The following is a 57,671-nucleotide window of genomic DNA, read 5'->3' on the forward strand; positions in this document are numbered from 1 at the left end:
TAAATTTATTATACAGTAATCTGGAAAACAGTGTCCATAAGTCGGGATTTTAAGTTAAATCCTGTGTCCTGTTTTTGGGGACGTACTTCTAAAACAGCGTGTTCAGATTAAAGTTTTTTATGTTAGGAGTGTCCATTTTCTTGGGTACAGTTTACATCTTCCAACGAAAGAAAAAAGACGAAGAAACAAAAACCTTCGTACTGAAAACAGGCGATTCCCTTGCTATTGTCAGCGACGCCTTTGAGGGCATAACAATTACTGCGATTTCTGCCAACACCGTCGAATTCTCTAATGGTGTGAGTAAGACCTCCGGCGAAGAAATGGATGTTGATGTGTATATGTCCTCCTACCAGGAGCAGATGCTCAAGCTGGCTCTAGAGCGGCATTTTGAAACCGAGCGGGAGAATTTCTGTAATCGCTTATTCAAAATCAAGACGCTGGCATTGTTCTTCATTGATGACATTTCTTCCTATCGTCCGGATAAAGAAGGGAAGACTCCTTATCTGCTTACCGCATTTGAGCGGCTTCTGAGAGAACGAATTGAACTCACCATTTCCACGCTTACAGAGCATGATATGGAGTATCGTGCTTATCTGGAAGCTTCACTTGCGGATATTTCCGCTTGCCATGCGGGCTATTTCTCACAGGATAATAGTGATTCTGATGAGGGAATTGCCAAAGAGGTAGATGCGATTCTCAACGGCAAAAAGCAATTGTTATCTTTCCTCAATGCAGATGGCACATACAACACCTTGCGGTTCCTATTCTCTAAGTGGACTCTTAAAGAGGGATGGGACAACCCTAATGTGTTTACGATCGCTAAATTACGTTCCAGCGGAAGCGAGAACAGCAAGCTACAGGAAGTTGGTAGAGGTCTGCGCCTGCCTGTAGACGAAAATGGCAACCGTATCTCCAATGAGGAGTTTCAGTTGAACTACATCGTTGATTTCACTGAAGCGGACTTTGCGCAGCACTTGGTAGATCAAATTAACGGCGAAATACCGCAGACATCTGTTATTACCGAGGAACGGTTGGCTCAAGTGGCTCAGAAGCTCGGAATGAGTGCCGATGATCTGTTTGATGAACTGTACGATAAGCGCTATATTGACCGGCACAACAACATCCGTCCGGAAACAAGAACACCGTTCTTTGAAGAATACCCTGCATTTGCGTCTGGCTTGTCCGAGGGCAAGGTCAAAGACAGAAACAAGATCAAACCTAAGCCAATCAAGATCCGCAAGGCGGTTTACAACGAAATGCGGGAATTCTGGGAGCGAATCAATCAGCGTTATATGCTGTTTTATGATGCCGATTTGGATACAGATATGGCAGAAGTCGCACTTTCTTTGCTTGAAAAGCCAGGCGTTTTCACGGACGTTGTAATGACAAGTAGCCGTGATATCGTTCATAGCGCTGGTACGCAAATGAGCACAACAACGGGTACGGGTGTGCAGTATACGATTATGCGTCCCATTCCATACGGCACATTTTTGACTCGTATTATGCGCGTAACCAGTATTCCAATTGAAGTCCTTCATAAGGCAATGGTTGCTTACAGTAAAAGGCATGGAATGGTTGATGCCAAGTACATCAACGATAGTTCTGTAAGCGCATTCTGTGCCGAGTTCCAGAATTGGAAAGTTACTGAGTTACAGGGGCGCTTCCGTTATGTCAAGAGTAATATACCACGCGGTGCTACTGCATTGACATATGCTGACGGTACCCCAAGAGAAGAGATTGCCCAAGGCCGTATCAGCACCAAAATTGTTCCCGGGACGCCCAGTGACAAATATCTGTATGATGTTTTTGCATACGACTCGCCGCTGGAAAAGGATAATATTACAGCAGACATCGAAGAAGTTGTTGTGTACGGAAAAATCCCACGTAGTAGCATTGCCATTCCAACGATTACCGGCAGTATGTATAGCCCTGACTTTATGTATGTGGTAAAGAAAGTCTCTGGTGAGAAAGAACTCAACATTGTAGTTGAAACAAAAGATGTTGAAGGCAAGGATATACTGAGAGGGACTGAAGCGGCCAAAATTAAATGTGCCCGTATATTCTTCGAGATTCTATCCAAAGAAGGATATATTGTCCATTTCCGAGATCAAATCAACAATAAACAGATGGCGCAAATCATTAATGAGGTTCTGCAAATGTAAAACTCAAAGATAGGGGCGATAGAATGAACTGGACAAAATTTCAAACATATGGTATGTCACCAGAAAAGGCATTTGAAGAGTTGTGCAATCAATTGTTTGCTAACTGGTGCAAAGAGGAATACAAGTCTGCTATCGCCTCCATTCGTACTGTAAACGGAGCTGGTGGTGACGGCGGCGTAGAATCTTATGCTGTTTTGAAAGATGGATCCATCATTGGCTTGCAGGCAAAGTGGTTTCCAACAAGCATGACCAGTGGCCAGATCGCTCAAATCAAAAAGTCTATCAAAACAGCAAGAAAGGTACGCCCGGAAATCAGTCGATATATCGTATGTGTCCCCAGAGATTTGGCATCTAAGACGGCTCAGAGCGAGAATTCTGAAGGTACTCGCTGGGACAACATGATTACAAGCGTGGTTGCGGATTATCCAGATTTAGCTGTGGAGTTATGGAGCGAGTCAAGACTTGTTACTGAACTGCAAAAACCATCCTCATTTGGTATTTTTAAGTTTTGGTTTGAGAATGCTGAAGTGTCAGATGAAAGTGTGCGGTATGCTTTCGAAAAGGCAAAAAGTAGCTGGCTGACCACAAAGTATGTTCCGGAACTGAATACTTATGGAAATATAGCGCAAACAGTCTCTCTGCTTTTGGGTGAAATCGACCAGCGAGAGAAGCAGGTGAAAGTTTTCCAAAAGGTTCATGAGTTGTGTGAGAAATGCCTCTCTGCGGCTGAAGCGTTTTTGGCTGTCTGTGGTGATCGTCCGGAACTTACAGAAATTCTCATTGAAACAGTAGATAGGTTGAGTGCAGTAGAAGGTGAGTGCTTAAAAATCACTTCCTGGTACAGCGACGAAACGCCTTGCGATGACGATATTGATATTTCCACATTCAGCGTGGACTTCGCTTCAATTGCAGGTAGCATTAATAAAAGCAGGGACTCCACGCTTCACCACTTCCATGCCTCTGATGTTACAAAGGTCTTACGGAAACTGGGCGAGTTTGATTTCTATGCATTGATCAAGGACTTTGAGCGGAGCCATCATAAGAAAAGCCTGCTGTTTTTGGGTACACCTGGAACGGGTAAAACGCACGGAATTAGTGCGCTGTCAGAGAAACTCCTATCTGATGGGTTGCATATTCCTCTCTTAATTCAAGCCAGATATATCCCGACATCTTCAACTTGGAAGAATATCATATGCGATTATTTAGGCCTCTCTTCAAATTGGAATGAAGATGAAATCTGGCAGGCACTAATCTCCTTAGCTGATCGGCACCGTTTCCAAAAACAGCAACTTTCCTCTGAAACAAAGATCTCTCCTAAAGTGATTATATTTATTGATGGCCTTGACGAATCCTCTACACACGAAAAATGGGTTGAAAGGATTCAGGAAACAAATGCCATTACAGCCAGATACCCACAAATCAGGTTTTGCTTCACTGCACGGCCAACCGCTTTTAAAGGGCGGATCGACTATGCAAAAGTAGAACGATTGAGTAATGTGGGAGATGTTCCCACGCACATGCTGTTTGACAGCTATATGCATGCTTATAATATCAAAACGCAAAATAACGGATGGCTTAAATCCTCCCTGACAACTCCGCTGGCATTAAAGTTATTCTGTGAGCTTAATCAAAACCAATCGGTCAACCTTTCGAGCCGCACGGAAGTTTCTATGACAGCTCTGTGGTGCAAAAAAATTAAAAAGATTGAAAGCGAATATTGTGAAAAGGTTGGCCGCCCTGAAAAAAGTCAATATGTTTTAAGAGCAGTCGTTTTTCTGTCGAAGCAGTTCATTGGCACTGAACGGTTAGAGCATTCTTCTCTAGTGAATGATCTTGCAGTCGAACTTAAAATAACCACAGAGTGTTCAGAAAGTTTGGTTAACTATCTCGAAGAATATGGCATTTTAAGTTGCTACTGCAAGCACGGAACAGGCTTGGCTCCAGATACATATTTTTATTATCCGGGTATACAAGGATACTTCGATTATGCTTCTGCGTTGCACATTGCCTCCCTATATAAGCATCCGAAGGATATCGATTTCAACGATTGTAAAGCAATCCAAACGAATACGCTGAACAGCTTGACAATAATCTCAATCCAAAACTATGGGTATCTATTGACAAAAAATCCAACGATTGATGTTGTAATGAATGATTGGTCTAGACAAGAACTATATTTTTTAGCTCTTCTACATGCCGACTATGACACTGCCGCGCAATTTAAAGGGCTAACTGTAGAGATTATGTCAGAGTGTGCTGATAGTCTAATTACAATTGCAAATCAACTCGTTTTGCCCTTGTCGCAAGATTGTGATCATCCATTGGGTGTTATACTTCTTGATGAGTTCTTAAATGGATTTGAGAAACCAGCACAGAGGGATATCCTTTGGTCGGTTCCCGGTTATCTTAGAAACTCTGCGGGCAAACGTTGGTATCAAAGTAAAACCTTCGAACTTGAAGGTGTAAACTACTTATTAGATGCCGAAGATAAACACAACGGCTGTCCAACCATTTATGCATGGGCGTTATCTTCGGTTAATAACTCGCTCCGAAAATTATACCGTAATCGGCTAATGGAATGGGCTCGCTTGGTACCAGAAGAATTCTACAAACTATTTCTAAAATTTTCTTATGTCAATGATCCTCAGATCAAAAGTGACCTGTTTTCTATTTTGATGTGTCTGATGTATGACGGTGCTAATCAGGAGCTCATAAAGACAGTAAGTAATTGGATTCTCGAAAATATTTTGCATCCTGAAAGAATCGATGACAACAGAGATATATCAGTCCGGTACTATTCTATTGCTATTATAAAGAAAGCTGTAATGCTTGGCATTTTAGATGAAAAATCAATTGCGACGTATATGCCTCCATACTCCGTTACTGGCAATCGCATTGCGTTGAACAAGGATGCTCTTAGTGGAACACGCATGAATGGGTATAGTGCAATCGACTATGATTTGTCGCGCTATGTACTGGTAGATCACATTGAGTATTACTTCAACAATTATTCGCAGAAAAGTGCAAAGCAATTTGAAAAGCTCGTTGATGCTATTAGCGTTGAGCAAACAGATTATACTGGAATGACAGTCGAAAATTTTATTATCTCTGCAGCGTATGCGTATATCCTTGAGATGGGATGGAATGAACAAGAGTTTCACTACTTCAATAAAGACAAGTCTGGAGAAAGAATCATTGATGGAGTAGATTACTCTATCCAAGGAACGCATTATCCAGCTACGCATGGAAGTCAAAGTTCAGTCATGACAGTGTGCGAAAAATATGTTTGGCAAGCTCGAAATGCAATCAGCGGGTTCCTCTGTGACCGACTATTATTTGGTGATGAAAATGTTCCAGTTACTGACTATGGCTTACTCGATGATTTTGTTATTCCAGCTCAAGAAACACGAATCATAAATCCAGATACCATTCCGGACGATAGACCATGGCATATTCCTGAACCAGAAAATGTTATTTTAGAAGGTGCTCCTTCCAGTGCAAAAGATGTGATAACAAATGTGTCAGAGGCACCCATTCTTGATTGGGAAAAATGGATTTTCTTCAAAAATATTGATGACGCATACAAAGTAGATTCAGAAGATCTTGTTGCATTGCATATGTATTCTTGTTTTTACGGAAGTGCAGGAGTGAAAACCTGTCTGCTCATGAATAGCATCTTAGTTGATCAAAGCGATGTTCCGGCATTCATAGAAGCCATTGCAGAAAAAAGCCAGGATGATGACCACGTAACAAATCCCACTAATTGGTATGGCAGCATTCATTCTTCTTGTTATATTACGCCGAAAGAAGTTTGCTGGTTTCCTTGGAAAACACGCTATGATGCCTATAACACAGAAGAATTTCCGCAATTCGAACTGAAATCAGCTGTAGATGAATGTTGCTGCAATTCTCCTGAATATGGAGATGTTTACTTTTACCTTCCGTCAGCACCAGTTAGGGATATTCTAAACATTGTTGATTCAGATGGATATTTATTTTTTGATAACTTGAGAAGGGTAATTGCAGAACACAATATTGCTGGAGAAAAATGGAGAACATACCAGAACTATATAATCGTGGATAGAGCCGTCCTCTTCGAAAGACTGCAACGCGCTGAGAAAAATCTGATTTGGATAATGCGAGAGCACCGTATTAGAACGGGAATTTCACAAGAGAAATTCGGAAAGTTTTGCGCAGATCGAGTCAAAAGCTACATCGGATATTTTGATAGAAATAAGTTCACAGTGAAAGAGATGCATTCGAAGATTTGGAGTTCTGAATCCAAAGAGAAATCCCTGTGATGAACTGCTTCCCGCTAGGATGTTACTACGAATAAAACAATTTTTGGGCCTTTGCCAAAAGCTGTGGTCGGCGCTCTAACGTTTGTGTGGTAGGCGCTTTTGCAATACTGTGGTTTTGCTTTGTCAGTTGTGTGGTTGCGCTTTTGCAAAGTCTGTGGTCTATGCCAAAATCATCATTCGAGGAATTTGGCATAGACCATTTTTATTTATAAACTAAAAGTATCGTTTGGGTTTAGGCAGTACAGCAATCTGTTCCTTGTTCTCTTAAAATTTTTAAGGCCGTTAGCGTTAAAAATAATCTTTTCTATCAACCTGTTCTTAGATTCCATAAAGCTATTATTTATTCGTCGCCCATTGATCACGGTAAAGGAATTTATAATCTCATCATGCCAATTTTTTAGTAAACTGTAAAATTCATCGAATTCCTCAATGCCGCTGTTTTCAAACATGGTTATAGCTTTATCAAGAGTTTGAGGAATAGTTTCCAAAGTTTCTTTAGTATTGAGATTTATATAATATTCTTTTAATTCATAAGCTGCTTTTAGGTCAGGAAAGTTTTCGAAAAGAATATCCCGAATATTTCTGTAATTTACATAGCGTCCAAGCTTCTTGTTATACCTGGGTTTATTGTCAAGATATTTATTGTGTTCAAACACATACTTGAATGTAGTCAACAGGTATTTATATGTTTCGCTTTCCGTGCTTCGGAGGCATCTCAGCCTGACTTTGCGGAAATCATCAGTTAAGTGTTTCAATACATGAAAACTATCGGCACATACTTTAGCTTTAGGGAAAAATATATTGGCTACATCTCTGTAAATATCATACATATCGATCGATACGTATTCTACATTATCTAATTCAGAAATATTTTTATCTCTATCCATAGTTTTAATTTTAATTTCACTTAAATATTTAACTAGATAGGATTTCTTTCTGGACGGCAGTATATCTATCATTTCGCCGGTTAAAAAATCAAGGAAGAGACAGCAATATTTAGAACACTGGTCAGAGTTTGGTAGGTAATGTTCGTCAATGGAAAGAACCTTGGGAAGAGTTTTTCTTTGAATATCTACATGCTTGTCAAACAAACGTAGGACCGTAGAGATAGATAAATTATAGCGCTTCGCAACTGAAGTATAGGTAGCTTCGCAATATTTCAGTTCTGTGAGGACGTTGAATTTTGTTTCAAAAGTCAACCGTTCGCTGGTATCAATAAAAGGGTTAGGCTCACAGAAAGATATTTCGCAATGTGGGCAGCGATATCTGCGTTGCTGGTAGTAGATTACACATGAACGGTTCGCAAGAGTAGAATGTGTGAGTTTTCTGGAATAATAACCATGAACTTTTGTAGGAGATTTACAAGTAGGACACAGCATTAAAGTAGAGGTTAGTTTTACTTTGAGAATAATGGAGCCATCTTGTTGCACAGCAGAAGAAACACTTAATAAATCATTTGGCTTTACATTGAGAATTGTTGTGATAAAATCTTCGTAAGACATTTTGTCTTAGCCTCCTTTTAAGTAGATAGTTATTTTGGGAACAATAACATTCTAAAGTATAGGAGGCTTTATTTATTTCGTAAATATTACATAAGTGCTAAACCACAGTAACTGACAAAGCGGAACCACACCACAGAAAATGGCAAAGTACCCAATTTTTAACAATCATGACCGCCCGTCAATCTGGCAGTTTGACACCAAGCTATAAATCCTTAATACTAGCCAGCACCTCAAGACGCTGGCTTTTACTTTGTTCAAGCCAGACTGCGTTTTCCACTTTTACTGCCCCTGTCAGGGATGTTGGCAATCGACAAGTAAATGCATTAAAGCACAATATGAAAACAATAATAGATACAATAAAGGTCAAATGCCATGAAGAGTGACGTTCGCAAATCGAGAAATTATAAAATACTATAACGAAAAACAAATTAAGGAGAAACTAGGATGGCGCAGTCCTGTACAATACAAGCTTCACCTTTTAGCTGCAAAAAATATACGCAGTAACCTATTTATTGATTGCTGCGTATATTAAAATCTAACTTGTGCAGTTACAGCACTGCTGATAGCCGTTTTACTTTTTACTTTTTGTGTTTTATGTTTTACTTTTACAGCTTTTCCGCCATTCCCGGAGGCATACTCCATTCAACGCGCACGCCGGTTTTGCCCCACAGCCGCGTCAGGCTGGTTTTAAAGCTTTCCATGCTTTCCAAGGGCTGCAAGGTTTTGGTTACGAAATCGCGGATGGTTTCTCCCTGCGGCAAGTCCAGGGTCAGCGGCGAGGCCAAAAATTTTTCCACCGCAGCCTTTGCTTCCGCTACCGGCAGGGTAACGGCCGCAGCCTTCGTCTCGTCGTTATATTCCACATAACCGTAATGACAGTTATAATTTAAAGTCACGCTAAATGTACTCATACTACAATCCCCCTCTGCTGCTACCTATTATAGCAATTTGCAGAAGCAATAGCAATACGCTGGTTTAATCGGGTAATTAACGCGCCTGCTCGCGCCGACGCCGCTCCCGGGGCAGCCTTAACGTCTGCTGTACACAGGCTGCAGGCGTTGCTCCATAGGCAGCTTATCCGCAGTCACCGCCAGCTGCGCCATCTCGTACAAAGCGCTTTGGGCGCTGACCGGCTCCAGCTTATTATGCACTCTGCGGTACGCGCCGTTGGACTGCATCATATGCGCGCCCACGTTATCGCGCATATACAAATCCAAAAGCGCTTTTATGCGGCGGATATGCTCCTCCGTTTCTACGGGGAAGAACAGCTCCACGCGGTCGTTCAGATTGCGGGGCATCCAGTCGGCGCTGGACAAATACAGCTGCTCCTCGCCGCCGTTGGCGAACCAGAAGATGCGGCTGTGCTCCAGCTGGCGTCCTACGATGCTGCGCACGGTAATATTATCGCTGATGCCCTCGATACCGGTGCGCAGGCCGCAAATGCCGCGCACAATAAGGTCGATATGCACCCCGGCCGCCGAGGCCTCGTACAGCTTTTGAATTACCGGCTGGTCGATCAGCGAGTTCATCTTGGCGATAATATGCCCCTCCTTGCCCTGCCGCACCATTTCTATTTCATTATCGATCAACGCATAGATTTTTTCCCGCAGGCCCAAAGGCGCCATCACCAGCTTGTTCCACACGGGCGGCTCGCTGTAACCGCTGAGCAGATTGAAAAAGGCGGAAGCGTCGCTGCCAAATTCGTCGTTAGCCGTCATCAGGCCCAAATCCGTATATAATTTAGCGGTGCTGTCGTTATAATTGCCCGTGCCCAGATGCAGGTAACGCTTGATGCCGTTATCCTCCTTGCGCACGATTAAAATAATTTTGGCGTGGGTCTTGAGCCCTACCAGGCCGTAAATAACGTGACAGCCGGCCTTTTCCAAACGGCGGGCCCATAAAATATTATTTTCCTCGTCAAAGCGGGCCTTCAGCTCCACCAAAACCGTAACCTGCTTGCCGTTTTCGGCGGCGCGGGCCAAAGCCGCTACGATGGGGCTGTTGCCGCTGACGCGGTACAAAGTCTGCTTAATCGCCAGCACCTGAGGATCGTCCGCCGCGTCGCTCACCAGCTTAACCACGGGATCGAAGCTTTCGTAGGGGTGGTGCAGCAGGATATCGTTCTGGCGGATGGCGGCGAACAAATCGCTGTCGTCCGGCAAATCCAAAGGACGTTGGGGCACAAAGGGCTCGTACAGCCAGGGCCACATGCCCGGCAACCCGGTGAATTTAAAGAAGCAGGTGGCGTCCAGCGGGCCGTTGTTTTCGTACAGCTCCAAATCCGTCACGTCCAGATTTTCTTCCAGGAATTTTTTGATGCGGTTGTTATTGGTTTTGTACAGCTCCAGACGGACTGCCGCGCCGCGCTTACGCTTGCGCAGCGAAGCTTCAACCTCCTTCAGCAGGTCGACGCTGTCCTCTTCCTCCAAATCCAAATCGCTGTCGCGAGTTACGCGGAAGGGCACCACGTCCAGAATCTGGCAGCCGTTAAAAAGGTCCTGGCAATGGCTGGCGATGATGTCCTCTAAAAATACGAAGGTGCGCTTTTGCTCCGGCACAACCTCGATAATGCGATCCAGCACCGAAGGCACCTGTACCAGACCCATGCTGTGCTCGCCGTCGCCCTTGACTAGTTCCACTGCTAAATTCTGCGTTTTATTTGCCAAAAACGGGAACGGGCGCGAAGCGTCCACAGCCATGGGCGTCAATACCGGATAAACAATCTCCCGGTAATATTCCTCCAGCCAGTCCTTGCCCAAATCGCTCAATTCCTCCACGCGGCGGAAACGCAGGCCTACGGCGGCCATTTCCGCCAGCAGCGCCATCAGATATTTATTTCTGGTGCGCGCCTGCTCGTGCGCCGCTTCGGAAATCGCTTCCAGCTGCTCCTTGACGGACATACCGGCAGCGTCTCTTTTATCGATGCCGTTGTCGTAGCTGTTCCACAGTCCGGCCACGCGCACCATAAAGAACTCGTCCAGATTGGAAGCGGAAATGGCGATAAATTTTAAGCGCTCCAGCAGCGGCGACTCCTTGACCATCGCTTCCTTCAACACGCGCAGATTAAATTTGAGCCAGCTCAGCTCGCGGTTATAAAAATATTCAGGCTTAGTGAGATCCAAATTTTTCATTACTTATCCACCCGTTCTATCATCGGTTCGATACCGTATACTTCTTCAAAAAAGGCCGCCTTATCCTCAAAGGTCCAGATTTCCAGCGCCAAATCGGTTCTGCTGACGGCCTGCACCTTCAGCTTATTATCCTTCAGCGTCACCGTACAGCTGCGAATCTTTTGCAGATAGCTGCGGTCCAGCGCGTCGGCCAGGCGCACGATAGCCGCCAGCTTCGCCACCACGGCCACCATTTCCTTGGGTACTTCCGGCCGCGGGCGGTTGCTCTGCTCAAAGAGCTTATTAGCGTGATAATACGCCGCCAAAGCGATAATCTGCTTGTCCTTATCGCTGAAGCCCAGAATATCCGTGGAGCAAATCAGCTGATAGGTATATTGGGAATGACTGCGCATGCAGATATACTTGCCGATATCGTGCAGGATGCAGGTGCCGCGCAGCAGCAGGCGTTCATGCTCGCCCATGCCGCGCTCCTTCGCTACCTTTTCAAAAATCAACAGCGCCAAACGCTCCACCTGCTGCGCATGATGCTTGTCGTATAAATAACGACGGCCGATGCAGTGGAACAGGCTAATCAGCTCCTGCTCCCACGCCTTGCGCAGCGCAGGGCTGGTCTTGCCGCCGATATGCAGCAGCCGCATGCCGTCGATAAAGCTGTCGCCGGTAATAATAATTTCCTTCGCCGGAATTAAATGCAGCAGCTGTTCGTACAGCAGCACCGTAGGCAGCGCCAGCTCCGCCATGCTTTCCGGAATTTTGTAAGCCGAAATCAGCTTGGGCAGATTCATCTGCCGCATCTTATCGAAGAAAGCGTGGAACTGCTCCGCCTTAATGCGATGTACCAGCTTGCCCTCGTCCAGCCCCAGAATCCGCAGCAGCAGCTCGGTTTCCGTACCCGAAAGCACCAGATATTCCACGCTGCTTTGCTGCAGCTCCTGCCGCACCGGGCCGATAGTGCTGCTCAAAAATTCCGTCAGCGCCTTATTAAAGTGCATGCTTTCGCGGCGGTTGCGGGCAAAGCTTTCCTTAATGCGGATAATGCCCACATGGAAATTTTCCTGATAGCGGATCTGCTCGTCCTGCACCAAGGTAACGCCCAAGCCGCCGGAGGAAATATCCATCATCAGCATACCGTCCCGCTCGCTGCTGATTTTTTCCTCTCGCAGCGTATTGCGGATCGCCACAAATTTAGTATAAATTTCCTGCGGCATATCCACCACGTCGACCATCAAACCGGTTCTGGTATAAATCTGGTCCAGCAAAAACACCTGGTTGCTGGCTTCGCGCACAGCGGTAGTGGCCTGCAGCTTATATTCCTCGACGCTGTATTCCTCCATCAGCCGCTTAAAGCCCTGCAAAACGTCGCAGATCTCGGACACCAGCTTAAAAGGAATAATTTTATTTTTAAATGTCGCTTCACCTAAGCGGATACGCCTGTTGACGCTCTCAATAATTTTGTAGCGATCAATGTTGCGGTATTCCACAATCTGCATACTTATCTTTTCCGAGCCCAGATGAATAGCGGCAAAAGTAGTATGGGTCTTACGCTTCATAAACTTTGCCTCCCAAATACGTATATAATAATATATTCTTTTTAAGTACAGAAAAATCCTGCGTCCATACAGGAATTTAACATTTTTACACTAAATTTACAAAACAGCGCAGGATTTTTGCCGCCCGTGGGTAATATACTAGATAGTAGATAACGAGCGTTAATTACTAAGGAGAGAGAGAAGAATGCAGAGAATTGCGATCATCGATATCGGCTCTAACTCGGCGCGTCTGGTTATCAGCCATATCTACAAAAACGGCGCTTACAATATGGTCTATAATCAAAAGGAAGCGCTGCGTCTGAGCCAAAAGGTGGACGCCGACAATATGCTGACGGAAGAAGCCTTCAGCTCCACCATCGAAACCCTCAAAAGCTTCGCCCATATGTGCAATATCTATCAGGTGGATAAAACCATCGGCGTAGCCACCGCCGCCATCCGCAACGCCGCCAACGGCGGCCAGCTGGTGGAGCGCGTCGCCGCCGAAACCGGCATTCAGCTGCACATCATCAGCGGCAGTACCGAAGCCTATATCAGCTATCTTGGCGTTATCAACACCCTGGACGTCAAAAACGGCATCATCTTCGATCTGGGCGGCGGCAGCACGGAGCTGATACTTTTCAAGAACCGCCAGATTTTGGAAAGCGTTTCCCTGCCCATGGGCGCGGTCAATACCACGGGTATGTTCAATATCCGCAACGAAATGCCGCCCAATGTGTACAGCGACGTGAACGTTTTCATTATGAGCCGCCTGTCCCAATACCCCTGGCTCAAGCAGAACGGCCTGCCCTTGATCGGCGTCGGCGGCACCGCGCGTACCGTGGCCAAAATTATTCAGCGCGCGAAAAAATATCCGGCTACTAAAATCCACAATTACGCCTACTCCGTACAGACCTACCGCAATTTTTTCAATAAGCTGCGCAATACCAATCTGGAACAGCGCAAAAAAATATCCGGCCTCAGCGCCGAACGCAGCGATATTATTTTAGCTGGCAGCAGTATCATCAGCTGCCTTTTGGAAGCCACCGGCGCCAAAAAGCTCATCACCAGCGGCTGCGGCCTGCGCGAAGGATTGTTTTACGATTATTATTCCCAATCCAACAACGTCCCCCTGATTGCCAAAAATATTTTGGAGCGCAGCCGGGAAAACGTACTCAAGCTTTACGAAACGGATACGGCTCATGCGCGTCATATTACCCAGCTGGCGCTGGCCATGTTCGACGGCTGGCACGAGCTGCACAAGGTGCGCAAGGGCTATCGCCGTCTGCTGGAAACGGCGGCGCTGCTGCACGATATTGGCATCATGATTAACTTTTACAGCCATGCGCGCCACAGCGCTTATATGATTCAAAACGCCAAGCTTTTCGGCCTGACCCACAAGGAGCAAATCATTACCTCGGCCATCGCCGGTTGGCATAACGGCGTATCGAAAAATTATTTCAAGGACCGCTTCTACAAGGAAATGCTGACGGACAGCAACTGGCGGCTTATCAATAAGCTGGCGCTGCTGCTGGCCCTGGCTGAAAGTCTGGATTATTCGGAAACAAAAATGATTCACGCCATCGAGCCCGCTATCAGCAAAAAATGCGCGCTGCTGCGCATTCACGCCGATGTCGTCCCCGGCATCGAACTGCATCAGGTAGCGACGCATTTAGCGTGGTTCAAAAAAATCTTCGGCGTCGAGCTCAAGCTGGAGCTGGTTAAGGACGAAGAAGAATAAAAGCGTTGCCCACTGTTTCCCCTACCGCAGCATTACCGGAAAGAGCGTCAGCTTTCAAAGCATACAAAAACGCTTCGACATTATTTTTGCAAATTCTGCCGAAGCGTTAATTTTTTTATGCGCTTATGTTTTTTCTTTTTATTTCTCCGCCGCAGCCCGCAGGATGCCGTACACCATCAAAGCGCTGTTGTACAAATCTTCTTCCTTAATATATTCGCCTACCGTATGCACATTGCTCATGCCCGTGCCCAAAATTACGCAGGGCACGCCGTAAGCGTTGATAAAGTTAGCGTCGCTGCCGCCGCCCGTCAAATCTACTACCGGCGTAAAGCCGTGAGCCTCGCAGGCCTTTTGCGCCAGCTCCACCGCCAGGCTGTCCTCAGCCACCAAAAAGGAGCTGTATTTGTGGTCCACCTGCGCTTCCGCCTTAGCGCCGTATTTTTCTGCGCTGCTGACGATAGTGTTGACAATCTCGTCGCGGATAGCCAGCAGCTTATCGTTATTGCGGCTGCGGGCGTCGCCTTCTATCGTCACAAGGTCGGGCACTACGTTGGTCGCTACGCCGCCGCCAATAATGCCGATATTAGCGGTAGTTTCCTCGTCGATTCTGCCGTAACGCTTAACGTCAGCCAGCGCCTTAGCCGCTACCATAACGGCGTTGACGCCCTTTTCCGGCTCCAAGCCGCCATGGGCAGTCTTGCCGTGAATAGCAATTTTATATTTATACTGACCCGGCGCGCCGATAACAATTTCTCCGGGAGCGCCTTCGCCGTCCAAGGCATAGCCTACATCGGCGCGCAGCCTGCTCTTATCCATGCAGCGGGAGCCGTTGACGCCGCCCTCTTCGGCGATGGTGAATAGCACCTGAATATCGCCGCGCTCTGCTCCGGACTCCTGCAGCAGACGCAGGCCTTCCAGTATGCCCTCCACGCCGGATTTATCGTCGCCGCCTAAAATAGTCGTGCCGTCGCTGTACAACATGCCGTCCTTCTGCACTACGGTCGTGCCGCCGCAGGGCTCCACGCCGTCCATATGCGCGGACAGCAACACTCTTACGGCTCCGGGTTTATTGCCGGGCAGAAAGCCCCACAAATTGCCGCAGTTACCGCCAAGCTTTTCGCCTGCGTCGTCCTCCTCCACAGTAAAGCCCAAGCCCTCCAGCTTAGCCTTGAGATAATCGAACACCGGGCGCTCCTGCAAGCTATGGCAGGGAATAGCCACGATCTCTTTAAATTCAGCCAGCATGCGTTCTTTATTTACTTGCATTGTACTCAATCCTCCTCATATAGCAAAATAATAATTTATTGCTTTACAGCAAACCTGTATGTTCCAGTACGATTTTTACGCCGATACCAATCAGCACCAGCCCGCCTGTAATATTAGCGTTTTTACCGACTGCCGCGCCTAAGCGGAAGCCCGCTATGCCGCCGAAGGAAGCGATAGCGAAGGTTACGAAGCCGATCAGCGTGGAAGCCAGCCAAATATTAGTATTCAAAAAGGCCAGGCTGATGCCGACAGCCAAGGCGTCGATGCTGGTAGCCACGGCCAGCACAGCCATTTCCTTGGTCGTGTAGCTCTTTTTTATATCGCAGGCTTCCTTAGATTCACGAATCATATTCACGCCCAAATAGCCCAGCAGGATAAAGGCCAGCCAATGGTCGTAGGCCGTAATATAATCGATAAACGAAATCGCGCTGAAATATCCGATAACGGGCATTAAAAACTGAAACGCGCCAAACCAAATACCAAAGCGCAGAGCCCCCGCCGTGCGGCTGTCCGGACTGAGCGCCATGCTGCCGCAGATAGAAACGGCGAAAGCGTCCATGGCCAGGCTCACGGCCAAAAGCAATAATTCAACAAGCCCCATATTTTCTCCTATTATAATAATATTAAATTATCTTTTTTTCGGCAGCAGCCGCGACAAACGCCGCTGCTCCTTGCTCAGCTTCAGCACGCGGAAGAAGCTGGCCATAAACATCATTCCCAGGGCGATGGCCGCCGCGTCCATGCCGGCCCGCAGCAAGGTATTGACCCCCGCCTCGTAATTATTTTCGATCAGCTTGGCCATGCCGTTATACATACCCAGCCCGGGAACGATGGGAAAAATTCCCGGAATAACAAAGGTTGTCGCCGGATGCTTGAAAATACGCGCCGCCAATTCGCTGAGCAGCGATAAAACCACAGTCGCGCACAGATTGGCGTAAAAGGAATCGTATTCCAGATCCTTGCGCATATAAGAAAAGACTACCCAGCCCACAGCGCCGATAACGCCGCTGATAGCCAGCGTCCGCCGCGGCGCCTGAAACAATACGGCAAAAGCCGCCGTCGACAAAAAAGCAAAAATAAACGCTTCCACATAATTTATCGGCACAGGCAACGCCTCCTTTGTTCAGTACTAAAAGCAAGCGCCGTCGCCAGCGTCAATCTCCGGGCCATAAATCCCACCCCCAATGATACCACACGAGCAGGCTGAAGGCCAGGCCGATAGCGATGGAAGTAGCGAACAGCAGCGCTTCGGCAATACGGCTGTTACCGCTGATGAGGTCGCCGGCCATGTAATCGCGCAGGCCGTTAGTAAAGGCCACGCCCGGCAAAAAAGGCATCAGCGCGCCTACGATAATATTAGTGCGCGTACACTGCACGCTGACGGCACAGCATAAAATAGCCAGGAAGCCGATGGCCGCCCCCGCCAGCGTATTTTCCCAAAAGGCGCTGGGACGGTAGCCGCCCAGCTGCTTCAGCAGCACCATGGACAGGCCCCCGGTGACGAAGGCCGCGATAAAATCGTGGCTGTTGCCGCCCAGCATACTGGCAAAAGTAGCCGAGCAAACGGCAGAAGCCAAGCAAATCGCCCATTTGCCATAGGGCGGCGCGCTGTTAAGCAGCTTATCAAGATAGTCCATGCTGGACTCATAGCTCAAATGCCAGCGCTGAACATTATAAGAAAATTCGTTGATAGCGCTAACATTACTTAAATTGGTGCTGCGCGAGCGAATGCGGCACATAATAGTAGAGCTGCCGGAATTTTCATCGCCAATCAGAATAACTGTCGGCGTCACGAAAACATTAACGTCATGATAACCGTTATTATGGCAAAAACGTACTATGGTATCCTCCACGCGGGATGTTTCCGCGCCGCTGCGCAGCAGCACCTTGCCCATATTCAGCGCCACGTTCAGGGTTTGTTCCCGCGTCAGGCAGACCGCCGCTTTATCCATTGCCGCCACCGCCAAACAGCTGCGCTGCCGCCGCCTTAAAACGATTGGCCCCGCCCATGGAGGGATGGGGCGCCGTCATGCAAGCGATGCCATAACGCGCCAACGTAGTCGCCGCCTTCTGTCCGATGGCGACAATTTTCATATTGGGAACCAGCTCCAGCAGCATTTGAGCATATTCCACGCCTATATCCAGCTCAGCAGCGGATGGCGTGCGGTTGCTCAGCAGCTTGCCGGCCTTATAAGGATGAAAAGGAAAAATATTCCACAAAATAACGTCGAAGGCTGCCAGCCCGTGACGGCTCAAAGCGTTCCAAACCACGGTATCCGTAGGCTCGTTAAAGCCCTTCTGTTTTTGCGAATTATTCAGCAACGGACTTGCAGGATTGCTGGTGCGCCGGTAATCCCATGCGCCCAACACGCTTTCCGGCGCAATATCCGCATGCTGCCCCAAAAGAATGCGCTCCGAAGTGATGGCCACGCCGCTGAAATGCCCGCCCTGATAGCCCAGGGCTTCGGCAATAAACAAATAATGCGCCTGCGTCCGCAGCTCCAAATAGCGCCGCAGATTAGCGCGACGGATAGCAGGAGCCTGCGGGCCAATGTCGCAGCTGGCGTCGTAATCCCGCCAGGGATTAAAAACCCGCTCGCCCTGATAGCTCTGCAATTTATCAATAAAAGTGTTGATATCCATAATTGCCTCCTGCACATATTATAATATAAAAGGCTGCCGAGCGTAAACCCGGCAGCCCAAATATATCTAGCGCTTAAAATTGCTGTTAGCCAGAGCAGGGAGAAATTCCATTTGTTCTTGCGAAACGGCAGCAAGTTAAATTTTTTTGCCGGACTGCAAGACTTTCATGACAGGCTGTTTCAGCGCCTTTCCCACGACAGCGCTGTGAGCGCTCCGTGGTAAATATTGCAATAATTGCGCGCGGTCGGGCTTAGTCCGGCTGCGCTTTGCCTATTTGTGGCTGTTACCGGATGGGCGGTGGCATGGAGGCGATAGTCGTGTTATAATAAAATTAAATATTATGCATTGCAAGGAGGAAAGTATGATGAAGCAGCTTTTAGCCTTCTGCCTGTCGCTGCTGTTGACGGTCAGCGTCATTGCGGGCTGCGGCAGCACGCCTAAGTCCGACGCCGCCCCCGCCGTCAAGATAAGCGCGGAAGCAGCGCAGTCCGGGCAAACGGCGGCCAACAGTAAGGCCAACGCCAATAAAATTAAAATCAGCGAGGACGGAGCTTATACCGACAAGGAGCATGTGGCAGCCTATATCAACGAATTTGCCAGACTGCCCCATAATTATATTACGAAGAACGAGGCGAAGAAGCTGGGCTGGCAGACCAAGGGAACGCTGGATAAGGTTGCTCCCGGCAAGTCCATCGGCGGCGATCGCTTCGGCAATTACGAGGGCAAGCTGCCCGCTAAAAACGGGCGCAGCTGGAAGGAATGCGACATCGATTATGTGAAGGGCGGCCGCAACGGCAAGCGCCTGGTCTTTTCCAACGACGGAATGATTTATTACACGGGCGACCATTATAAAAGCTTTACGCGCTTATATTGAGGGAGGTTGGCGCTATGCGGAAAATAGTTTTAGATACGGAAGAAATGCGCAGTCAGCCTCAGCTGCATCAATATTTGCGGGAGGTTTTGCAGCTGCCTGCATATTACGGCGCTAATCTGGACGCTTTGTACGATTGCCTGACGGAGCTGAGCGAGCCGACGGAGCTGACCATACGGGGCAAGGTGGCGGACGAGGCTTATTTGGGCCGCTACGGCGCAATGCTGCTGCGGGTTTTGCAGGACGCGGCGGCGGTCAACCATAATTTGCAGGTAACAGTGCAGCCATAAGGAGGACGAAAAAGTGCCGAAGAAAATTTTGCGGGGGCTGCTGCTGCCCTGCCTGCTTTTGGCTGGCTGGCAGCTGGCGGTGACGCGGCAAATATTCAGCCCTTATCTACTGCCTGCGCCGTCCACGGTGTGGCAGTCCTTAGGCGAGCTGTGCGCCAGCGGTGTGCTGCTGAAGCATTTGACGGTCAGCCTGCGGCGTGTAGCTCTGGGCTTTACCATAAGCTGCTGTCTGGCGGTGCCCTTGGGAATTTTGTGCGGCCAGAGCAAACGCTTTGAAAACTACTGTTGGCTGCTGCTGGAATTTCTGCGCCATGTGCCGCCCCTGGCCGCCGTGCCGCTGATTATTTTGTGGGCGGGCATCGGCGAGGCCTCCAAGCTGACGATTATCGTGCTGGCTTCGTTCTTCCCGCTGTTTTTAAATACCTACAGCGGTATTCACGGCTGCGACAAGCGGCTGCTGGAGGTGGGGCAAAGTCTGAGCTTTACCGCTAAGGAGCAGATTTTGCAGATTCGCATTCCGGCGGCGCTGACATCCATTGTGGTAGGCATGCAGCTGGCCTTGGGCTACAGCTGGCGCGCGCTTATCGGCGCGGAGCTGATCGCCGCTACTGCGGGCATTGGCTATCTGATTTTGGACGCGGAAGAAATGTCGCGCCCCGACGTGGTAATTGTGGGCATGCTGGCCATTGGGCTGATAGGCACGCTGATAGATTATTTATTTTTGCTGGCGATTCAGCGGCTGTTTCCCTGGCACGAAGGCTTGCAGAAGTGACGGAGGTGAAGCGGTGAACGGTTGGGAATTAAGAGTGCAGGACATCTGCAAAAGCTACGGCTTCAAGCAGGCGCTTGCGCCGACAACGGAAAGCTTTGCCGAGCACAGCTTTACCTGTATCGTCGGGCGCAGCGGCTGCGGCAAAACTACGCTGCTGCGCTTGCTGTGCGGCTTGGAAAAAAGCGACGCCGGGACGATTTTGCTGCCGGAGGGCAAGCGCATCGCACCGGTTTTTCAGGAGCCGCGGCTGATGCCCTGGCTGAATGTGGCCGACAATATTACGCTGGCGGCGCGGCACGACCCGTCGCTGGATACGGGACGCTTGCCGGAGCTGCTGCGGCTTTTGGAGCTGACGGGAACGGAACGGCTGTACCCTAATCAGCTGTCCGGCGGCATGGCTCAGCGGGTATCTTTGGGACGCACGCTGTTTTACGACCCTGATATTATTTTGATGGACGAGCCTTTCAGCGCTCTCGATTATTTTACGCGGCAGGGCTTGCAGCAAACGCTGCTGCGTTTATATGCGGAAGCGCGCAAAACGATTATTTTTGTGACCCATGATGTGGAGGAAGCCTTGCTTTTAGGCGACCGTATCCTTATAATGAATAGTGGCAGGGTGCAGAAATCCCTGCCCGTACAGCTGCCCCGGCCGCGTCGGGCAGCTGCTGCGGATTTTCAGGGACTGCGGCAGGAGATATTGCAAGCGCTGTCATGAACAGCTGCGGCTGCAGGTTAAGAAAGGAGTTCATATTTATGAACAAAAAACTTATCGCCTTAGGCTTAAGTGTGTTAACGGCTTTCACGCTGCTTACGGGCTGCGGAAGCGAAAAAAAAGAGGCGGCAGCGCCGCCGCTGAAGGAATTGAAGGTGACCTATGTTAAGTCGCCGCTGAACATTCCCAGCATTGTGGATAAAAACAATCAGACCTTGGTTAAGGAATTCGGCAAGGACAAGATTACCGTAACCTTCCCGGAGATAAATTCCGGCGCTAAGCAGACGGAGGCGCTGTCCAGCGGCAGCCTGGACGTGTGCAGCGCTTTAGGCGGTACCAGCGCCATTCTGGCAGCCTCTAACGGAGCTGACGTTAAGGTAGTGGGCATTTACAGCCGCGCTCCCAAGGCCTTCAATATTATGGTAACTGACCCGGCGATAAAAACTGCCGCCGATTTGGCGGGCAAAAAGGTGGCAGGCCCTAAGGGAACTATTCTGCACCAGATTTTAGTAGCGGCGCTGGATAAGGCGCAGCTGAAGCCGGACGCTGTAGATTTTGTTTCGCTGGGCATTCCGGCCAGCGTGAACGCGCTGATGAGCGGCGAAGTGGACGCGGCGCTGGTAGCGGGCTCCGACGTGCTGCGGGCGAAGAAGGCAGGCGCGCGCGCGCTGTGTAACGGCGAAGGTCTGGTAGACGCTACCATCGTCATCGGCGTCAGCGGCAAGCTGCTCAAGGAGCATCCTGAGGTTGTAAAAAAATATCTGGCCGTGCATCAGCAGAATATCGACTTCATGAACAAGGAACAGGATAAGGCCTTTGCATTTACGGCTAAGGAAACAGGCTTGAGCATGGATGAGGTTAAGGCCATGGCTCCCTGGTACGATTTTTCGACGAAGGTAACCGAGGCCGACATTAAGGATTTGGAAGCAACCCAGGACTTCCTGCTCAGGATGGGTATGCAGAAGAATAAAATTGAAATTAAAAGCTTACTTGCAGACGTAAAATAAGCTTGCAGCGATAGGCCCGCACTTTTTGCGGGCTTATTTTTTAGTACAGATATTAAACATACAAATTTACGGGCACCGTTTTTAGCCCTTTCGTAAAAAGGCATGATAGTGTATAATAGCCTGAGTATCCTTTAATTTGTATATTTAATTAACGCGCCGCTGGCGGCGGCAAGGAGTAATAAAATGATTTTAAGCGCAGAAAATTTGTCCCACAGCTATGGCGACAGAGTTTTGTTTGAAAACATAAGCTTCAATATAGAGGAAGGCGATAAATACGGCGTTATCGGCGTCAACGGCACGGGCAAAAGCACGCTGCTGCGCATGCTTGCCAACAGGGAGCAGGGCGGCGGCAGGCTGACTATTCCCGGCGGCGTGGTTATGGAATATCTGCCCCAGGACCCGCCTTTTGAGCCGGAGGCGACAGTGCTGGAACAGATTTTTAAGGGCGATTCGCCGTTGATGGCCTTGCTGCGGGATTACGAAACGGCGGTGGAGGCGGCGGCCGATAAGCCGGAGGACGGCAGACTGCAAAGACGGCTTTTGGATTTGCAGCAGCAAATGGACGCGCAGTACGCCTGGCAGCTGGAAAGCGAGGCTAAGGCGGCGCTGACCCAGCTGGGTATTACCCGTTTGCAGCAGAAGATGGGCGAGCTGAGCGGCGGCCAGCGCAAGCGCGTGGCCTTGGCCGGCGTTTTGGTGCGGCCCTCCGACCTGTTGATTTTGGACGAGCCGACCAACCATATGGATAACGCGACGGTGGGCTGGCTGGAACAGCAACTGCTGAAGCGCAAGGGCGCTCTGCTGATGGTGACTCACGACCGCTATTTCTTCGACCGGGTGGTAAACAGAACGCTGGAAATCGACGGCGGCAAGGGCTATGTTTATGTGGGCAATTACAGCCTTTTTTTGCAGAAACGCGAGGAGCGGCGCATTGCCGAGGCCGGCGCCGCGCAGAAGCTGCGCAATATTTACCGCCGCGAGCTGGCGTGGATCAGCCGCGGAGCGGAGGCGCGCCGTACTAAGAAGAAGGACAGAGTGGAGCGCTTTGCCCAAATCGAAGCCGAGGTTAAGAACGTGCGCACGGAAGCGGCGCTGGAAATGTCGTCGGTCAGCAGCCGTTTGGGCAAAACAATTATCGAGCTGGATAATATTTCCATGAAATACGACGGCGTGGATTATATCAAGGATTTCAGCTACATTCTGCTACGTCAGGACAGAGTGGGCATTGTGGGACCCAACGGCGCGGGCAAGTCCACGCTGATGGATATTATCGCCGGGCGCTGTGCGCCTACGGGCGGCACGCTGACGGTGGGACAGACTGTTAAGGTCGGGTATTTTGCTCAGCACAGCGAATTTCCCGACAGCAGTATGCGGGTGCTGGAATATATTAAAGAAGCCAATAATTATATCGAAACGGCGGACGGCCAGCGCATCAGCGCCGCGCAGATGCTGGAACGCTTTTTATTCCCGCCGGAGCTGCAGTGGGTGCCGGTCAATAAATTAAGCGGCGGCGAGCAGCGCCGTTTGTATTTACTGCGGGTGCTAATGACAGCGCCTAACGTGCTGCTGCTGGACGAGCCTACCAACGATTTGGATATTCCGACGCTGTCGGTACTGGAGGATTACCTGGACAGCTTTGCCGGAGCCGTTATCGCCGTGTCCCACGACCGTTATTTCTTAGACCGCTTTGCGCAGAAAATTTTCGCTTTGGAGCCGGGCGGCCGCGTGCAGCCCTATATTGGCGGCTACAGCGATTACCTGGCGGCTGTGCAGGCCGGGGACGCGAATGATAAACATAAGAAGGAACCGGCGCGGGATGTGGAGCCTAAGGTTAAGGCGGCAGCGGCGCCTGAGCCGCAGGCAAAGAAAAAGCTGACCTACGGCGAGCGGCTGGAGCTGCAAAAGTTGGAGCAGGAAATAGCGCGCAGCGAAGCCGAGCTGAAAATGTTGGCGGTGGAAATGAGCCGCTGCGGCAGTAATTATGGCAGGCTGGCGGAGCTGACGCGGCAGCAGGAGCAGGCGCAGCAGAAACTAGCGGAGATGGAGGAGCGTTGGCTGTACCTTTCGGAGCTTGCAGAAGGCTGACGTCGGCTGGAAATATATTGGGATAAGAGTATGTGGGATAGAGAAGAAAAATGATCAAGGTATTTAACGCGGCGTATCGCGATAAGCTGCGGCGGCTGCTAAGCGTAATGCTGCCCATTATCGGTACGCAGATAGCGATTATGGGCATGAACTTTTTCGACGCCAGTATGTCGGGGCAGGCCGGCGACGCCGACCTGGCAGGAGCGGCCATTGGCGGCAATATCTGGATGCCTGTGCAGACCGGCGTCAGCGGCGTGCTGATGGCGGCTATGCCCTTGGTGGCTAATTTTTTAGGGGCCGGGGAGCGGCAGAAGATTACAGTGGTAGTGCGCCACGGCTTGTTTTTGGCCGTGGGCTTTGCTCTGCTGGTGCTGGCAGGCGGCGCGGCCTTTCTGCCCCACTTTTTGCAGAACATGGGACTGGCGCCGGAGGTGTACCATGTGGCTTTGTGGTATTTGGCCGGTCTGGGGCTGGGGACGATTCCCTTCTTTATGATTACGCCTCTGCGCAGTCTGGTGGACACCTTGGGCTACACTAAGCTGACGATGAAAATTTATTTGCTGGCGCTGCCCATTAACGCCTGCCTGAATTATGTGCTGATTTTCGGCAAGTTGGGCCTGCCGCGGTTGGGCGGCATCGGCGCGGGCGTGGCTTCCGGCCTTACCTATTGGCTGCTGCTGGGAATTTTCGCTTTCATCGTACTGCGGCTGGAACCCTTCCGCAGCTATCGGGTAGTGGGCTTTGTAAGCCCTTGCCGGGCGTGGCTCAAGGAATATTTGCGGCTGGGCATTCCCATGGGCGTATCTATTTTTATGGAAACGAGCATTTTCGGCGTAGTAGCGCTGTTTGTCGCCAAGTTCGGCACGGAGGTTATTGCGGCTCATCAGGCGGCGCTGAATTTTTCCTCGTTGATATACATGCTGCCGTTAAGCTTTTCGCTGGCGCTAACCATTGTGGTAGGCGTGGAATACGGCGCGAGAAATTTCCAGGGAGCGCGGGATTACGTGCATATCGGTCTGCAGGCCAGCTTCGGCATCGCCGGTTTTTATATGCTGGCGGAATATTTTCTGCGCGGACAGATTGCGCTGATTTATACCAATAATCCTGAGGTAGTCGCGCTAGTTAAAGCCTTTTTGCTTTACGCCATCGGCTGGCAGACAGGCGACGCCGTGGCGGCCCCCATTCAGGGTATTCTGCGCGGCTATAAGGACGTTAACGCTACCTTTTGGGCCGGGATGCTGGCCTACTGGGGTATTTGCCTGCCCTTAGGCTTGTTTTTGGATTATAAAATGCAGCACGGGGCCTTCGCTTACTGGCAGAGCCTGGATTTCGGCGTACTCAGCAGCGCAATTCTGCTGAGTATACGGCTTATCTGGCTGCAAAGAAAAATTAGTAGTAGGTAAATAGAAACATAAAAATAAGCGCAGCAGCCTAAAAAACTGCTGTGCTTAAAAGACAGATTTTTGAGGACGCTTTAGCGCGTCCTTTTTTTGTTTGTTCTCAAGACAGTAAAATTTTACAGCCCCGCCTGCTCGATGCCGCTGAACAAAAATCCCAGATGGTTGGTGGAGTTGAGCAGCACCACACGCCATATTCCGTCGTTATATTCCAGCACGTTGATGCAGGTGTTATCCTGTTTTATCTGCCAAAAATGCTCCATTCCCAGGCCCAACAGGTCGCAGATAATGGCTTTGTTGACCGCGTCATGGGCGGCGACCAGCACGGTTTTGTCGGCGTAACGCAGAGCGTAATCGTCAAAGGCGGCGCGCACGCGGCGGCGCACGTCCTCCAGACTTTCACCGCCGCCGGGCATTTGCACCTTATGGGGCTCCGTGTGCCATTGGGCAAATTCCTTAGGATATTGCTTTTGAATGTCTCCCGCCAGCACGCCCTCCCAGGCGCCGTGATTGATTTCCAGCAAGCGTTCGTCGGTTGCGACGGTGAGTCCGTGGAGCTCGGCGCAGAATTGGCAGGTCTGGCGGGAGCGCTGCAAAGGGCTGGAGACGGCGGCGTCCAGCGGAATGTGGCGCAGCCCTTCGGCCAGCAGATGGCCTTGCCTGAGCCCGCGCTCGCTGAGAGGAGTGTCCTCCTGCCCCTGGTAGCGGCCTTCAATATTCCAGGTGGTTTCGCCGTGGCGAACTAAAATTATTCTCGTCATTTTTCTTTTCGGCAGGGCGCCTGGCCCCGCCGCCTTTCTGTGTGATGTAAATCAGCCTTCGCAGTTGATGAGCTTAACGTCTAAAATGCCGTCGATGCCGCGCAGCTGCAGCATGATATCGTTGGGTATATCGTCGCCGACGGCGATAGCCATGATGTTGGTGTCGGATTTTGGCGTGCTACCCACCTGCATGCTGTTGATATTGATGCCCGCCTTGCCTAAAATGGTGGCCATCTGGCCGATCATATTGGGCTTGTTGATGTGGGGCGCCAGCAGCAGATAGCCTTCGGGTTTAAAGTCGATATAATATTTATCAATCTGCACAATCTTTGGCGTTTTGCCGTCGAACAGCGTGCCTTCAATTTTATGCGAGCCCTTGGTAGTGGTAATGCGGGCGTTGATGGCGGTGGAGAAGTAGCCGGCTTTATTGGCCTTGACCTCTTTGACCTCGATATTGCGCTTTTTGGCGATGCCGGGAGCGTTGACGAAGTTGACGCTTTCCTGCAGAATGGGATTCAGCAGCCCTTTGAGGAAGGCGGTTGTCAGAGCGGAGGTTTCCGTTTCGGCGAGGACGCCGGTGTACTCCACTTCTATGCTTTTAATGGGACCGTCGGCCAGATAAATACCTACGGTGCCCATGCGCTCGGCCAGACTGAAATATGGTTGAATAACGCGAGCCACGCTCTTGGGAATGGGCGCCATATTAACGGCGGTCATAACGGGGCGTCCCTCCAGCGCGTCGATAACGCCGTAGGCTACGTCCACGGCGACGCCGATTTGCGCTTCGATGGTGGAAGCGCCCAGGTGCGGCGTTTGCACTACATTGAACAGCCCCAGGAAAGGATTATTTTCTTTAGTCAAGGGTTCGGTGGGATATACGTCGATGGCCGCGCCGGCAATTTTGCCGGACTTGAGTCCTGCGGCGATAGCTTCGGGATCCATGCAGCCGCCGCGGGCGCAGTTGACAATGCGCACGCCGTCCTTCATCTTGGCGATAGCTTCGGCGTTCAGCATTTTTTCCGTTTCTTTCGTCAGCGGCGTGTGGATAGTAATGTAGTCGGATTTAGCCAGCAGCGTATCGAAATCCACCAGCTCCACGCCCACCTGATGCGCGCGTTCTTCCGTAATATACGGGTCGTAGCCAATGGTGGTCATTTCCATGGCCTGCATACGTTTGGCGACGCGGCTGCCGATGCGCCCCACGCCGATGATACCCAGGGTTTTGCCCTGCACCTGAATGCCGTCGAAGGACTTGCGGTCCCATTTGCCCTCCTGGATGGATTGGTGCGCCTGGGGAATGTGGCGCGTCATGGCCATCATCATGGCGACGGTGTGCTCGGTGGCGGCCATGGTATTGCCCTCCGGCGTGTTGAGCACGACAATGCCTTTGGCTGTGGCGGCGGGGATATCGATATTGTCTACGCCGACGCCGGCGCGGCCGATAACCTTCAGGCGGGTAGAGGCTTCGATAACCTCTTTCGTTACCTTGGTCATGGAGCGGGTAACGAGGCCGTCGTAATCGTTAATTACCTTGATGAGTTCTTCCGGTTTCATATTGGGCATAACGTCCACGTCAAAATGTTCGCGCAGCAGAGCCACGCCTTTTTCACTGATATCGTTGCTGACAAAAATTTTCATTGGTATTTTCCTCCTGCTTCGTTATTTAGTAAATTTAATTTGCTTTTGTAGATTTTATTCGTGTTCGCGCTGATATTTTTTCATGAAGTCCGCCAGCGCGGCGCAAGCCTCCAGCGGTACGGCGTTGTAGGCCGAAGCGCGGCAGCCGCCGACCAACCGGTGCCCGCCGATGCCTACGAAGCCTGCGGCCTTGCCCTGGGCTACGAAATCCTTTTCCAGCTCCGGCGTCGCCAGGTTAAAGGTGATATTCATCAGGCTGCGCGCTTCCTTAACGGCATGGCCTTTGTAGAAGCCGCCGCTGCCGTCGATTACGTCGTAAATCAATTTTGCTTTTGCCGCGTTGTTTTGCGCTATGGCGTCCACGCCGCCTTGCTCTTTAATCCAGTGCAGCGTTTTATTGACCATGTAAATGGCGAAAACCGGCGGCGTATTATAAAGCGAATCGTTGGCGGCGAAGGTGGCATATTTCAGCATGGTGGGCAGCTCTTGCCGCGCTGTGGCTAAAAATGCTTTTTTGGCGATGACGATTACTACGCCCGCCGGGCCTAAGTTCTTCTGCGCTCCGGCGTAAATCAGGTCGAAGTTTTTGACATCGACTTTGCGGGAAAGGATATCGCTGGACATATCGCAGATTACCGGTACGTCGAATTTGGGAAAGCTTTTGTACTCCGTGCCGTAAATCGTATTGTTAGCCGTCAGATGGACGTAAGAAGTGCCGTCCTTAATGTTGAAGCTGTCGGGAATATAGCTGTGATTCTTGTCGGCGCTGCTGGCAGCTTCGTAAACCTCGCCGAAAAATTTGCCTTCGGCCATAGCTTTTTTGGCCCACACGCCGGTGTTGACATAGGCGGCGTATTTTTGAGTGTGGAAATTGGCGGCGGTCATTAAAAACTGCGTGCTGCCGCCTCCCTGGATAAACATAATCTCATAATCGTCGGGAATTTGCATCAGCTCGCGCAAAAGCGCTTTTGTTTCCGCGTGCAGCGCGGCGTATTCGGCGCTACGGTGACTCATTTCGATAACGCTCATGCCGGTTCCGGCATAATTGAGAAATTCAGCCTGAGCTTCCTGCAATACTTCTAAAGGCATGGCGGAAGGACCGGCGTTGAAATTGTAAGCTCTTTGCATTTTTATTGCTCCTTAAAATAAAATAAGAGAAGCGTCCTCCTTGGGACGAGCTTCTCTTTTCTCGCGGTGCCACCCAATTTGCCTCGGCTGCCTGGAGCGCCTAAAAAAATAAGCCCTCAATCCCACATGGGACGAGAACTTCTCGCGGTGCCACCCAATTTGCCTACGGCCAACTTTTATTCGCTGTATCGGGCGAACCCGTCGGATTCATCATTCGCCGCTCCTGAGCGGAACAGGTATGCCTTGCTGCTGTCTTGCATCCACCGGCAGCTTTCTGAAAGCGCGGCACGCTGCTTCTCTTTCATTGCGTTGCGGTATTCATATTAAGTTGAATTATAGCACTTCTTTTTCAGTAGTCAAGCAAAATTTTCCCGGCAGGCCGATGTATGCAAGCTTTGTGCCGCTTTTGTATTAAAGTTTACAAAGCAAATGTTTTCAGATTTTTCTTGCGCAAAGCAGAATTTAGTGCTAAAGTATAAATAATTAAAGAAGAATCGCTAGGGGCGCAGCTGAAGCTGCTGAGAGGACGACCGTCCGACCCTTTGAACCTGATCCGGTCAATACCGGCGTAGGAAAGCGAGCCTCTGCCGTTTTCGCAGCTGTACCGCTTTTCCTTCGGGAGAGCGGTTTTTTATTTGCCGTAAGTAAAGGAGGAAGATTATGGCAACACAAATGCAGTTGGCAAGACAGGGAACTATTACAGAGGCTATGAAGCTGGTAGCGGAGCAGGAGGGCGTAGCTGCGGAATTTATTCGCGAGAGCGTAGCCAAGGGAACGATTGCCATTCCCTGCAATATCAATCATAAAAATTTAATTCCGCGAGGCGTGGGACAGGGATTGAGCGTGAAGGTCAACGCCAATATCGGCACCTCCAGCAGCTATCCCGACCCTGCGCCGGAGCTGGAAAAGCTGGCTGCGGCCATCAGCGCCGGAGCCGATTCGGTAATGGATCTGTCCACGGGCGATAATATCAGCGCTTCGCGGCAGGCGATCATCGGCGCGTCCACAGTTATGGTCGGCACCGTGCCCATGTATCAGGTAACGGTGGAAACGATTTTAAAACGCGGCGCTGTAGTCGCCATGACCAAAGAAGATATTTTCGACGTTATCCGCCAGCAGGCCAGGGACGGCGCAGATTTTATGACGCTGCATTGCGGCATCAATAAAAATGTACTCAAGGCTTTGACGGACGAGGGCCGCGTGATGGACGTGGTCAGCCGCGGCGGCTCGTTTATTACCGGCTGGATGCTGCACAACGAAAAAGAAAACCCTCTGTACGAATATTACGATGAAATTTTAGATATTTGCGCAGAGTATGATGTGACTATCAGCCTGGGCGACGGCCTGCGTCCCGGCTGCATTGCCGACGCGACGGACAGAGCGCAGATTCAGGAGCTGCTGAATTTGGGCGAGCTGACCCAGCGGGCATGGGAGCGCGGTGTGCAGGTGATGGTAGAGGGGCCGGGGCATGTGCCCTATAATCAGATTGCCGCCAATATGCAGCTGCAAAAGCGTTTGTGCCACGGCGCGCCCTTTTACGTTTTAGGGCCGTTGGTTACGGACGTAGCGCCGGGCTACGACCATATTACCAGCGCTATCGGCGGGACTTTGGCCGCCGTCAGCGGCGCGGACTTTTTGTGCTATGTAACGCCGGCCGAGCATCTGGGACTGCCGGATTTACAGGATGTGCGCGAGGGCGTCATTGCGGCCCGCATAGCCGCCCATGCCGCCGACCTCGCTAAGGGCAATAAAAAAGCCTGGGAGTGGGATTTGGCTATGGCCAAAGCGCGTAAGAATTTGGATTGGCCGGAACAGCTGCGCCTGGCGCTCGACCCGATAAAGGCGACGGCGTACCGCCGCGGCAAAAATAAATCTGACGACGAGGCCTGCTCCATGTGCGGCGATTACTGCGCCGTGAAGATTGTGGGCCGGTATTTGGAGGAACACAAGCGTAAAAATAAATAATAATTTGCGTACTATCAAAGCAAACGCTCCGGTATACTAACCAAACAGTATACCGGAGCGTTAATTTTCATTTATAAGGATAGAGCTGTTTTTTAGAAAAGCAGCAGCACCATGCCTGCGACGAGCGCGCCCACAATACCCAGCGCATTGCGTTTGCAAACCTCCATGGGGTCCACACCGGCAATGCCTGCGCAAATAATGGTAGCGCCGGCGATAGGAGAAATAGTACGGCCTAGAGTACCGCCCAGAGCAGCGATGGAGCCCATATTCATGGTAGAAATGCCAAACTCTACAGCGTGCGGCGTTACGGCTTCGTTAAAGGCTACGGTAGCGGCGTCGCCGGAGCCGGAAATCAGCGCCAGCAGGAAGGGGCCGAAGGTTGCGGCAAGCTTCACGATGCCGGTGGAATTCAGCATCCAGGCAATCAAAGCCTTGATGAGTCCCAAAGCGTTCAAACCGGCTACGAACACGCCTACGGAAATAATGATACCGATAATGTTGGCATAAGCGTCGCCCATGCCATTGAAGAAGTTTTTCGTCAGCTCAACGGGGTTCTTACGGGTAACTGCCAGGGACAGAATAGCGCCGATAACCATTGCGTGGGGCACGCCCATTTTTAATACCGGCACGGTATTGGTGCTGCCCAGCAGCAAAATGATAACGGGCACTAGGGGCATCAAAGCGTACAGCGGATTGATGGCAAAGCCATCGTCGTCAATCACAGAGCCTTCAGCCGGAACATAGCCTTTGTTCTCCTTCAAAACAACGGCGATAACTGTCAGTACAGCGGCGGCAATAATTACTCCGACCACGGTAGCCATCATATGATTGCCGATAACTTCGGTAATCTGCACGCCCGCCAGCTTGGCGATAACGCCGTTATGCACCAGACCGGGGTTCAGCATGCTGCCATAGGTGCCGGACTTAACGGCGGCGGCAGCCATAGCCGGATGAATACCGGCAGCCATCATAATAGGAATAAAGATAACGCCTACGGCAGCGCTGCATCCTGCGGCGCTGGGAATAGCGATATTAACCACAAAGGTAGCCAGCGTAGCGCCGGGAATCAGCAAAAAGCCCAGCTTTTTCAGCACCTTGCCGATAGCTATAACCAAATGCTTGTCGCAGCCCGTGTACTTCATGCACCAGGCAAAGCCCATGCAGGAGCAAACGGAGGTGATCAAGCCGGCGTTCGTCATGCTTTTAGCAAAAGCGTCCAGGGAAGCCATGGGCTTACCGGCAATAACGCACATTAAAATACCTGCCGCAATTAAAACCATGCGGGATTCATGGCGCTTCAGCAGCAGCCAGATAACGCCCAAAACGACAAGCGCACCAATAATCAAAAACATAAGTAACCCCTCCATTAATAAATAATATAATTCTTATTATAAAGCAAACGCCGCCGGAATCATAGTTCCAGCGGCGCTGTATACAAGTATACTTTTATTGCGGCAACCGCGCGGCGCGTTATTGATGCCATAAGCCGTAATAATGAATGATGTAATTGCTTAAGGCGTTCTCATATTCGCTGTCCGGCACCGGCTTATCCATCTGGTCGACGAAATGGCGCTCGCCCGACCAATAGAAGGCTTTGCCGCCGAAATAGCCCAAGGCGTAAGGCAGCTCAGCGGGCTGCAGCAAATTGCGGCCCATAAATTTTTCCGGCACGGGAATCCCCAAAAGGTACAGCAACGTCGGCGCTAAATCAATTTGCGAAGCATACTCGCTGTTGCGCAAAGCGTCCAGAGGCTTGAGATTTTTACTTATGAAAATCAAGGGAATGGGCGCAATGCTCTGCTTATCGCCTGCGTTCGTCACCAGCTTGGTATACTCGCCGCCGCTGTGCGGATTATGGTCGCTGGTAATGATAAACAGCGTCCTGTCGTCCATCAACCCACGCTTTTCCGCCTCGCTGAAGAAATGCTCCAGCGTTTTATCCACCCAGTAAACGCCGCGCACGGTCACAAAGGGATTATCGCGCACGCCTTCGGGCATTTCACTCCAGCTGTAGCCCGTGTAAGGATAGGGCTGGTGCATATCCAGCGTTTTCGTCACCAGCAGCAGGCGCTCGTTTTTCCGGCGCTCCAGCATGCGCAGGGTTTCCTCGTACATCACGTCGTTATGATAGCCCCAGCCGCTGGCTCCCGTATATCCCTGCTTTTCCAAATATTCCTTGGCGTAATATTCCTGCATGCCGAACTGCTCCGGATATTCCCGCAGCTCGTTGGCATAATACTGGCTGGAGGCGTTCATAAAAATGCCGTGCATCCCATGCTCCTGCACACAGCGGAACAAGGACGGCGTACCCTTGCCCGGCACGTCCTTATCCATAATCAGATGAGAACGGAAGGTGGCGTTCAGCCCCTGGGTCGTCGGCACCGCCGAAGAATAATATTTGTTAAGATGAGGATAACGGATAATTAAACTGTTTAAAAAAGGCGTGGCCTTTTCGGGAATATTGTCGTTGTAATAATTGATATAATCACGGTGCATGGATTCCAAAATCAGCAGCACTACCCGGTCGTACTGAGCAGGTATCTGCGACACCTGCGCCTTGGGCACGGGAATCCCCAGCTCCGCCAGATACGCCTTATCCTTATCCGTCAGCTCGCGCATTTCCACATGCTGGGCTCCGGCGATTTTATCCGTATCAAAAAGCGCCTTGCCGATAAAATTGACGTTGATGGGCACCGACAGCATATTGCGGTAGCTCATGCGCGTTTTTTCGTTTTCTATTTCCACATACATGCCGATAACCGTTTCCACGCCGTACATGCCCGCCGCGCCCAGCAAGCGGTCGGTGAGATTGAGTACGATGGAAAACATGGCCACGCACAGCAGCGACCAAGCGAAATTAGGCTTACGCCTGCCCGGCGGCGACACGCGGAACAATAGCAGGATCAGCGTTACCACGCCGATAATAGCGGCTATCAGCGTATTGCTCATGGTCGCCAGCACGCCCTGGGCCGCATAAATATTGAGATTCTGAAAGAGCACGCTTTCCACATGCATGGAGGTCTGCCAAAAGTAAAAAGCGTCGAAAACAATAGCCAGAGCCGAAAACAAATACACGGCGAAGTAAACTATTTTCATCAGCAGATTAGGCCATTTATGGTAGCACATAGCCGTTACCAGCAGCACCAGCACATTATTGTTCAACCCTGCCAAAACGCTCAGCGTCGTTTGCAGGCCCGTGTCCAGACTGAGCTGCCGCACCATAAAAAACGCTGCGCCCAAATACAAAAGCCCTACGACAATTACCGGGAAATAACGCCTGATGCGATCTGGCACGCGCCCCCGGCGGTAGTACAGCAGCCACACAATAGCCGCCAGCAGGCTGTCCCGCAGCAGATGATCAAAAATCTGAAAATAAAATTCGTTATAGGGGAACGGGTCGGCTCCGATAAAATTTCCGTACGCCAAATAACCCTCGACAGCGCCTGCCGCCGCCACAAACAGCAGCACAGCGCCTTTAACTCCCAAGCTTCCCATTTCCTTCACCTTACAGTCCGGCTAGGCCAAAAATTTAATTGGCGTATCCTCCATCACAATGCTCAGCGGCGCGCAGGTCACAGCGTCGCCGTCCAGCTCCGCTGCAAAATTGTCCGCGTTGCAGCGAATTTCCAGCTTGCGCGCTTTGCGGATAATAATATCGCTGTCCAAGCTCAGCGCTTCCATAGCGATGCACGCGGCATAACGCATAAAATCGCCGCGCTTGCAGCCCGTGAATAAGGCCACGTGCAGCAGAGGCGAAGAAAGCGACGCTCCGTTAAACAAATTATAGCGGCCGGCATAATAACGGCTCTTGCCAACTATAACCGACGAAGCCTCGTGCCATTCCGCTTCGTCGTCAAACCGTACCTCGAAGCGGTAACGCCAGTTATTGAAAAGCAGCTCCTTGCGCATCAGCTCCGTGCCCTGCCATACATAAGCCAGCTTATTCAGCAGCTTCTTTTCCGTTTCTGAAACGCTGTCCACAACTAGAGAATCGAAGCCTATGCCCGTAACCGTTAAAAAAACATGCCCGTTAGCGCGCCCCAGATAAACCGGCACCTCGATACCCTTAGCTACACGCTTCATCCATTTGCGGGGCTCGCCGCTGACCAGCAGCTCTTTCGCCACCAAGTTCACCGTACCTGCCGGGAACACGCTGATATAGGGCGTATAACTGCGGTTGCCCAACTGCTCGATTAACGCGCGGATAGTGCCGTCGCCACCGGCAATAATTACCCAATCGGCCTGCGCGTCGACAATTTTCTGCGCAATTTCCGGCAGCTGGTCGAAATACTTAATCTCGCACATTTCTGCATTTTTAAAGCCCACCAGCTCCTTGAGCAGCTTGAATACCTCGTTCACCTTGGCCATCATACTGGCAAAAAGCTGCTTGCCGGAATTACGGTTATAGACCAGCACGACCTTTTTAAATTTTGTAACGTCAGTATAGGTTATCGACATGTTCAGCTCCTAAAAATCCACTTTTTACGCGAAAGATAGTTCCACACAACTACTATGCAGCTGGTGAGCACCTTGGAAAGCATGGGCTCCCACCCCAGCCAGCTGACGAAAATATACATCAGCAGCAGATTAAAGCCTAAGCCCATAACGCTTACGAGAAAGACCAGGCTTAATTCCTTGCCGCGGTTATAGCGGCTGCCGCTGTCAAAGACTAATACATTCCCTAAAAAATAATGGTATAAGGTGGACAGACAAAACGCCATAGCCGTGGACGTCATAGTCAGCGCCGTCAGGCTCAGCCCTAATCCGTTCAGCAGATAATGCAACAGCAGATAAAAGAGAGCCCACTCTACCAAGGCCGCCGTTCCGCCAACAAAAAGATACAACCCTAGCTTAATAAATTCGCTGTCCGTATAATCGAAGCCAAACAAAACTTTTCTGCGCATAGAAAAACTCCACCTAAAGCATGATGATTTATTATATCACACTTTACGTAGAGTTTACAAAGGAAATAATGTGACGGAGTTACCTTCGCTGCAGTTCGTCTATAAATTGTTGACAAAGAGAGAACTTCTAAGTTAAGAATTCACTTTAATGTTGATTCCACCAGAAACCACAAACAAGCTTAGGCTGTTATCAATCACGCCGAATGTTTGAGTACCATCAGAAATTACATCACTCTCAAACGCAAGAAATCAAATATGAAAAGGCTGGCGTGTTTGAGTACCATCAGAAATTACATCACTCTCAAACTAATTCAAGCTTTCTTTCCCAGCGTTGCCCGTTTGAGTACCATCAGAAATTACATCACTCTCAAACCTCAAATCAGTCATCACAGAATGAAAATACCATCACTGTATCGTAAATCCAATGATACTCACTATCTTAATTAGATTTTAACACTTAACTACACATAAGTCATTATCTATAACCATAATTTTTTCATTTGTCATTCTAGGAGTTTCCCTGTTTTCAACGAGAAGTATGTGAATTTTCTTATATAACATATCTTTATAAAACTCTCCTAACTCTTCATCAGAAAAATAGGTCTTCAAATTCACAAAAACAATCAGTCTACACCTCTTAAAACGAGTACACAAATAAGCGTAACTAACTATTTTCTCCAATAGCTCTCCTTCATAAGGTTCAAAACGTACACCGGCCAGTTTAAACAAATTTAATATGGATATTTCATTTGCCTCTAAAAGCGGATAATCTACCTCATGCATTACACTGTTCACATATGTTAGTAGATTGTTTCTTATTTTAGAAGTTTCCATACAATGGCTTTCATCTACCGCAATAGTACCCATTTCATTATACAACCCATCTAGAAGCTTTCGCTCATTCAAATCAATATTTAAAGGGTCGGCTATTATAACGGCCGATTTATTTAGACTAATTGCTTTACTAGCCTCAGATAAAATCCACTTGCTATCTAACCCTAATAGTGCTTGCATAAACTGTTGAAGCATTTCTCTAAAAAGCTTCTTGTTTTCAATAACCAATACATTAATCATATTTTCATCTAATTGAATAGGCGTTAATAAATCTAGATATGCTATATTCATAAAAACACTAGCCTTTCATCACTATTAAGCACTTCATTATGTGCTTCACCTATTAGAATCTCCATTCTAGAAAATTGTCTTTCTGTTACAGTAAGCAGCTCTACTAAACCCTCCTTAGGAATATTTAATTTGACATTACTTATTACTGCTCCTGCAGCTACCGCATTTAGAGCAAGCTTGCAATATACAGATTCCTGCAGCATCATAAAGCCATTCTGAATCAAAAATTTTCTAAATTTGCTATATGCTTTTCTATTCTCTAATGTCGTAATTGGCAAATCAAAAAACACTAATATTCTCATAAATCTATAGCTCATAATAATTAATCAAATAAACTTACACCATTTTACTAAGCTTACATCATTGCCATTAATAGCATCAAAAACGCTCTTACAATAAAGCTTAACAGCATAATTCAACACATATTTTTTCTCATCAACTTGAACATCCATATTCAGGAATGACAATAACTCATGCTTTTGCTCCGTGGCAAATTTCTCCATCCCCTTTTCTACAAACATTCTGTACACAACTAAATCAACAAACGGTCTTAAAGGTTCCATAATGTCAGAACCCAAATTAAAGCTGTTAAAAATATTATCATGAATCAGGCCTATTTGTGTTAGGTATCCATTCGCAACTATCTCCCTATTACAGGCTGATAGGAGTATGCTGTAGCCATAATTTAAAGCTGAATTGATAAATGTATCTTCCGCTCTAGTAAAGCTTTCTCCAAAGATACTATTAAAATATACCTTTGCGGCATGCCCTTCTCTATTAGTAGCATCACGATATTCTAATTGATGGGCATAAACATCTAGTATCTCTGCATTAGCTAATCCTAACTTCTTCAACAAACAAGATTGCATGATTATTTTATTAAATATAATTGCAGTTCCTATCTCCCCTTTAATTTTATCAGTCCACGCAATCTGCTGCTTTATTTTAGCACTTACGTCATGCGACCCATAATAAGGAAGAAGCTCAGAACAAGGATTACGCTTAACATCACAAAATATAACTTTAATTTTATTAGCAACCAACTCTGCTAATAATGCGCAAGTTAAAGAAACCTCTGTTGACTCTATTATAAGTGTAGATATTTCACTTATATGTATTTTGGTGGTTCGTTCGCCACGAACCACCATATATCCTAATTGTAGGTCAAGCTTAGCTCTTGTTCCAATTACAACAGTGCGCCAACTCATACCTTTAACAAGTCTACCTTCCTTTCAAAAATGCCTGTGACTGATTGATTTATTATTAATATAGTATTCTTGTCCTTCGTGTTATTATTTATTTTCATAATACCACAAGACGCTCCCTTACCCAACAGTTTAAAGTTTGCCACTGCACTACCACATTTAAACAGATTGAGGATTTGGCGCAAAACTTAGGTCAGTTTACAAGGAACTACACGCAGACCACGAAACGGGGCTGCTGACAACAAAACAGGCTGAGTATCAAGCACCGGGGAAGTGCGAGATATTCAGCCTGTTTTGTTGTCCGGGGTTTCCAAAGGGGCACCCTTTGGCACACGACTTTGCTTGCAAAGTGTAGTGTGTTATACGCTCTGTCGGCGTTGCTGCGAAAATGCGGTTGCCGCTGGGGAGAGCAAGGGCATTTGAAGCAGCAGGAAAACAGGGCTGTGATTGCGTGGCGTGGAGCCGCAAACGCAGGGCTGGTTTCATCAGCAGATAGGGCGTATATGAAAGCCCCCGTCCCTCGTACAACGCCGAACTTCGGGACAAAGTGTCCCGAACTTGTGGATACATTCCCGTAAAATTGAAATGGGCGGGAAGCCATTTTAGGGCTTTCCCGCCTTGATTACCCTTTAGCAAAGACAGGCAGGACTGTCAACGGCGGCGCATGAAATGCGCCGTTCATCTTGACCGTTGACTGGCTCGACTGGATTTGCTATCTCCCCGATAAATGGGAAGTTGGCAATTTAAGTTTCGTCCCAATATATTTCCACTTTGATATATTCTTTATTTTTTGCATAGGCAAAAACTTCTGATTTTCTAATATAGTCAAATATATTTTCGCTTAAATCTTCGTTCCATGTTGCTTCACTAAATATTTTATTTTCACTGGTAGGCTTATATAAAATGTCTACATGGATTTGGAAAAATTCTTCATCATCATTTGGAAATTGCCTAACTAATGAAATTTCAAACACTGGTTCGGGTGCAAAAGTAGTAAATGTTCCAGTTTCAAATAAAATCATATCTTCTTCGAGCGGTATACTGCACATTTGCTCAAATACATTTACAATTTCTTCCAGTGGCATTTTATCAGTAATTTTATCCTTCAAGAATTTAATTAAACTGTCCATTGATTTTCCTCCTCTAAATCCCGATTTGTCGCTCTTTTACTTCCTCCCCCGCTGTGGGTTTGGATTTTTCAGCAAGTCCGACTTCTGTGCAATCTTTTTCAACCACTTCCTTTCTTCCTCGGACAGCTTCTTGTAATTCAGCCGGAGCCGTTTGCAGATAAACGCCAGCGACGCTTGCTCCGGGTCGCTGTCCTCGCTGGCAGCTTCATCGACGGCCTGCAATAATCCTTTCAGCGGGTTGTCCTCCGGGACGCTGAAAAAATCATCTCTGTGGGCTTCCCGCAGGTCAAGGGCTATTCCATTTATGTCCTGCTGTATCACATAGCGGCAAAAGCTGTCGTCGTCAATATGGGCGGCGACAAGCTGTCTTAACTGCGGGTCGGTCAAGCCGGGATTGTACTGCTTCATAATCGTTGCGCTCATGGTGTCCACGATGGCGTTTACGGTCTGCACCTGCTTCACCGCCACGCCGTTCACATAGATTTCAAGGTCAGCCATGAGCCGGGGGAAATCCGGGTGCGCCGCCAGCTCACACAAGAGGGAATTGTCCACCCGCCCGCTTTTCAGCAGTTCAATCATATCGTCACTCAAACGCAGGTCTGCAAGATCGGCGTTTGGGTGATTTTTTGTCTCCGACAGCCCCAGCAGATAGTCGGCGGTCACACCGTAAAACTTCGCCAGCTTGATAAGGGCATAGTGGCTGATGTCCTTAAAATCCTCCGCTTCATAGCTGCCCAGCGCAGATTTGGAGAGGTGGGTCTGCTCCGCAAGCTGTTCCAGCGTCAGCCCACGCTCCACACGCAGGTCTTTCAATCGTTCTTGTATGGATAGTTCCATGCTCTCCCTCCTTGTCTGCTTGATACATGAGGAGTTGTACTACTGGACAAACAGCATTTCGACATCGCCATCAACAAATCCGATACCCAAACCTTGATATTTCTTTAAGATGCCAGCATGTTTCCCTTGCTCCAAATATCTTTTCAAAATTTGAATCATTTCATCAAGAATTTCATTCCACGCTTTTTCTTCTTTCCAAGTCAACGGAGTTTCTCTTGTTCCAAAATCAAAAATTTCGTCGCAACACCAGTCCTCATCTTCTAAATCAAAACTTTCCGTTCCAACTAATTCGACTGACCAATTGTTGCCACCATCTTCGTATAAATTAAAATTAAGAGCAACAACCTCTGTGGGTATTGACTGTTCCAAAATGCTATCTAACCAATTTTCAACAAGTGTATACATATTTAGTTCCTCCTCCAAAATCTCGATTTGTCACTTTGTATTTATCATTCTACCACAATTCCGAGAGCGTGGAAATAGCGTTTTTTCCGAACTTATTTCCGACTTTATGGATATACGGGGCGGGCGGTCATTTAGGTGTAGACTTAGATTAGTTCATCGGTGAACAGCACCTTGAAAACAGAATGACCGTCCGAAAAGGAATACCCCGGCAGGGGAAGTACCGCAACGAGCCAGCTTCGGGACAAAATGTCCCGAAGTCCGGGGAGCGTGCCAACGCCGGAACACGCCGCAGGAATGGGGCAGGAAGCCTTTTCGGGGAGAACGGCAACATAGAAACGGAGGAACGCATGGAAGAAAATTTATACAAGCGATTGCCGCCCTTGGAGCGCAGGCCGGACGGTTCCCTCTACCGCATGACACCGGCGCAGAGGAAACAGGCAAACAGCCTGATCCGCCGGGAGTGCTGCAACTGCGAGGGCGGGGACTGTATCGCCCTTGACGACGGGGACAGCCATACCTGCCCGCAGATGATTTCTTTCTCCGTCTGCTGTAAGTGGTTCCGCTGGTCGGTCTTGCCGCAGGACAGGACGCTGGAAGCAGAGATTTTCCGGGGAAAGGACTTGAAACGCTGTGCGGTCTGCGGCGGCGTGTTCGTCCCAAAATCCAACCGGGCAAAATACTGCCCGGACTGTGCCGCCAGAGTTCACAGGCGGCAGAAAGCGGAAAGTGAACGGAAAAGGAGGTCGAGCGTGGACAATTAGGCGGGGAAAAGTCCTTGATTTATAAGGCTTCCAGAGGGCAGAACCGGGGCAGGTCATATAAAATATCGTCTGCCCCCGGAAATGCCGTTCTAACTGTCCACAAAGCACACTATGACAAACACAATTTATATTCATCAGCCGGAGAAATCGGTCAGCTTCACCCGGCTCCCGAATTTTCTCTTTGAAGCCCCTACATTTACGCCCCTGTCCAATGAAGCGAAGATACTGTACGCCTTTATCCTGCGCCGGACGGAGTTGTCCCGCAAGAACGGCTGGGCGGACGAGTACGGGCGCATTTACCTGTATTATCCAATCTGCGAGGTGGTCGCCCTGCTCCACTGTGGGCGGCAGAAAGCGGTCAACACCCTGCGGGAGTTGCAGTATGCGGGGCTTGTGGAGATACAGAAACAGGGCTGTGGAAAACCCAATCGTATCTACCCAAAATCCTATGAAGCGGTTCCAAACACCGACTTCAAGAAATCCGGTTCCGGTACGCCGGAGGGCTGAAAACCGCACTCGTGGAGTACGATAATCAATCCTCTTGAAGTACGAAAACCGGACGGAAGATAGAAATACAGAGATTAAAACGATTTATTTATATCTTATCCATTCCAATCCTATCAGAGATAATTCCGGCGGGATTTTCCTGTGGAAAAGTCCCGGATAGGAAAGGAATGGGGAAAGGAGTTTATGGCACAGCACGCAATTTTGCGATTTGAGAAGCACAAGGGCAATCCGGCAAGACCGCTGGAAGCCCACCACGAAAGACAGAAAGACCAGTACGCCAGCAATCCTGACATTGACACCAGCCGGAGCAAGTACAATTTTCACATCGTCAAGCCAGAGGGCAGATACTACCATTTCATTCAGAGCCGCATTGAACAGGCGGGGTGCAGGACACGCAAGGACAGCACCCGGTTTGTCGATACGCTCATCACCGCCAGCTCGGAGTTTTTCAAAGGCAAGTCCCCAAAGGAGATACAAGCCTTTTTCCAGAGGGCGGCAGACTTTCTCATTGACCGGGTGGGCCGGGAGAATATCGTGTCGGCGGTGGTACACATGGACGAGAAAACGCCCCACCTGCATTTAACTTTCGTTCCGCTGACAAAGGACAACCGCCTGTGCGCCAAGGAAATCATAGGCAACCGTGCGAATTTGACGAAGTGGCAGGACGATTTTCACGCCTACATGGTGGAGAAATATCCAGACTTGGAGCGTGGGGAGAGCGCCAGCAAGACAGGCCGGAAGCATATCCCCACCCGGCTTTTCAAACAGGCGGTTTCCCTCTCCAAACAGGCGAGGGCGATTGAAGCCACGCTGGACAGTATCTCCCCGCTGAACGCCGGGAAGAAGAAAGAGGAAGCCCTTGCCATGCTGAAAAAGTGGTTTCCGCAAATGGAGAACTTCTCCGGGCAGTTAAAGAAATACAAGGTCACGATCAATGACCTGCTGGAAGAAAATCAAAAGCTGGAAGCGAGAGCCAGAGCCAGCGAAAGCGGCAAAATGAAAGACCGCATGGAACGGGCGAAGCTGGAAAGCGAATTGCAGAACATTCAAAGGCTGGTTGACCGTATCCCGCCGGACGTACTGGCGGAAGTAAAGCGGCAACAGCGATACACAAAGGAAAGGTGATTGAATATAAGCAGAATTTCACGCCGCCCCTGTGCGGCATTGTACCTTGAAAATTGAATATGGGAGGTTCTATGGAGCATATCAGATACAAGAAAGAAACAGAGGTCGTAACTTTTCAGGGAAAGGAAATTACGTTGGAAAATCTCTCCCCGGTGTTCACGCCGGAGCAGGAAGCGGCGAAACGCCGGGAACTGGAGCAACAGCTCTATGAGGTGTTCCGCAAATACGCCGATAAACGGCAGAATGAGAACGCCGGGGCGTAAGGTTTTCCAAAGCCACCGTTGATTTGCGGGGCTGCTGGCGGTATAATAATAGTGTCAGCAGCTCCGTTTCTTTTTTAAGAAAAGGAGCGACAATATGAACAACAGAATAGACGCAATCTATGCAAGACAATCGGTGGACAAAAAGGATAGCATTTCCATTGAGAGCCAGATTGAATTTTGCAAATATGAATTGAAAGGCGGTAACTGCAAGGAATACACAGACAAAGGGTACAGCGGCAAGAACACAGACCGTCCGAAGTTTCAAGAACTGGTGCGGGATATTAAGCGGGGCTTGATTGCAAAGGTCATTGTTTACAAACTTGACCGTATCAGCCGTTCCATTCTGGACTTTGCAAACATGATGGAACTGTTCCAGCAGTACAATGTGGAGTTTGTGTCCTCTACGGAAAAGTTTGATACCTCCACTCCGATGGGGCGGGCTATGCTGAATATCTGTATCGTGTTCGCCCAGCTTGAACGGGAAACGATACAGAAGCGGGTGACGGACGCTTATTACTCCCGCAGTCAGCGGGGCTTCAAAATGGGCGGCAAGGCTCCCTATGGCTTCCATACCGAGCCAATTAAAATGGACGGTATCAACACAAAGAAGCTGGTGGTAAACCCGGAGGAAGCGGCAAATATCCGGCTCATGTTCGAGATGTACGCCCAGCCCACAACCTCCTACGGGGACATTACCCGGTACTTTGCCGAACAGGGGATTTTATTCAATGGCAAAGAACTGATACGTCCCACGCTGGCGCAGATGTTACGCAATCCTGTCTATGTGCAGGCAGACCTTGATGTGTACGAGTTTTTCAAAAGTCAAGGGACAGTCATTGTCAATGACGCCACCGATTTTACTGGCATGAACGGATGCTATCTGTATCAAGGGCGAGATGTGAAGCCCAGCAAAAAGAACGACTTGAAAGACCAAATGCTGGTACTGGCTCCCCATGAGAGCATTGTCCCCTCCGACATCTGGCTGACCTGCCGCAAGAAGCTGATGAACAACATGAAAATCCAGTCTGCCCGAAAAGCCACCCACACATGGCTGGCGGGAAAAATCAAGTGCGGAAACTGCGGGTATGCCCTTATGAGCATTAACAATCCTGTGGGAAAGCAATATCTCCGCTGCACAAAACGGCTGGATAACAAGAGCTGTGCCGGGTGCGGGAAAATCATCACTTCGGAACTGGAAGCGGTTGTTTATCAGCAGATGGTAAAGAAACTGGCAGGCTACAAGACGCTGACAGGCAGAAAGAAAGCGGCAAAGGCAAACCCGAAAATCGCCGCCCTGCAAGTGGAACTTGCTCATGTGGACGGCGAGATTGAAAAGCTGGTGGACAGTCTGACGGGCGCAAACAATGTCCTTCTCTCCTATGTGAATGTGAAGATAGCAGAACTGGACGGGCGCAAGCAGGAACTTCTGGCGAGGATAGCGGAGCTGACGGTGGAAGCCATCAGCCCGGAACAGGTCAGCCAGATTTCCGGCTACCTCGACACTTGGGAGAATGTATCCTTTGACGACAAGCGGCGGGTGGTGGATTTGATGATTACCACCATAGCCGCCACAAGCGACAGCTTGAATATCACATGGAAAATCTGACGGGCGGAACACCTCCCGTCAGATACCTACTCTGTGTAGTCCCTTGTAAACTGTACTTTGAATCTGTTCAAACAACTTTAACTCAGCGAATTGTTCAAAATTCTCTTGTAATGTTTTCGCTTGTGATGCAGGTCTATTGGCAAAAAATTTATTAGAGCATTTATTCAACAAAATATTATATATATAAACATTCTTAGATTTATTGATTTCCCATTTTTCCTCATAATATTTTAATCTACTAACTGCCCTTTCTACATCAACCTTATCACTATTTTTATTAGCTATAATATTTTCATTAATTTCTATCTTGTCTACATTAGCAATGGCTTTCTTTAAATATACCACAGCATCGTTGGGTAATACTAATTGTGCAGCACAATAGAAGATTAACTGCTTGCCAGTAGTACCAGAAATATGCATAGGAAAACCATTAACATAAAACAAAGAGTACTTCTTAATTTTAGGCAGAATAATTTTAGGCTCTATCATTTGGCAATAACAACTATAATACTCCATCAACTCTTCTCTAGAGTTATCTGCTAAAATAATAGGAACTGCCTCAATAGTGCGTTGCAGCCTGCCTTTCTTATCTTTAGATTCCACTAATGCAAAATATGACGTAGCCAACGTATTATACCCACCATATTTTTCCGTAGGTAAGTTTTGTTTTAATGGCCACTTATTAGCCGCTGCAGGAACAGGATTCTGATCAAAGTATTGTCCCTTGGCTTCAATAGGCATCCGCGTAAATAAAATGTTATTTTTATTCATAAAATGCGTTACAGTAGCAATAGTACCTTGCTCCCCAGGAATCCACGCGCACTCTCCATCCCGCTCAATCGGCCAATTGTAGAACTTATCAGGATTAAGCGTATATTTAAAAGATGGGTTTTTAATATACAATAAAGGATTACGTGTAAACTTCAAATAATATGCATTTCCTACCACAATATTTAGATAAGCATCCTTGGCATGGTGTAAATCATTTACATCACGGCATTTAATAAAATTATACCTCTGTCTAAAATCAGATACATTACCTGCCTTACTAAATATTACCTTATCCTGACCAAAATATTTTTGTAAAATGCCAGCTACAGCCTTTGTAGACTGCCGAGTTTCCACCAATTGCCTATTTATGAAACCTGCAAGCTCCTCATCCGTTAAAGGGCTTACACGAATAAGGCGCTCATACTTCTTTTGATTAATGAGACCTTTCTCATAAAGCTTTCCCCAAAAGCTATGCATCTTAGAACGAATGTCTTCTTTCAATGGATAATTATCGCTTTTGGCGCCATTAATATCTTTGCGTACCAAAACACGATTATCTATACTATCATCCTTTGTCTTGGATTGTGGAAATATATGATCAATATCATATATATTGTTATTATAGAGTTCACTAATCTCAATCCGTTCACCAGTATACATGCATTTGCCCAACTGAGTGTAGTATAGATACAATCTATCGCTGCGCAACTCTTCATCAGATTTTATTTCCAAGCTCTGCCTTAAATCAATATCATCTACTCTGGTTTGTTTATACAATTCTTTTAATCGATTTAAACGGCTTACTGTACGCTTGCTTTCTTGTTTTTCCTTAGCCATCTCAAGAAAGACCCGTTTAGGAGCATACCCAATTATTTTCTGTATTTCTTTAACAATAGATAGAGTTTGCCAGGTACTACGCTTCACAGCCGGAGAAACATATAAACTATCAATATCACTATAAAATATATTGCTTGGTTCTCCTGTATACTGCTTATTGAATTCAATAATTCGCTCGTTAAACCCATAAATACAACTACTACTTAACAGTTCCATAAAGTTTTTATTGGTATGCCTCATCGCACTTATAATAGTAATAACTTCTCCAGTACTATCGTCAACAAAAGATACTTTATCACTGTTAAGCAATGTAGCTGATAACCTTCCCCAATCTTTGTATTTCAATTTCTTAATTTCTCTTAATTCGTTCTGAGAAATGTCGGGGTATTCCTTTTGAATTTTTTTAACCAACATTGGCGTTTCATCACAGAAAAGCGTTATCCAACGAATAATATTTTCAATCTGCTCACGATGAAGTTCAACATATTTCACGCCAAAAATCCTACAAAAATCTTTGTATGGCTTCAAATTTGAATGAATGAAATCATCAATACCACCTATATCATTACAACGAATTCCCAGAGTAAGTAAAAAATCTTTTATCTTCTTCTTTGTAATCTTAGCATTGCCTTTCGATACTGCTATATAATCATATAGTTTATTGATAAACTCACTAGGCAATCGTTCACCATCAACAGAAAGATTATTCAATTCATTTCGTAGCATAAATTCAGTATATAATAAAGAATTCTTAGGCAACACATCTTCGCCAATAAGATAAGTACATTTGGCAGTCATATTGGTAATAAATTTTTCCGCACTCGCTTCTAAATCTACAACCTTTGTAAAATTCCAAGGGTAAATCTTCTCCTTATCTCTTACAACCCAGCAACGACCTAATTTTTTAGATTTTTCAGTTCCCGCCAACGGTCCAACATAGTATGGAACTCTGAACTTAAAAATACTTTTAATTTTATCACTAATACTATATCCTTCATCATCTATTTTATTCAAGAACGGTAAATACTTAGAAGCATGCTCTAATATCACCTCTAATTCTGCCATATTAACTTGGTAAGGAATAATACTATTCTCTTTAGTTGTCTGTTTAGGAAAAGCCAGTCCATTATTAACTCTAAACAACAGCTTATCCTCAGCACTCTGAGCTTGCTCAATACTGGCTAACTTTTGCATTCGGCTCTTATAAGTTGGTTTAAATTCAAGAGTTTTTTTAACAATCTTGCAAAATTCTTCGTTTGTTTGCGATTTAGCTCCAGAAATATAATGTGCATATGTTCCCTCGCCATCTTTTCTGAAGATTTGATTATACTGGTCCGTACCTTTCAACATAGCCTTTAAAGTCGCCAAATCTTCAGCATGCTGATTATATATGGCAACCTTACTGCTTGAAATTAAGCCAAATTCTTTCTCTTGATTAAGATTACCACCTAAAATTTTGGCTAATACACTCCAATCATACACTGATTTAAGTAATAAAACAGCTTCAAACCTTTCTCCTAATGCAGTTTCTATAATAGAGCTTATTGCGTCAAAATCATCTTCCTTAAAGCTAAAGCTATTTTTTTCACATTCATTTAGCTCATCTCCAAATAGGTCGCTGAGCTTACCTTTACCGCCACTTAGAAAAGTAATAATCGCTTTCTGTTTTTTATTATCACTCGGCAATAATCTTTCCATGGCTTTCTTCTTGGCAGTAATGGACAATGTATTATCACTCAAAATATCTTTCAAATCATCCTCGCTCTGAGTAGTCCAATCAGCAATTTCTAACTCATCCTGAATATAGGCTTCTAATAAATCAAAAACACTTCTAAAATCAGAAATTTTCTTGGCATCCAGCCCAGAAAACAAGAAATGCCCTCTATGCTTAATAATATGCTGAACCGCAAGGTATACCAATCTTACGTCAAATGGACCTTCTTGTGTAGCTAACGCATTGCGCAAATGATACATAGTTGGATAATCTTTATGAAAATCAACGTCAGTATATTTACTATCGGCAAAAAGACTGTATTTTACATTTGTTTCTTTGTCACATAATTGTAATCTGCTTTCCCTAATACGCATAAAAAAGCCTAGATCAATCTTAGAGATTTCAGGAGAAAAGAGTTCTTGAAGCATATTAACGCGCCATTTAACTCGTTCCAAACGACGGCGTTGTGTCCTGAATGATCTTGTTTGCTCTGCAGTCTTAGCCTCTTCAAACAGCCTTATACCCCACATAGCTTTGCCGTTAAATTTTAGCACATTATAATTAGTATCCGTTACTGCCCAGCCAACAGAACTTGTACCCATATCAAGTCCCAAAAACCATTCTCCAAAATTTGTTTTTCCCATCTTGACAAACCTCCTTATGTGACATAAAATAGAGATGGCTTTTGAGTACCATCAGAAGTTACATCACGAGTTCAAAAATCATGATTTATTCAAATCGTCTTCTTTAGAAGACCCCACAGTGTGTGGACTTTAAAACTTGCTTCGGCAAGTTTTTTTGTTTTTACGAGCGCATCATATCACATTCATCCTATAACGCACTTATCAGCAATAAACAATAAATTTTCATCTTAATATATTTTTGCTTCTATTCCAGCAGCCAATCAATCAAGTATAACGATTTAATCCCATCATAGGAATTTATATAACTTCGATCCATAGATAATATTATTTTTTCGTAGTTATCCGAAATCATACGTAAAGGTCTTAGCTCTCGTTCACGAGTTTCCGGCAACTGCATACTTTCTGTAACCTGTATATAGAGCTTATCATTTGGCTTTTCTGCCACAAAGTCAATTTCCGTTTCGCCAACTTTACCGATATAGACATTATATTCCCTGCGTGCAAGCTCCAAGTATACTATGTTTTCAAGAATATGCCCACGGTCTGCATCGCGATAGCCAAGCAGCATATTACGAAAGCCCATATCTATAACATAGTTTTTGCCCAAGGTTTTCAGCAGCTGCTTCCCCTTCACATCATACCTGCCAATAGAAGCTATGATAAATGCGTTACGTAACATTTCTATATATTTTTCAACGGTTTTGCCTGCAACATTTTTTCCTTTTCCAGCTTTAATATCACCTTCGTTAGATAAAATAGTCCCTATGTTATTAGGAGAGGTTATACTACCAATATTAGAGCACACGAAAAGCATGATTTTTTGCAGCGTCGATTGGTCTGATTGCGGCTTACGCTGAAGAATATCACGCAGTACTACAGTGGAATATATTCCTTCTAAAGCCTGATTGCTTCTCGCTTCATTAAAATGATACTCTCGTAATATTGGCATGCCGCCAAACTGTAAATATTTTTGGAATTTCTCTTCTATTGTAACAGAAGGCGAAAATTTATAGAAGGTTAAGAACTCTTTAAAGGATAAAGGCAGCATACGTATTTCTACATATCTGCCGGACAGCAGCGTGGAAAATTCCGTGGAAAGCAAATAAGCGTTAGAGCCGGTGATATAGATATCTACATCAAAGTCAAGCCTGAAGGATTCGACTGCTTTTTCCCAATGCTCCACAGCCTGTGGTTCATCAAATATCAGGTAAGTCTTTCCTTCTTTAGCAATCCGTTCACTAACATAATCATAGAAAGCCAGATAATCGGTAAGACTCCTGCTATTATATCCTAAAATCGCGAAACTGCAATAGTTTCAGACTTTTAGGTTTGAAACTTTACAAATTCTTGAAGTTTCCGACTTATAAGTCTGAAATTTTCATAGTTATTAGCTACGCCAAAGCCTCTTCGCAAAATTTTACGCTTGCATCCAGCTGCTACCTGAATCTTAATTATATTGATGCATGCAGCGAACGCCATCAGAAGTTTTTATTAAATAACACATACAAAAGCTTCGGCTAAACGCAATTCCTGCGCTCAACCGAAGCTTTTATTTTTATTATTCATATCATTTTGCTCACCAATGATACTTTTCCCCGCGGCTGATTTTAAAGGCCCGATAAATCTGCTCCAGCAAAAGCAGTCTTATCATTTGATGCGTAAAGGTCATTTTGGAAAAGCTCAGCGCCATATCTGCGCGCTGCCGCAAAGCGTCCGTATAGCCAAAGGCTCCGCCAATGACAAAGGTAAGATGGCTGTGCCCCGCCAGCGCCAGACTATCAAGCTTCGCCGCCAGCTCCGGAGAGGAAAGCTGCTTGCCCACTACGTCCAGCAAAATCACATAGGAATTTTGCGGAACGACGGCCAGCAGCCGCTGCGTTTCCCGCTCCAGCACCTGCCGCTTTTCCGCAGGCGCCGGGTCGTCTGGCATACGCTCCTCATTTATGGCAATCGTTTCCAGCTTACAAAACGGCGTCAGCCTTTTAGTAAATTCCTCGATACCGGCGGTAAGATACTTTTCTTTAATCTTGCCTACGCAGGCAACGGTTATCTTCAATTAGCGTACTCCTCCGGCACTTCCTCCAATACCACGGTCTTGGTCTGAGTATCGCCGTTGCGCATAATCAAAACGTCCACGCTCTGGCCGACCTTGCATTCGGACAGCTTGCTGCGCAGCTCTACGGCCGTAGATACCTTGCTGCCGTTAAAGTTCAAAATAATATCCCCGGCGCGGATATCGGCCTTAGCCGCAGGGCTGTTCGGCACAACCTTAACCAGGAAGATGCCGCCGTGCAGATCGATTTCAAAGCCGTAGCGGGCTGCAATATCCTTATCCATTAAAGAAGCGCCCAGGTACGGTCTGGCAACGCGGCCGCGGTCTGCCAGCTCCTGCAAAATCGGCTTGGCCGTGTTCACCGGAATGGCAAAGCCAATGCCTTCTACGCCGCTGACGGCAATCTTAGCGCTGTTGATGCCTACTACCTCGCCGTCGGCGTTCACCAGCGCGCCGCCGCTATTGCCGGGGTTGATAGCCGCATCCGTCTGAATCAGATTAAATTTGCGCTCGCCAATTTCAATGCTGCGGTTCAAAGCGCTGATAACGCCCGCAGTAACGCTGCCGCGGAACTCCAGCCCCAGCGGATTACCGATAGCGATGGCAGGCTCGCCTACCTGCAGGGTATCGCTGTCGCCAAATTCAGCGACGGTCAGGTTATCGGCGTTAATCTTAACTACGGCTAAATCGGTCACAGCGTCGGCGCCCAAAACCTTGCCCTTAACGGTACGTCCGTCGGACAGGCTGACGATAATTTCCGAAGCGCCCTCCACTACGTGATTATTGGTAGCAATATAACCGGCCTTATCGTAAATAACGCCGCTGCCCGTGCCGCGCTCCGTCAGCTTCACCCTATTGAAGAAATCGCGCACATAGGCCTTATTAGTAATGCCTACAACCGCCGGCCCCACCTTTTTGGCAGCCGTCACAATGGGCGTATTGCGGGCGGCGCTCAGCTGCTGCTCCTGCTTAGTTTCCGGCTTGCTGCCTGCAGCGGCGGAGGTTTTATTATCGCCGCAGCCAGCCACCAAAACGGCTGCGCCCAACAGACCGCAAACCAAAATATTAGCGGTCTTTTTCCATAAACTCTTTTGCATATTACTCACTCCTCAAATCATATTCTCGTATATTTCGGCGGACCTAAAAGATGCAGAGCTGCTGCAAGGGAAAGTCCGATACAATGCTGTTCTGCGCGGCTACGAAAAGCTGCGTTTCCGGCAGCCGCTTTTTACTGTCTAAAATATTCTGTACGGTCGCAAGCGCCAGCTGGGGGCGGTTATTCTGCTCGCTTAAATGCGCCAGAATGACATGCCTGGGCAGCTGCGGCAAATGCAAAAGCAACTGTGCCGCCGTCACATTAGCCAAATGGCCCCGCATACCCAGGATACGCTGCTTAAGATCATAGGGATAGCTGCCATTTTTGAGCATCTCCACATCATGATTAGCCTCCAGGATCAGCACGTCGCTGCCGCAAACTGCCTCGCGCACTGTCGGCGTAATATAGCCGGTATCGGTAACATAGGTACATTTACAGCCACTACTGCGCCAGGTAAAGCTGTAGCCCTGAGGCTCCGCTGCATCGTGAGGAATGGCAAAGCTATCCACCCGCACGTCGCCGCACAGCATACTGTCGCCGGTAAGGCGGCAATTATCACGCGCCAGAGCCGGATATTTCTGCCAAAGGGCGCGCCAGGTGCCTTCGCTGGCATAAAGCGGCACCCGATAATTTTTAGCGAAGGTCGCCAGCCCCTTAACATGGTCGATATGCTCATGAGTCAAAAATACCCCGTCCAGCTGCTCAGGCTCGGCTCCCGCTTCCCGCATACGCTTAACCAGCTCGCGGCAGCTGACGCCCACGTCTACCAAAAAGCGCTGGCTATCCGTGCTGATGAGCGCAGCGTTGCCCTTGCTGCCGCTGGCCAGCATTACTACTTGAAAATCCTTAGACAATCCGGTGCACTCCTATCGCTATAACGCCTATATTATAACAAAAATTTACAACATTATTGTGGCGTTTTGGTAAAAATCATGCTACGAAAAGAAAAAGTGTACTGAAAGCCCCGTGTGGTCAGTACACTTGCACAAAATATATTCATCAATGCACCTTACGGCATTCAGGGCACAGGCCGTAGAAGAAAAACTGCCGCGTATTTATTGCATAACCGCTGCTTGCTTCTACCAGCTGCGTCAAATTATCCGCTGCCGCACCGTCAGGCATAGCGTCCTCCACTCTGCCGCACTGCTGGCAATGCAGATGGCAATGCTCCGTAATATTAGCGTCGTAACGGTAGCTGTCCTCGCCAATATTCAGCACTCTGATAACATTGATAGCATGCAAAATTTCAATCGACTTATATACCGTGGCAAAGCTCATGGCCGGAAATTTAGGCTGTAATTTTTTATACAACATTTCGGCGTTAGGATGCCAGATTTCGTTTGCCAGCGCCTCGTACACAGCCAAACGCTGAGGCGTTACCTTATAGCCGTGCTCGCGCAGCATATTCGTCAATTCCTGACTAGTAAGCATTTTACATCACTCCATTGCTAAAAGCAGGGGGTATAAAGGCTGTCCCCCGTAAAATGTTTCCACTTCCCAGTCCTCATTCATCTCTTTAATCTTATCCGCTAATTGCCCGGCTTCCGCCGCGCTTAAATCTGCGCCGTAATACATGCTGACCAGCTCATAATCCCCCTCGCTCAGCATTTTTTCCAGCACTGCTTCGATGCTGGCGCCCGTGCAGACAAGCTTATCGTTTAAAATGCCAAGATATTCGCCCTCATGCACCTCAAGACCGTTAACTACGCTGTCGCGCACGGCTACAGTCACGCTGCCGCTGGCAGCCTCCTTAGCCTCCTTGGTCATAATGACTGTGTTTTCATCCAGGCTGCGGGTAGAATCAAAATGCAACAGCGCCGCCAAGCCCTGCGCCACATTAGTGCTGGGCACAAAGGAAACCTTGGACGCTCCCATAAGCTTGCGCACCTGCTCGGCAGCCAGGATGATATTTTTATTGTTCGGAAGAATAATATATTGCTCGCAAACGCCGTTTTCAATAGCCTGTACAAAGTCCTCCACCGGCGGGTTCATGCTCTGGCCGCCGCTGATGATTTCAGCCGCGCCCATTTCATGCATAATCTTAGCCAAGCCGTCGCCGGGCGCTACGGTCAGCACGCCTACGCCATGCTTAACCGGCTTAATATCTTCCGCAGTAAACAAGCGGTTCTCGTGCTGGTCGCGCATATTTTCGATTTTAATATCGTGCAGCGTGCCCCATGCTTGAGCGGTATTCAAAGCGTCTCCGGGATGCTTGGTGTGGATATGCACCTTAACTATATCCTCTACAACGGCCACAATCATAGAATTGCCGAAGCCCTGTAAAGCGTCGCTGACCGTTTTTTTATCCACGCTCGCACCCTTGACGATAAATTCCGTACAGTACGGATATTCCAAATCCAAAGGCTCAACTTTAATAGTTACGGCAGCCGCAGCCTTAGGCGTAATTGGCAGCACCTCGCAGTCATGTCCGCGCAAACCGGCCAGGCAGCCCTCGAAGAAAACTATCAAGCCCTGGCCGCCGGCGTCCACTACTCCGGCCGCCTTTAAGGCAGGCAGCATCTCCGGCGTTTTCGCCAGCTCCTCCTTACCTGTGCGAATGGCTTCCAGCAGCACATCCTCCAGACTGACGTTTTCCCCGCGAACCGCATGGTACGCGCCCTTTGCCATCCCGCGGGCCACCGTCAAGATGGTTCCCTCCACCGGCTTGGATACGCTACGATAGGCGTACAAAATACCAAACTGGAAAGCTTTGCCGATTTCCGTATTATTGAGCGTTTTTTTACCAGCCACACCTTTGCCGATGCCGCGCAGCAGCTGGGATAAAATAACTCCTGAATTGCCGCGCGCGCCCATAATAGCGCTGCGGGCGGCAGCCGCGCCAATCTCCCCGGCCTCCGCCGTATCGCTCATAGCGCTGATAGCCTTCGCCACAGAAGCCATGGTATGCATCATATTAGTACCCGTATCGCCGTCCGGCACCGGGAAAACATTCAAATCATTGATTGCTTCAAAATTTTTTTCAAAGCTGTGATAGGCTCCCAGCAGCATATCCTTAATCTGCTTGCCGGTGATGACCTTCATTTCCTCCATTCTTTCCACACCTTTCCTTTAAGCCCTGCGGCGAACGAAAAGTCCGATAACGCCGGGGCCGAGATGAGCGGCCAAAACCGTACCGATGCCTGTCAGCAAAACAGGCAGTTCCGGGAATAGCTCCTGCATCTGCTGTTTTAAATAAACCGCGTCTTCCTCAGCCTCCGCATGAGCCACAAAAACAGCCTCCAGCGGCGCTTGGGAAGCGGCCAATTCTATCATACGCTTCAGCACCTTTTTACGGGTGCGGCATTTATCGGCGACCTCCAGCCGCCCTTCCTTATCCAAATGCACAATAGGGCGAATGCCCAAAATGCTGCCAATCAAAGCGCCTACAGCGCCAATGCGTCCGCCCTTCTGCAAATAGTCCAAAGTATTGACGCTGAAATACGTTTCCGTGCGTTCTACCATGGAGCGAGCCATCGCTTCCAGCTCGTCAATGCCAGCTCCTTTGTCGGCGTGAGCCAGTATCTCCATAGCAATACCGCTTATGGGACAGGCCGCGGTCTTGCTGTCGATAATGCGAATATCCGCGCCTTTAATTTCGTCCATCACCTGCTTAGCGGCTACGCAGGCGGTTTGATAGGTTCCGCTTAAAACGCTGTCCACCGTCAGCATGATAATCTTTTTACCGGAGCGGCACAATTCGGTAAACATTTCCAAAATAGTACCGATGGGCGGCTGCGAAGTTCCCGGCAGTTTACCGGTTTTTTCCACCATCGCGAACATTTCTGCCAAAGAGCGGTCGCCGTCCAGCCACTCCAAATCCCCATGGCGGGCAATGAGCCGCAGTACGTGGCAGCGAGGGTCGTCCTTCAGCGGCGTTTCTCCCGCAATCGCTATACTGTCCACTATAACATGTATTTCATCGTGCATAATAGCCTCCTGCAAAATATATTAGTCTTCGATTCTGTAATTTATCCGCACTTAATCCATATTATATTATATTGTACCATAATCTGGATATTATTACCACATTTTATCGCTACTCATCCGCTCATCTTTTATTATATAAAAAGGTTCGCGGGAAAAATAGCAAAAAAAAAAAGCCCTTACGAAGAAGGGCCAAATGAGGGGCTGTTTTGATGCTCTTAGTATAGCAAATTTGTATACAAAATGCAAGCACTTTTTTGTAATTTTTCTAACATGTTCTTGTCCATATAACAAGAACAAACGGTGCGCTGCAAGGCATTTTATCATTTTTACATTTACAACGCGCCGTAAAATTATTTATAATCAGCGCCCAGCATAACCACACCGTCGCAATCGGCGGCTCCGTCACGGCTGATGCGCAGCCTGTGCTTGAATGGTACATTGGACAGACGCCCTACTACGGCACCGTTATTGGTGGTAGAAATTACGGTGGTTTCAGCCAAAAGCTCGCCGCTGCCGCCATTGATAACCGTGAATCCGGCGTCACGCAGCCGCGCCAGGGCCTCTGCTCCGGCAGTTTTACTGCCGCTGCAGTTTACCAGCCGCACTACGGTGCTGCCGCTCTTAGTCTCTGTCTGACCCTTATCGGCCTTCTTACCTTTTGCAGTCTTAGCGGCTTGCTTTTTATCCGCGCCATTCTCAGCCTGTTTAAGCTTCTTTTTGTTCTTCTCCTCCTGCAGGCGTTCCTTTTCTTCTTTTACAGCCTCTTTATTTTCTCCGCTGTCGTCGCCGCCTTCAGCCTTAGCCACAGCCTCCTGATACTGCTTTTCCATAAGCTCGGCTGCGGAGCGATACCTTTCGGTCATTTCCGCGCCCTGCATCTTTACCATCTGTTCGCGCAAATCCGTAATATCCGGCAGCCAGTAGCTGATGCCGTCAATATATTTAGGCGTTCCCGGAACAGTCGCCATCGCCAGGCCCTGGCTTTTAACCATTGCGTGCAGCGCCCTGCCCAAATCCACCATATCGCTCAAGGGCAAATCCGTCTTAACCATGCTGGTAAGCTGCTGCGCCAAGCCGGGAATATGCAGCAGCATATTGGCGGAGGTTATTTTATCATATACGGCCAAAAGGAAATGCTGCTGACGGCGAATACGGCCGATATCTCCCTCCTCGTCGCGATAGCGCACATATTGGATAGCGGTTTTGCCGTCCAAATGCTGCCGTCCCTTTTTCAGGTCGATTTTGAAACCGTCCCAATCGTCATAATAATACATATCGGTTTCTACATCTATGTCCACGCCGCCGATAGCGTCCACCAGGCCCTGGAAGCCATTGAAATCGACCATCACATAATTATTGATTTTCAGGCCCAAAAGCTCCTCCACCGTTTTCTGTGTCAGCTCGCGGCCGCCGTAAGCGTAGGCATGGTTAATTTTATCCCAGCCGTGTCCCTGAATAGGCACGCGGGTATCACGGGGAATGGACAGCAGCGAAGCGGCCTTTTTATTAGTATCGAACATCACCACAAACAAGGTATCGCTGCGGCCCACGTCATGTTCTTCAGCCCGCTCGTCCACGCCTAAAACAACGATATTCTTTTTCATATTCAGCCGTTCCTCAGGCTCTAAATTATCCAGGCCCTTTTCCGGGTTCAAATAACCGAACACTAAATAGGCCAGGGCGCACGCCACGGCCACCAGGCCCAAAATTTTAACAGAAAACAATCTTCTCATACAAGCCTATCCCTCATCTTTCTTCGCCGCTCACAAAGGCCGCCAGCTCCTTACCGCTGCGCCGCAGAAAAGCGTACAATATCCGCGCCGTCAGTCCCCAGATTACGCGGCCTTCATATTCATAAAAATA

Annotated in this window: 50 protein-coding genes, 1 pseudogene and 1 riboswitch (1 of these 52 running past the window's edge); of the genes and pseudogenes, 17 read left to right on the forward strand and 34 right to left on the reverse strand. The window is 48.3% G+C overall.

What is annotated here, in order from left to right; translation table 11 throughout:
- Positions 1-158 precede the first annotated feature (158 nt).
- Positions 159-2,162 (forward strand): annotated as a pseudogene (locus tag Q4E64_RS03410) (type III restriction-modification system endonuclease); the annotation flags it as partial.
- Between the two features lie 23 nt (positions 2,163-2,185).
- Positions 2,186-6,463, forward strand: coding sequence for an NACHT domain-containing NTPase (locus tag Q4E64_RS03415; RefSeq protein WP_303166268.1), 4,278 nt, complete (start codon positions 2,186-2,188; stop codon positions 6,461-6,463).
- Positions 6,464-6,669: 206 nt separating this feature from the next.
- Here the strand turns inward: Q4E64_RS03415 and Q4E64_RS03420 are convergent, their stop codons facing one another.
- Positions 6,670-7,965: an ISL3 family transposase gene (locus Q4E64_RS03420; RefSeq protein ID WP_303166269.1), complete on the reverse strand. Its 1,296-nt coding sequence runs from the start codon at positions 7,963-7,965 to the stop codon at positions 6,670-6,672.
- A gap of 379 nt (positions 7,966-8,344) precedes the next feature.
- Between Q4E64_RS03420 and Q4E64_RS11440 the strand changes: the two genes are divergently transcribed.
- A complete protein-coding gene (locus Q4E64_RS11440) occupies positions 8,345-8,497 on the forward strand; it encodes an IS3 family transposase (protein WP_368501496.1) in 153 nt (50 codons plus the stop codon).
- 73 nt (positions 8,498-8,570) lie between these two features.
- On the opposite strand, the gene Q4E64_RS03425 is transcribed toward Q4E64_RS11440, so the two are convergent.
- The 3 genes from Q4E64_RS03425 to Q4E64_RS03435 all read right to left on the reverse strand — a co-directional run bounded on the left by Q4E64_RS03425 (position 8,571) and on the right by Q4E64_RS03435 (position 12,646).
- Positions 8,571-8,876: a hypothetical protein gene (locus tag Q4E64_RS03425; RefSeq protein ID WP_303166270.1), complete on the reverse strand. Its 306-nt coding sequence runs from the start codon at positions 8,874-8,876 to the stop codon at positions 8,571-8,573.
- A gap of 117 nt (positions 8,877-8,993) precedes the next feature.
- Positions 8,994-11,096: an RNA degradosome polyphosphate kinase gene (locus Q4E64_RS03430; RefSeq protein ID WP_303166271.1), complete on the reverse strand. Its 2,103-nt coding sequence runs from the start codon at positions 11,094-11,096 to the stop codon at positions 8,994-8,996.
- The gene (locus tag Q4E64_RS03435) at positions 11,096-12,646 is read right to left on the reverse strand and encodes an HD domain-containing protein (protein ID WP_303166272.1); all 1,551 of its coding nucleotides are present in this window, start codon (positions 12,644-12,646) and stop codon (positions 11,096-11,098) included. The genes Q4E64_RS03430 and Q4E64_RS03435 overlap by 1 nt, the downstream gene beginning before the upstream one ends.
- Before the next feature lie 184 nt (positions 12,647-12,830).
- Here Q4E64_RS03435 and Q4E64_RS03440 point away from each other — a divergent pair, with 184 nt between their 5' ends.
- The gene (locus Q4E64_RS03440) at positions 12,831-14,363 is read left to right on the forward strand and encodes a Ppx/GppA phosphatase family protein (protein ID WP_303166273.1); all 1,533 of its coding nucleotides are present in this window, start codon (positions 12,831-12,833) and stop codon (positions 14,361-14,363) included.
- Positions 14,364-14,501: 138 nt separating this feature from the next.
- Here Q4E64_RS03440 and Q4E64_RS03445 read toward each other — a convergent pair whose 3' ends face one another.
- From Q4E64_RS03445 to Q4E64_RS03465, 5 genes are read right to left on the reverse strand one after another with little or no spacing between them, the layout of a single operon-like run.
- The gene (locus Q4E64_RS03445) at positions 14,502-15,629 is read right to left on the reverse strand and encodes a M20/M25/M40 family metallo-hydrolase (protein WP_303166274.1); all 1,128 of its coding nucleotides are present in this window, start codon (positions 15,627-15,629) and stop codon (positions 14,502-14,504) included.
- A 43-nt stretch (positions 15,630-15,672) separates the two neighbouring features.
- Positions 15,673-16,230: a manganese efflux pump MntP family protein gene (locus Q4E64_RS03450; protein WP_303166276.1), complete on the reverse strand. Its 558-nt coding sequence runs from the start codon at positions 16,228-16,230 to the stop codon at positions 15,673-15,675.
- 27 nt (positions 16,231-16,257) lie between these two features.
- Complete coding sequence (locus tag Q4E64_RS03455) at positions 16,258-16,734, reverse strand: threonine/serine exporter family protein (protein WP_303166277.1); 477 nt, start codon at positions 16,732-16,734, stop codon at positions 16,258-16,260.
- Positions 16,735-16,783: 49 nt separating this feature from the next.
- Positions 16,784-17,581, reverse strand: a complete 798-nt coding sequence (locus Q4E64_RS03460; RefSeq protein WP_303166278.1) for a threonine/serine exporter family protein — start codon at positions 17,579-17,581, stop codon at positions 16,784-16,786.
- Entirely contained in the window at positions 17,574-18,272 is a 699-nt protein-coding gene (locus Q4E64_RS03465) for a uracil-DNA glycosylase (RefSeq protein ID WP_303166279.1), read from the reverse strand. Before Q4E64_RS03465 ends, Q4E64_RS03460 begins: the two co-directional genes overlap by 8 nt.
- Positions 18,273-18,633: 361 nt before the next feature.
- Between Q4E64_RS03465 and Q4E64_RS03470 the strand changes: the two genes are divergently transcribed.
- From Q4E64_RS03470 to Q4E64_RS03500, 7 genes are all read left to right on the forward strand, one after another.
- The gene (locus tag Q4E64_RS03470; RefSeq protein WP_303166280.1) at positions 18,634-19,146 is read left to right on the forward strand and encodes a ribonuclease domain-containing protein; all 513 of its coding nucleotides are present in this window, start codon (positions 18,634-18,636) and stop codon (positions 19,144-19,146) included.
- 14 nt (positions 19,147-19,160) lie between these two features.
- Entirely contained in the window at positions 19,161-19,433 is a 273-nt protein-coding gene (locus Q4E64_RS03475) for a barstar family protein (RefSeq protein WP_303166281.1), read from the forward strand.
- 13 nt (positions 19,434-19,446) lie between these two features.
- Positions 19,447-20,205: an ABC transporter permease gene (locus tag Q4E64_RS03480; RefSeq protein ID WP_303166282.1), complete on the forward strand. Its 759-nt coding sequence runs from the start codon at positions 19,447-19,449 to the stop codon at positions 20,203-20,205.
- A gap of 13 nt (positions 20,206-20,218) precedes the next feature.
- Positions 20,219-20,920, forward strand: a complete 702-nt coding sequence (locus tag Q4E64_RS03485; RefSeq protein WP_303166284.1) for an ABC transporter ATP-binding protein — start codon at positions 20,219-20,221, stop codon at positions 20,918-20,920.
- 38 nt (positions 20,921-20,958) lie between these two features.
- Positions 20,959-21,924 carry an ABC transporter substrate-binding protein gene (locus tag Q4E64_RS03490; RefSeq protein ID WP_303166285.1) on the forward strand — a complete coding sequence of 322 codons (966 nt, stop codon included), beginning with the start codon at positions 20,959-20,961 and terminating at the stop codon, positions 21,922-21,924.
- A 183-nt stretch (positions 21,925-22,107) separates the two neighbouring features.
- Entirely contained in the window at positions 22,108-24,009 is a 1,902-nt protein-coding gene (locus tag Q4E64_RS03495; protein ID WP_303166287.1) for an ABC-F family ATP-binding cassette domain-containing protein, read from the forward strand.
- A gap of 50 nt (positions 24,010-24,059) precedes the next feature.
- Positions 24,060-25,412, forward strand: a complete 1,353-nt coding sequence (locus tag Q4E64_RS03500) for an MATE family efflux transporter (protein ID WP_303166288.1) — start codon at positions 24,060-24,062, stop codon at positions 25,410-25,412.
- Positions 25,413-25,525: 113 nt separating this feature from the next.
- Here the strand turns inward: Q4E64_RS03500 and Q4E64_RS03505 are convergent, their stop codons facing one another.
- The 4 genes from Q4E64_RS03505 to Q4E64_RS03520 all read right to left on the reverse strand — a co-directional run bounded on the left by Q4E64_RS03505 (position 25,526) and on the right by Q4E64_RS03520 (position 29,238).
- Positions 25,526-26,167: a histidine phosphatase family protein gene (locus Q4E64_RS03505; RefSeq protein WP_303166289.1), complete on the reverse strand. Its 642-nt coding sequence runs from the start codon at positions 26,165-26,167 to the stop codon at positions 25,526-25,528.
- A gap of 51 nt (positions 26,168-26,218) precedes the next feature.
- Positions 26,219-27,805 carry a phosphoglycerate dehydrogenase gene (serA, locus tag Q4E64_RS03510; protein WP_303166291.1) on the reverse strand — a complete coding sequence of 529 codons (1,587 nt, stop codon included), beginning with the start codon at positions 27,803-27,805 and terminating at the stop codon, positions 26,219-26,221.
- A 54-nt stretch (positions 27,806-27,859) separates the two neighbouring features.
- A complete protein-coding gene (serC, locus tag Q4E64_RS03515; RefSeq protein ID WP_303166292.1) occupies positions 27,860-28,933 on the reverse strand; it encodes a 3-phosphoserine/phosphohydroxythreonine transaminase in 1,074 nt (357 codons plus the stop codon).
- Positions 28,934-29,109: 176 nt separating this feature from the next.
- Entirely contained in the window at positions 29,110-29,238 is a 129-nt protein-coding gene (locus Q4E64_RS03520) for a hypothetical protein (RefSeq protein ID WP_303166293.1), read from the reverse strand.
- 184 nt (positions 29,239-29,422) lie between these two features.
- Positions 29,423-29,525, forward strand: a riboswitch (TPP riboswitch).
- A gap of 68 nt (positions 29,526-29,593) precedes the next feature.
- Here Q4E64_RS03520 and thiC point away from each other — a divergent pair.
- Complete coding sequence (gene thiC / locus Q4E64_RS03525) at positions 29,594-30,898, forward strand: phosphomethylpyrimidine synthase ThiC (protein WP_303166294.1); 1,305 nt, start codon at positions 29,594-29,596, stop codon at positions 30,896-30,898.
- A gap of 92 nt (positions 30,899-30,990) precedes the next feature.
- Here the strand turns inward: thiC and dcuC are convergent, their stop codons facing one another.
- From dcuC to Q4E64_RS03575, 11 genes are all read right to left on the reverse strand, one after another.
- On the reverse strand, positions 30,991-32,250 hold the full coding sequence (gene dcuC / locus Q4E64_RS03530) for a C4-dicarboxylate transporter DcuC (RefSeq protein WP_303166295.1): 1,260 nt from the start codon (positions 32,248-32,250) through the stop codon (positions 30,991-30,993).
- A gap of 118 nt (positions 32,251-32,368) precedes the next feature.
- Positions 32,369-34,393, reverse strand: coding sequence for an LTA synthase family protein (locus tag Q4E64_RS03535; RefSeq protein WP_303166488.1), 2,025 nt, complete (start codon positions 34,391-34,393; stop codon positions 32,369-32,371).
- A 21-nt stretch (positions 34,394-34,414) separates the two neighbouring features.
- Positions 34,415-35,356, reverse strand: coding sequence for a diacylglycerol kinase family protein (locus Q4E64_RS03540; protein ID WP_303166296.1), 942 nt, complete (start codon positions 35,354-35,356; stop codon positions 34,415-34,417).
- Between the two features lie 2 nt (positions 35,357-35,358).
- Positions 35,359-35,802, reverse strand: coding sequence for a GtrA family protein (locus Q4E64_RS03545; protein ID WP_303166297.1), 444 nt, complete (start codon positions 35,800-35,802; stop codon positions 35,359-35,361).
- Positions 35,803-36,252: 450 nt separating this feature from the next.
- Entirely contained in the window at positions 36,253-36,927 is a 675-nt protein-coding gene (gene csn2 / locus Q4E64_RS03550; protein WP_303166298.1) for a type II-A CRISPR-associated protein Csn2, read from the reverse strand.
- The gene (gene cas2, locus Q4E64_RS03555) at positions 36,924-37,244 is read right to left on the reverse strand and encodes a CRISPR-associated endonuclease Cas2 (protein ID WP_368501497.1); all 321 of its coding nucleotides are present in this window, start codon (positions 37,242-37,244) and stop codon (positions 36,924-36,926) included. Before cas2 ends, csn2 begins: the two co-directional genes overlap by 4 nt.
- Before the next feature lie 9 nt (positions 37,245-37,253).
- Positions 37,254-38,135 (reverse strand): type II CRISPR-associated endonuclease Cas1, encoded by an 882-nt coding sequence (gene cas1 / locus Q4E64_RS03560; RefSeq protein ID WP_303166300.1) that lies wholly within the window; start codon positions 38,133-38,135, stop codon positions 37,254-37,256.
- Positions 38,132-38,317, reverse strand: a complete 186-nt coding sequence (locus Q4E64_RS11445) for a Cas9 endonuclease PAM-interacting domain-containing protein (protein ID WP_368501498.1) — start codon at positions 38,315-38,317, stop codon at positions 38,132-38,134. Before Q4E64_RS11445 ends, cas1 begins: the two co-directional genes overlap by 4 nt.
- Positions 38,318-38,875: 558 nt before the next feature.
- Positions 38,876-39,262, reverse strand: coding sequence for a hypothetical protein (locus Q4E64_RS03565; RefSeq protein ID WP_303166301.1), 387 nt, complete (start codon positions 39,260-39,262; stop codon positions 38,876-38,878).
- A gap of 36 nt (positions 39,263-39,298) precedes the next feature.
- Complete coding sequence (locus Q4E64_RS03570) at positions 39,299-40,099, reverse strand: helix-turn-helix domain-containing protein (protein ID WP_303166302.1); 801 nt, start codon at positions 40,097-40,099, stop codon at positions 39,299-39,301.
- 39 nt (positions 40,100-40,138) lie between these two features.
- The gene (locus Q4E64_RS03575; RefSeq protein WP_303166304.1) at positions 40,139-40,504 is read right to left on the reverse strand and encodes a hypothetical protein; all 366 of its coding nucleotides are present in this window, start codon (positions 40,502-40,504) and stop codon (positions 40,139-40,141) included.
- Between the two features lie 347 nt (positions 40,505-40,851).
- On the opposite strand from Q4E64_RS03575, the gene Q4E64_RS03580 reads away from it, so the two are divergent.
- From Q4E64_RS03580 to Q4E64_RS03600, 5 genes are all read left to right on the forward strand, one after another.
- Positions 40,852-41,265, forward strand: a complete 414-nt coding sequence (locus tag Q4E64_RS03580; protein ID WP_303166305.1) for a cysteine-rich VLP domain-containing protein — start codon at positions 40,852-40,854, stop codon at positions 41,263-41,265.
- Positions 41,266-41,376: 111 nt separating this feature from the next.
- On the forward strand, positions 41,377-41,772 hold the full coding sequence (locus tag Q4E64_RS03585; protein ID WP_303166306.1) for a replication initiator protein A: 396 nt from the start codon (positions 41,377-41,379) through the stop codon (positions 41,770-41,772).
- Between the two features lie 183 nt (positions 41,773-41,955).
- Positions 41,956-42,897 (forward strand): MobV family relaxase, encoded by a 942-nt coding sequence (gene mobV, locus Q4E64_RS03590; protein WP_303166307.1) that lies wholly within the window; start codon positions 41,956-41,958, stop codon positions 42,895-42,897.
- A 71-nt stretch (positions 42,898-42,968) separates the two neighbouring features.
- Positions 42,969-43,160, forward strand: coding sequence for a hypothetical protein (locus Q4E64_RS03595; RefSeq protein WP_112481489.1), 192 nt, complete (start codon positions 42,969-42,971; stop codon positions 43,158-43,160).
- Between the two features lie 94 nt (positions 43,161-43,254).
- Positions 43,255-44,766: a recombinase family protein gene (locus tag Q4E64_RS03600; protein WP_303166309.1), complete on the forward strand. Its 1,512-nt coding sequence runs from the start codon at positions 43,255-43,257 to the stop codon at positions 44,764-44,766.
- Between the two features lie 18 nt (positions 44,767-44,784).
- On the opposite strand, the gene cas9 is transcribed toward Q4E64_RS03600, so the two are convergent.
- The 10 genes from cas9 to Q4E64_RS03650 all read right to left on the reverse strand — a co-directional run.
- On the reverse strand, positions 44,785-48,732 hold the full coding sequence (gene cas9 / locus Q4E64_RS03605) for a type II CRISPR RNA-guided endonuclease Cas9 (RefSeq protein ID WP_303166310.1): 3,948 nt from the start codon (positions 48,730-48,732) through the stop codon (positions 44,785-44,787).
- A gap of 244 nt (positions 48,733-48,976) precedes the next feature.
- Positions 48,977-50,029, reverse strand: coding sequence for an ATP-binding protein (locus tag Q4E64_RS03610; RefSeq protein WP_368501503.1), 1,053 nt, complete (start codon positions 50,027-50,029; stop codon positions 48,977-48,979).
- A 279-nt stretch (positions 50,030-50,308) separates the two neighbouring features.
- On the reverse strand, positions 50,309-50,788 hold the full coding sequence (gene rlmH / locus Q4E64_RS03615) for a 23S rRNA (pseudouridine(1915)-N(3))-methyltransferase RlmH (RefSeq protein ID WP_303166311.1): 480 nt from the start codon (positions 50,786-50,788) through the stop codon (positions 50,309-50,311).
- Positions 50,785-51,882 (reverse strand): S1C family serine protease, encoded by a 1,098-nt coding sequence (locus Q4E64_RS03620; protein WP_303166312.1) that lies wholly within the window; start codon positions 51,880-51,882, stop codon positions 50,785-50,787. The genes rlmH and Q4E64_RS03620 overlap by 4 nt, the downstream gene beginning before the upstream one ends.
- A gap of 43 nt (positions 51,883-51,925) precedes the next feature.
- Positions 51,926-52,735 carry an MBL fold metallo-hydrolase gene (locus tag Q4E64_RS03625; protein ID WP_303166313.1) on the reverse strand — a complete coding sequence of 270 codons (810 nt, stop codon included), beginning with the start codon at positions 52,733-52,735 and terminating at the stop codon, positions 51,926-51,928.
- A gap of 145 nt (positions 52,736-52,880) precedes the next feature.
- Positions 52,881-53,312, reverse strand: coding sequence for a Fur family transcriptional regulator (locus tag Q4E64_RS03630; protein WP_303166314.1), 432 nt, complete (start codon positions 53,310-53,312; stop codon positions 52,881-52,883).
- 6 nt (positions 53,313-53,318) lie between these two features.
- Positions 53,319-54,932, reverse strand: a complete 1,614-nt coding sequence (locus tag Q4E64_RS03635) for a DAK2 domain-containing protein (protein WP_303166315.1) — start codon at positions 54,930-54,932, stop codon at positions 53,319-53,321.
- Between the two features lie 18 nt (positions 54,933-54,950).
- Entirely contained in the window at positions 54,951-55,808 is an 858-nt protein-coding gene (locus Q4E64_RS03640; RefSeq protein ID WP_303166317.1) for a DegV family protein, read from the reverse strand.
- Between the two features lie 350 nt (positions 55,809-56,158).
- The gene (locus Q4E64_RS03645; RefSeq protein ID WP_303166318.1) at positions 56,159-57,541 is read right to left on the reverse strand and encodes an LCP family protein; all 1,383 of its coding nucleotides are present in this window, start codon (positions 57,539-57,541) and stop codon (positions 56,159-56,161) included.
- A gap of 13 nt (positions 57,542-57,554) precedes the next feature.
- Positions 57,555-57,671: the final stretch of a CoA pyrophosphatase gene (locus tag Q4E64_RS03650; protein ID WP_303166319.1), read on the reverse strand. The gene runs 549 nt beyond the window's last position; the window shows 117 of its 666 coding nt (coding positions 550-666); the start codon falls outside the window, past its right edge — the gene reads right to left on this strand; the stop codon is at positions 57,555-57,557.

This window comes from Phascolarctobacterium sp., assembly GCF_030531065.1.
GTDB lineage: Bacteria > Bacillota > Negativicutes > Acidaminococcales > Acidaminococcaceae > Phascolarctobacterium_A.

Bases quoted from the DNA above. Each gene is read 5' to 3' on its own strand.
- Q4E64_RS03415 (WP_303166268.1), top strand. From the start codon at position 2,186: ATGAACTGGACAAAATTTCAAACATATGGTATGTCACCAGAAAAGGCA.
- Q4E64_RS03420 (WP_303166269.1), bottom strand. From the start codon at position 7,965: ATGTCTTACGAAGATTTTATCACAACAATTCTCAATGTAAAGCCAAAT.
- Q4E64_RS03425 (WP_303166270.1), bottom strand. From the start codon at position 8,876: ATGAGTACATTTAGCGTGACTTTAAATTATAACTGTCATTACGGTTAT.
- Q4E64_RS03430 (WP_303166271.1), bottom strand. From the start codon at position 11,096: ATGAAAAATTTGGATCTCACTAAGCCTGAATATTTTTATAACCGCGAG.
- Q4E64_RS03435 (WP_303166272.1), bottom strand. From the start codon at position 12,646: ATGAAGCGTAAGACCCATACTACTTTTGCCGCTATTCATCTGGGCTCG.
- Q4E64_RS03440 (WP_303166273.1), top strand. From the start codon at position 12,831: ATGCAGAGAATTGCGATCATCGATATCGGCTCTAACTCGGCGCGTCTG.
- Q4E64_RS03445 (WP_303166274.1), bottom strand. From the start codon at position 15,629: ATGCAAGTAAATAAAGAACGCATGCTGGCTGAATTTAAAGAGATCGTG.
- Q4E64_RS03450 (WP_303166276.1), bottom strand. From the start codon at position 16,230: ATGGGGCTTGTTGAATTATTGCTTTTGGCCGTGAGCCTGGCCATGGAC.
- Q4E64_RS03460 (WP_303166278.1), bottom strand. From the start codon at position 17,581: ATGGATAAAGCGGCGGTCTGCCTGACGCGGGAACAAACCCTGAACGTG.
- Q4E64_RS03465 (WP_303166279.1), bottom strand. From the start codon at position 18,272: ATGGATATCAACACTTTTATTGATAAATTGCAGAGCTATCAGGGCGAG.
- Q4E64_RS03470 (WP_303166280.1), top strand. From the start codon at position 18,634: ATGATGAAGCAGCTTTTAGCCTTCTGCCTGTCGCTGCTGTTGACGGTC.
- Q4E64_RS03475 (WP_303166281.1), top strand. From the start codon at position 19,161: ATGCGGAAAATAGTTTTAGATACGGAAGAAATGCGCAGTCAGCCTCAG.
- Q4E64_RS03490 (WP_303166285.1), top strand. From the start codon at position 20,959: ATGAACAAAAAACTTATCGCCTTAGGCTTAAGTGTGTTAACGGCTTTC.
- Q4E64_RS03495 (WP_303166287.1), top strand. From the start codon at position 22,108: ATGATTTTAAGCGCAGAAAATTTGTCCCACAGCTATGGCGACAGAGTT.
- Q4E64_RS03500 (WP_303166288.1), top strand. From the start codon at position 24,060: ATGATCAAGGTATTTAACGCGGCGTATCGCGATAAGCTGCGGCGGCTG.
- Q4E64_RS03505 (WP_303166289.1), bottom strand. From the start codon at position 26,167: ATGACGAGAATAATTTTAGTTCGCCACGGCGAAACCACCTGGAATATT.
- serA (WP_303166291.1), bottom strand. From the start codon at position 27,805: ATGAAAATTTTTGTCAGCAACGATATCAGTGAAAAAGGCGTGGCTCTG.
- serC (WP_303166292.1), bottom strand. From the start codon at position 28,933: ATGCAAAGAGCTTACAATTTCAACGCCGGTCCTTCCGCCATGCCTTTA.
- Q4E64_RS03520 (WP_303166293.1), bottom strand. From the start codon at position 29,238: ATGAAAGAGAAGCAGCGTGCCGCGCTTTCAGAAAGCTGCCGGTGGATG.
- thiC (WP_303166294.1), top strand. From the start codon at position 29,594: ATGGCAACACAAATGCAGTTGGCAAGACAGGGAACTATTACAGAGGCT.
- dcuC (WP_303166295.1), bottom strand. From the start codon at position 32,250: ATGTTTTTGATTATTGGTGCGCTTGTCGTTTTGGGCGTTATCTGGCTG.
- Q4E64_RS03535 (WP_303166488.1), bottom strand. From the start codon at position 34,393: ATGGGAAGCTTGGGAGTTAAAGGCGCTGTGCTGCTGTTTGTGGCGGCG.
- Q4E64_RS03540 (WP_303166296.1), bottom strand. From the start codon at position 35,356: ATGTCGATAACCTATACTGACGTTACAAAATTTAAAAAGGTCGTGCTG.
- Q4E64_RS03545 (WP_303166297.1), bottom strand. From the start codon at position 35,802: ATGCGCAGAAAAGTTTTGTTTGGCTTCGATTATACGGACAGCGAATTT.
- csn2 (WP_303166298.1), bottom strand. From the start codon at position 36,927: ATGAATATAGCATATCTAGATTTATTAACGCCTATTCAATTAGATGAA.
- cas2 (WP_368501497.1), bottom strand. From the start codon at position 37,244: ATGAGCTATAGATTTATGAGAATATTAGTGTTTTTTGATTTGCCAATT.
- cas1 (WP_303166300.1), bottom strand. From the start codon at position 38,135: ATGAGTTGGCGCACTGTTGTAATTGGAACAAGAGCTAAGCTTGACCTA.
- Q4E64_RS03565 (WP_303166301.1), bottom strand. From the start codon at position 39,262: ATGGACAGTTTAATTAAATTCTTGAAGGATAAAATTACTGATAAAATG.
- Q4E64_RS03570 (WP_303166302.1), bottom strand. From the start codon at position 40,099: ATGGAACTATCCATACAAGAACGATTGAAAGACCTGCGTGTGGAGCGT.
- Q4E64_RS03575 (WP_303166304.1), bottom strand. From the start codon at position 40,504: ATGTATACACTTGTTGAAAATTGGTTAGATAGCATTTTGGAACAGTCA.
- Q4E64_RS03580 (WP_303166305.1), top strand. From the start codon at position 40,852: ATGGAAGAAAATTTATACAAGCGATTGCCGCCCTTGGAGCGCAGGCCG.
- Q4E64_RS03585 (WP_303166306.1), top strand. From the start codon at position 41,377: ATGACAAACACAATTTATATTCATCAGCCGGAGAAATCGGTCAGCTTC.
- mobV (WP_303166307.1), top strand. From the start codon at position 41,956: ATGGCACAGCACGCAATTTTGCGATTTGAGAAGCACAAGGGCAATCCG.
- Q4E64_RS03595 (WP_112481489.1), top strand. From the start codon at position 42,969: ATGGAGCATATCAGATACAAGAAAGAAACAGAGGTCGTAACTTTTCAG.
- Q4E64_RS03600 (WP_303166309.1), top strand. From the start codon at position 43,255: ATGAACAACAGAATAGACGCAATCTATGCAAGACAATCGGTGGACAAA.
- cas9 (WP_303166310.1), bottom strand. From the start codon at position 48,732: ATGGGAAAAACAAATTTTGGAGAATGGTTTTTGGGACTTGATATGGGT.
- Q4E64_RS03620 (WP_303166312.1), bottom strand. From the start codon at position 51,882: ATGCAAAAGAGTTTATGGAAAAAGACCGCTAATATTTTGGTTTGCGGT.
- Q4E64_RS03630 (WP_303166314.1), bottom strand. From the start codon at position 53,312: ATGCTTACTAGTCAGGAATTGACGAATATGCTGCGCGAGCACGGCTAT.
- Q4E64_RS03635 (WP_303166315.1), bottom strand. From the start codon at position 54,932: ATGGAGGAAATGAAGGTCATCACCGGCAAGCAGATTAAGGATATGCTG.
- Q4E64_RS03640 (WP_303166317.1), bottom strand. From the start codon at position 55,808: ATGCACGATGAAATACATGTTATAGTGGACAGTATAGCGATTGCGGGA.
- Q4E64_RS03645 (WP_303166318.1), bottom strand. From the start codon at position 57,541: ATGAGAAGATTGTTTTCTGTTAAAATTTTGGGCCTGGTGGCCGTGGCG.